This window comes from Pseudonocardia yunnanensis (assembly GCF_039534065.1).
GTDB lineage: Bacteria > Actinomycetota > Actinomycetes > Mycobacteriales > Pseudonocardiaceae > Pseudonocardia > Pseudonocardia yunnanensis.
Genome location: NZ_BAAAUS010000024.1, coordinates 281,346 through 337,730, shown reverse-complemented (window position 1 = coordinate 337,730; position 56,385 = coordinate 281,346). Strand labels below are relative to the sequence as shown.

Below are 56,385 nucleotides of genomic sequence, written 5' to 3'. Positions count from 1 at the left end.
GGCCGGCACCGCGACGTCGACCTCGCCGGTGCCGGTGTCCACGGTCAGCGTGCGAGGGGGCTCGAGCAGCCCGAGCTGGATGTCGCCGGAGCGCGTCTCGGCCCGCACCACGTCGCTCCGCAGGCCGTTTCCGCTGATCACCCCCGTGCGGGTGGTGACGTCGAGCGGGCCTGCCAGGTCGAAGAGGGCGATGTCACCGGTGCTCCGGTCCACCGTGACCGGACCGGTGAGGCCGCTGATCGTGACGTCGCCGGACGTGCCCTCGAGGAACACCGCGAACGACGGTGGCACCTCCACGACGTAGTCGACCTCGCAGTGCGTGGCGAGCACCCCGCTGCACGTGGCGTCGAGCCGCACGCCCGCGGGGGTGGCCTCCTCGATCAGCTCGGGCTCACCGAGCCCGTAGCTGACGGTGGTGCGTACGTGCACGTTGCCGTCGGCGCTGGGGGAGAGGCGGACGCTTCCGGAGTCGCCGGCGACGGTGAACCGCTCGGAGTTCGGGACGAGTGTGCTCGTCCGCTCGTACCGCCCGTTCGCTGCCTGGGAGAGCAGCTGGAGGGCGCCGCTGCCGATCACGACGACGACGAACAGCACGGCCGCGACGACGACGCCGGGGTGGGGCCGGCGGGCGGGCTCGGTGGGGCGCTCCCTCGTGGGCTCCGGGGCGGGTTCCGTGGTGGTCACCGTCAGTCCTCCAGATACTTGAGCACGGCGAGGACCCGCCGGTGGTCGGTCGGTGCCGCGGGGAGCTCGAACTTTCCGAAGATCCCGCTGATGTGCTTCTCCACGGCTCCCTCGCTGACGACGAGGGCTTCCGCGATCCCGTTGTTCGAGCGCCCCTCTGCCATCAACGTCAGCACCTGGCGTTCCCTCGGGGTCAGGCCGGCGAGCGGCTGGGCCCGGCGGGATCGCGCGAAGATCTGCGAGACGACCTCGGGGTCGAGGGCGGTGCCACCCGCGCGCACCCGGTGCAGCGCCTCGACGAAGCTCTCGACGTCGGCGACGCGGTCCTTGAGCAGGTAGCCGACGCCGCGTGTGTCACCGGCCAGCAGCTCGGTGGCGTAGCGCTCCTCCACGTACTGGGAGAGCACGAGCACCGCCACCGACGGCCAGCGCGCGCGGATCACCAGCGCCGCGCGCAGCCCCTCGTCGGAGTGGGTGGGGGGCATGCGCACGTCGGCCACGACCACGTCGGGCGGGTCGGCGGCCACCGCGCGCAGCAGCTCCTCGCCGTCGCCGACCGCGCCGACAACGGTGAACCCGGCCTCGGCCAGCAGCCGGCAGAGCCCTTCCCGCAGGAGAACCGAGTCCTCGGCGACGGTGACGCGCGGGCCGGGCAGTGCTGCCGTCATCGGGGTCCCCGTCATCGGGCGAGCCCGGCGCACGGAAGCTCGACGGTGAGGACGGTCGGACCGCCGACGGGGGAGTCGACGCGCAGCCGGCCGTCCACGCCGGACACGCGGTCGGCGAGACCGCGAAGTCCGGTGCCCCGGTCCGGGTCGGCGCCACCGACCCCGTCGTCGCTGATCGTGATCCACACCGAACCCGAGCCCTCGCGGCGCACCGACACCGACGCGTGGGCCGCCCGGGAGTGGCGCGCGATGTTGGTGAGCCCTTCGGCCACCACGAAGTAGCCGATCGCCTCCACGGTGGCGTTCGGGCGCTCGTCGAGCGCGACGGTGAGCTCGACCGGGACGGGGCAGCGCGCCGCCACGGCGGACAGCGCAGCGTCGAGCCCGCGATCGGTGAGCACCGGTGGGTGCAGTCCGCGGATGAGCCCGCGCAGATCGGTGACCGCGTCCTTGGCCTGTTGGTGGGCGTCGTCGAGCAGTTCGCCGATGCTCCCGGGGTCCTGCTTGTACCGCGCCTTGGCCCGGCCCAGCGTCATTCCGAGCGCGACGAGCTGCTGCTGCGTGCCGTCGTGCAGGTCGCGTTCGAGGCGTCTGCGCTCAGCCTCCCCGGCGTCGACGACCCGGGCGCGGCTGCGCTCCAGCTCGTCCACACGGCGGGCGAGCGCGCCGGGCACGGGGCCGAGCAGGGCGCGTGCGACCGAGACGTCGAGTGCGGTGAGCCCGCGCACCACGGCGGGGGCGAAGAGCAGGAGCACGAGCCCCAGGCCTGCGAGCATCGCGCGTCCGCTCCCGGTGCCGGTGAACGGGACGCCGAACAGGACGGTGCCTTCCGACGGCATCACGAGGGGGAGCAGCGGCATCATGAGCAGGGCCACGGCCCCGGAGAGCAGGACGTACACGATTCCGGACGTCAGGAGGCCGAGCGGCAGCGCCACCAGCTGGTACACGCCCCGGCGTCGCACGCCGGGGTCGCGCCACAGGGTGCCGCCGTAGCGCAGCGGGTTGCGGTCGCCTGGTGGCATCGGCTGCGGGTGGATCCGCACGCCGAGCAGCAGGCGCAGCCGCGCGCGCTCGATCCGCGCCAGCCCGACGCTGACCCATGCCGTCACGATCCACACCGGCAGCCCGAGCAGCGCGAACGGGAGCAGCAGGACGGTGAAGAAGAGACCGGTGAGCAGCACGAACGCGTAGGCCATGCCGGCCACGCCGTCGAGGAGCAGGTGCGCGGCACCGAGCCAGGTGGACGGCGCCATCAGTGCGCGCAGCGGATCGGGCCGTGCCGCGCTCACCGTGGACGAGATCGTGACCATGGAGGCAGGTTAGGGATTTGCCTGGTACGGACGCCATCCAGCTTGTGCCCGTACGGGGGTGGGGAAATCCCCCGTTCGATGTCCCGCCGAATCCTGCCCACGTGAGCCCATAACCTGCGTCGATACCGTGTGCGGGCGGAGGTGGGGATGGCGAGCCTTGAGGTGGTGCTCGGCGTCGTGGCCGCCGTGGTGCTGCTCGGCGTGCTGGCCGTCCGTGCTTCCGTGCGGCTGGGGCTGCCCTCGTTGCTCATCTATCTCGCCATCGGCATCCTGCTCGGCGAGTCCGTGCTCGGTATCCAGTTCTCCAACGCCCCGCTCACCGAGTCGCTCGGGCTCGGGGCGCTCGTGTTCATCCTCACCGAGGGCGGGCTGACCACCCGCTGGGAGACGGTGCGGCCCGCCCTCGGCGTGGGGATCGTGCTGTCCACGGTGGCGGTGGTGGTCAGCATCGGCGTGGTCGGGGTGGCGCTGCACCTGCTGCTCGATCTCGGCTGGCGAGAGGCGTTCCTGTGGGGTGCGGTGCTGTCCTCCACCGATGCCGCGGCCGTCTTCAGCGTTCTCCGTGGCGTCAGGGTGAGACCACATCTCGCCGGAGCGCTGGAGCTGGAGTCCGGCATGAACGACGCGCCGGTCGTGATCGCGGTCATCCTGCTGGCCTCGGGTGAGTCGTTCACCTGGGTGACGCCGCTGCTCGTCGTCTACGAGCTCATCGCGGGGGCGGTGATCGGCGCGCTACTGGGCTTCGGTGGCGCGTGGGCGCTGCGGCGGGCCGCACTGCCGGCCACCGGCCTCTACCCGTTGGCCGCGATCGCCGTGTGCGTACTCGCCTACTCCGCAGGCCAGCTCGCGCACGCCTCGGGTCTCCTGGCCACCTACGTCGCCGCACTCGTGCTGGGCAACGCCGACCTGCCGCACCGCGGCGGCGTGCGGTCCTTCGCCGAAGGGCTCGGCTCGCTCGCGCAGATCGGGCTGTTCGTACTGCTCGGGCTCTACGCCTCACCGCCCCGGCTGCTCCACGCGGTGGTGCCGGCCCTCATCGTGGGCCTCGTGCTGCTCCTCGCGGCGCGCCCGCTCTCGGTGGTGGCGTCGGCCTTGCCGTTCCGTGTGCCGTGGCGGGAGCAGGCGTTCCTGTCGTGGGCGGGCCTGCGCGGGGCCGTGCCGATCGTGCTCGCACTGATCGCGCTGGTCGAGGGCGCACCGAGCGCGCCGGCGTTGGTCGACGTCGTGTTCATGCTCGTCGTCGTGCTCACGTTGGTGCAGGGCCCGACTCTGCCGTGGGTGGCCCGGTTCCTCGGTGTGGCACGCCCCGCGGAACCGCATGAGCTCTCCGTCGACGCCGCTCCGCTCGACGAGCTGAGCGCCGACCTGCTGCAGGTGCGCGTGCCGGTCGGCTCCCAGCTGCGTGGGGTGTACGTCGGCGAGCTGCGGCTGCCACGCGGCGCCACCGTCAGCCTGGTGGTGCGCGACGAGGAGGCCTTCACCCCCACCGCCGAGACGCGCCTGCGCGAGCGGGACCAGCTGCTCGTCGTGACCACGGCGCAGGCCCGGCGGGCAGCGGAGGAGCGCATCCGGGCAGTCGACCAGCGGGGCAGGCTCGCACGCTGGCACAGCGGGAGGGAGCGCGAGCGCCGTAGGGGATGATGGGACGTGTGAGCGAGCGTGCGAGCGAACCGTCGACCCCGAGTACGACCGTCACGGCTGCCGGCCCGAAGGTCGTGTTGCTCGCCGTGATCGCGGTGCTTGTGCTCGCCGCCGACATCATCACGAAGACGGTGGCTGTCGCACAGCTCGAGAACCGTGACCCGCTCGAGCTGTTGGGCGGTCTCGTCTACCTGCAGCTCGTGCGCAACCCGGGCGCAGCGTTCTCCCTGGCCACCGGCTACACGTGGGTGCTGACGATCGTGGCCATCGCCGTGGTCGTCGTGATCATCCGGGTGGCCCGTCGGCTGCGCTCCGTCGGCTGGGCGATTGCGTTGGGTCTCGTGCTCGGCGGTGCGCTGGGCAACCTGACCGACCGCATCTTCCGCGCTCCCGGCCCGCTGCAGGGCCACGTCGTGGACATCGTGTCGCTCTTCGCCCCGGACGGCCGGGTGTGGCCGGTGTTCAACATGGCCGACTCCTCGATCGTCACGGGCGGCGTGTTGCTCGTGCTGCTGGCCCTGCTCGGCCGGGAGCTCGACGGCAGGCGCACCTCCGCACGCGGCGGCGCCGAGGAAGGGGCCGACAGTGCCTGACACCCGCCAGCTCCCCGTTCCCGACGGTCTCGACGGCATGCGCGTCGACGCCGGGCTCTCGCGGCTCCTCGGCCTGTCCCGCACCGTGGCGGCCACTCTCGCGGAGGGCGGTCGCGTGGCCGTGGACGGCCGTGCCGCCGGCAAGTCCGACCGCCTGATCGCAGGGTCGTGGCTCGAGGTGGAGCTGCCCGAGCCCGAGGCGCCCGCCACGATCGCCGGGCCGCAAGAGGTGGTCGCCGGGCTCACCGTGCTACATGCCGACGACGACATCATCGTCGTCGACAAGCCGGTCGGCGTGGCCGCCCACCCGAGCCCTGGCTGGACCGGGCCCACCGTCATCGGCGGCCTGGCCGCGCTCGGATACCGCGTGTCCACCTCCGGTGCGGCCGAGCGGCAGGGCATCGTCCACCGGCTCGACGTCGGCACCACCGGTGTGATGGTGGTGGCCACGTCGGAGCACGCCTACACGGTGCTGAAGCGGGCGTTCAAGGAGCGCACGGTCGACAAGCGCTACCACGCCGTCGTCCAGGGCCATCCCGACCCGTCCAGCGGCACGATCGACGCCCCCATCGACCGGCACCCGAAGCACGACTACCGCTTCGCGGTGGTGGCGGGCGGCAAGCCCAGCGTCACCCACTACGACACGATCGAGGCGTTCCGCGCCGCATCGCTGCTGGACATCCGGCTCGAGACGGGGCGCACCCACCAGATCCGGGTGCACCTGTCGGCACTGCGCCACCCGTGCGTCGGCGACCTCGCCTACGGCGCCGATCCCACACTGGCCAGGCGCCTCGGCCTGGAACGGCAGTGGCTCCACGCCCGCTCGCTCGGCTTCGAGCACCCAGCAGACGGACGGTGGGTGGAGTTCACGAGCCCCTACCCGGCGGACCTGGCCAGAGCGCTGGACCTGCTCGCCGACTGATGCCGGTGATGACGGCGCGCCGTCGCCTCGCCGTGCTCGCGGCCTGCGTCGTCGTGGCCGCGCTGCTCGCCTGGTACGGCGCCACGCGGTTCACACCGTCCGACGCGCCGCCCCCGGACGTCGGCTCGGTCCGGCTGGGCCCGGATCCGGGCGACGACGTCAGCGCCTACCTCGCCAAGCTCCCCGCGCAGCTGCCGCCGCCGGGGGTCCAGACGCTCGCGCTGGTGCAGTTCGGCGACGAGCTCACGGCGCCCGAGGCGCTCGCGGCCGTCGGTGGTTCCGAGATCGCCGAGGCCGTCCTGCGAGTGCCGTTGACCAGGGTGCAGACCGCGCTGCGCTTCGAACCGCTCGAGCCGGGGGTGGCGCAGGCGACCGCACTGGACACCGCGCGACAACGGGCGCAGATGCAGGCCACCGCGGACGCCGGCCGGCTCGCAGGCCGCCCGCGCGACGTGGCCGCGGCCGAGGCGGCGGCCCTCGCCGACCCGGGGTGCCGCTGCGTGCTCGCGCTGGTGGTCCGGTCCGATCGTGCCGGGCTGCAAGCGGTGGCCGCGCGGTCCGGCGTGCGCGCCGTCGAGGCGGCCCCTCCCGACGCCACGATCCGCGAGCTTGCGCTCGCACCGTTGCTGCCCGAGCAGACGGAGCGCGTGGACCCGCCCCCCGACGACGGGCCCGTCCCGCCGGCCTGAACGGATTCCCCCGAACCGGCGAATGGGGGAATACCCCAGGGCGAACTCGGTGGACATCCTGATGTTCGTCTCAGCGTAGGGCTGGCACGGTGAGCGCGTGACCAGGATCGGGGGGGCCGGGCGGGAACCCCGCAAGAGCATGTGGGCGGGTGAGACGGTTGTTGCGGGGGGCGTAGCGGTCGCGCTCCTGTCGCTCGCACTTCTGCACGTCATGGGGAGTGGGACGCTCGACCCGCTCACCCGCCTCATCAGCGACTACGTCTTCCTCCCGGGCGGTTACACACTGCTCGGGCTGGCCGGGATCGCCCTGGCCACGGCGAGTTTCGTTCTCTCGCGCGGCCTGCGCCGGGGCGCCCTGCCCGATGCCGGACCACCTGCCGGGCTGCTGGTGAGCGTGGCCGTGGCGCTGGTGCTCGTCGGGGTCTTCCCCACCCACGATCCCCGTACCACCGCGGGGCTGGTCTCCACCGTGCACCGCGCGGCAGGCGGCTGGGTGCTCGTGATGGTGCCGGTGGCCGGCTGGATGGTGGCCCGCCGGGCGCGTTCGGCGCCGGCATGGAAGGCCGCCGCGCCCGCCGTGGCCTGGTGCGCAGGCGTGGCCGCGGTACTCTGCGCCCTCTTCCTGCTCAGCCTGCTACCGATCGTTATCGGCACTTCACCCGGATTTCCCCTGCTCGGAGGGGTACAACGTGTTCTCTACGCGGTAGTGATGCTGGTACTTGTGGTTACCGCCCGGGCGACCCGGCTGGCGGTCGAGCATGCTCCGGGCCCGGCGGCCCTTCCATCCGGCGTCGAGCTCAGGGGTGCGGCGTGATCGACATCCTCACCGGCATCGCGATCGCGCTTGCCGTGCTCGGTGCCGTCTGCTTCGCGTGTGCTGCCGTCCTGCAGCACCACGCGGTCTCCCGGGAGTCCGGTCCGCCCGGTGACAGCGATGCGGGCAGCGGGGCGCTGTCGTTGCGCGGACTGCTCGCGGTGACCAGGCGGCCGGGCTGGCTGCTGGGCCTGGGCGTTGCCGCGGCCGGGTCCGCGCTACATGCCGGAGCGCTGGTGCTGGCTCCGCTGTCGGTCGTCCAGCCGATCGGCGTCCTGGCCGTCCCGATCGCCGTGCTCCTCACCGCCGTGCAGCGGGGCCGCGTGCCGGCCGGCGGAGTGTTCGTCGGAGTGCTGCTCAGCATCGGCGGCGTGGGCGTGTTCGTCGCCACGGCCGCGAGCACCGCGGTCAGCTCACCCCCGCCCGACCAGTCCACCCTCATCGCGAGCCTCGTCGTCGCCCTGATCGTCCTGGTGCTGGCCGGGGTCGGCCTGGCCCGCTCCGGCTGGGTGCGGTGCGTGGCCTGCGCGATGGCGGGGGCCGTGGCGTTCGGCCTGGTCTCGGCGCTGGTACGGGCCGTGTCCCAGTCGGTCGCGTCCGGCCACGTCGGGGTGCTGGATCCGCCCGTCGTCGCCGCCGTCGCCGGAGTCGGGGCGTCCGTGCTGGTGGGCGGCTGGCTCGTACAGCAGGCCTTCGCCTCAGGGCCGCCCGAAGTGGTCATCGCGTGCCTCACGGTGGTCGACCCGATCGTGGCCGTGCTCCTCGGAGCGGTCCTGCTCGGTGAGGGTTCCGCAACGCCCGCCGAGACCTGGCTGCTGCTCGTCACCGCCGCCGTCATCGCCACCGCCGGTGTCGTCGCACTTGCCCGCCACCACCCCGACGCCGTGGCGGCCCGCGCCGCCCGCGCCGGCTCCGTCCCACCCTCGCCCGAGCGCTCCCAGACTCCGGCCGCCTACGCGCGGTCGGCGCAGTCCCCCCACGACCGGTGATCCCCAGCACCGGCTTCACCCGCACAGCTGTACACACCCGAGAGGACGACCCGTGATGCCTCCGCCCGAGAAACCGATGCGGATCCTGATCGGCGCCGAGACCTATCCGCCCGACGTGAACGGCGCGGCGCGCTTCGCCGAGCGGCTCGCCACCGGCCTGGCCGGGCGTGGCCACGACGTTCACGTGGTCGCCCCGTCACCCACGGGCTCCCGCACGCGCGACACGCGCGATGGTGTGACCGTCCACGGGGTCCGCTCCCACCGGTACTTCATGCACGCCGGGTTCCAGGTCTGCATGCCCTGGGAAGCCGGACCGGACACCGCGGAACTCATGGACGAGATCAACCCGGACGTCGTCCACACCCAGGCACACATGGTGGTCGGCCGCGGCGTCGTGAAGGCGGCACACCGCAGCGGACGCCCGCTGGTGGCGACCAACCACCTCATGCCCGAGAACCTCGTCGCCTACTCGCCGATCCCGCGAGGTCTGCGTCGGGCGTTCACCACGATGGCGTGGAAGGACCTCGGCAACGTCTTCGGCCGGGCCCACGTGGTCACGGCGCCCACGCCGCGTGCGGTGGAGCTGCTCGTGCGCCACGCCGGCCTCGTCGACGCGATCCCGGTGTCCTGCGGGATCGACGCCGAGCGCTACCGCTCCGTCGAGCGCATCCCCGGCGCCGTGCCCACCGTGCTGTTCGTCGGCCGGCTGGACCAGGAGAAGCGGGTCGACGAGCTGATCAAGGCGTTCGCCGCCCTGCCCGTGGAACTGCCGGCGCAGCTCGAGATCGTCGGCGACGGTGCGCGTCGCGAGGAGTGGACGGCGCTGGTCCAGGGTCTCGGCATCGCCGGGCGGGTGCGGTTCCGCGGCTTCGTCTCCGAGGAGGACCTGCTCGACGCCTACGCCCGCGCCGCAGTGTTCTGCATGCCGGGAGTGGCCGAGCTGCAGAGCCTCGTCACTCTGGAGTCGATGGCGGCAGGCCTTCCGGTGATCGCGGCCGACGCGATGGCACTGCCGCACCTGGTCCGCCCGGGCCGCAACGGCTGGCTCTACACGCCCGGCGACGTCCCGGAGCTCACCACGCGCCTCGCAGCGCTGCTCGCCGACCCCGCACAGCGGCGCCGGATGGGGGCGGCCAGCCGGGAGATCGTGGCCGAGCACGCCATCGCCGCCACGCTGAACCGATTCGAGGGGATCTACGAGCACCTGCTGGAGCGCGACGGGCTGCGGGTCGGGCAGGCGGCCTGAGCCGCGGGTTCAGCGGGCGCGGGCGGCCGCGACGCGTTCCAGCAGGGCGAGCAGCACCCGTGCCGAGTTCTCCCAGCTGAAGCGGCGGCCCTGCGCCCGCGCGGCCACGGAGCGTTCCTCCCAGACCCCGGGCTCGTCGAGCTCGCGGACGGCACGGACGAAGCCGGCCACATCGCCAGGGGCGACGTAGGCCGCGGCGTGCCCGCCCACCTCCCGGAACACCGGGATGTCGGTGACCACGAGGGGCGTGCCCAGCGCCATCGCCTCGACCAGCGGGATGCCGAATCCCTCGTCCCGCGACGCCGAGACCAGCGCCGTGGCCCCGCGCAGCACGTCGCGATAGGTCTCGTCGCTTGCGCCGTCGTGGAACACCAGTCGGCCGCCCGGCGCCAGCGCGGTGAGCCGGGCCCGCTCGTCGGGGGAGATCCGGCTCATGAGGTGCAGCTCGTGGCCGGGGAGTGCCGGCATCGCGCTCGCGAGCGTGCCGACGTCCTTGTAGGGCATGAACGAGCCCATGTAGACGAGCGCGCCGGTGCGTGGTGTCCGGGGGAGCTCGGGGCCGGGGTCGGGCGCGTTCGAGACGACGGTCACCGGGCGTCGGGTGAGACGGTGCGCGGCGACCTGTGAGGCGGTGGCCGCGGAGACCGTGACCACCGCGTCGGCCCGGTTGAGCAGCACCCGCTGCGGCCACCATGCGAGGTGGTACAGCCGCCACAGCAGCCGGATCGGGGCAGGGAACTGCGGGGGCGGTGCCGGGTGGCGGTAGTAGATGAGGTCGTGCACGGTGAGGACGAGGCCGTAGTCGCGGCCCCAGCTCCCCATCGTCTGCATCGGGGAGAACACGACGTCCGGCTGCAGGCGCCGGACCTGCCGGGCCACCAACGGCTCGCCGATCGCGGTGGGGCTGCCGATCAGGTGCCAGGGCAGGTCGGGGGGCAGATGCGTGAGCTGGCGCCGATCGCTCACCAGCAGCTCGATGGTGTCGCCCCTGCCCTCGGTGCCGACGCGAGCTGCGCCGTGCCCGGCGCCGCTGGGCGCTCCGCCCGCACTCCGCTCGATGCTGGTGCGAGCTGCGCCTGCGCTCCGCTCGGCATGCAGCCGCGCCAGCGCACCCACCAGTCCCGCGGTGTACCGGCTGATGCCGTCGTGGCGGTCGATGCGGACGTAGCGGCAGTCGACGAGGATCCTCATGGCACCGGCAGGGCGGTCAGGAACGCCGACATCGCCGCGGCGACCGCGTCCGGAGTCTCGTAGTGCGCGAGATGGCCGGTGCCGGGCACCATCACCAGCCGCGCGTCCGGGAACCGCCCCACCAGCGCCCGCTGTGCCGTCGGGGGCGCGATGTCGTCACGCTCGGCGGCGACCAGCAAAGTCGGGGCGGTGACGGCGCCGGCGAACTCGCCGACGTCGTGGCCGACCGATGCATGGAATGCCTCGAGCAACGTGCGGCGGTCGGCGAACGTGCTGAAGTACCGGTCGTGCTCGGCGTGGATCCAGCGCCGCAGGTCGCGATCGCCCGTGGTGGCCATGGCGACGCTCGCCACCCTCGTCATCACGGGGTGACGCAGCAGCGCGGTGCCCGCGCGCTCGGGCAGCGCTGCGGCGAGGTGGTGGTAGAGCACCGTCAGCCGCGTGACCACCACCCGCGGGCCCGCCAGCGCGGACGCCGCGATCGGGTTCACGAGGACCAGGCCACGCACCGGCGGTGGCCCCGCCTCGCCCGATGCCGGCGGCTCCGGGCGGGCGAGAGCCGCGGTGGCCACGATCGAGCCGAAGGAGTGGCCCGCGAGCACGGCGTCGCCTGCCGGTGCGACGGCGGCGAGGAGGTCACGCGCCCATGCGGCGTAGCCCGTCACGTCGTGGGCGTCGCCCGGCAGCGGAGGCGACTGGCCGAACCCCGGCAGGTCCGGCACCACGACGCGAGCGTCCGGAAGGTGCGCGACGATCGGCTCCAGCCCGTGGTGGTCGCCGCGCAGGCCGTGCAGGAACACGATCCGGTGCGCCGCGTCCTCGGCCCCGTAGATCCACAACCGGGTGCGCCCGCCGCGCAGCGCCACCTCGTCCTCTCGAACGGGTACGCGCGCGATCACCGGTGCATACGGGGAGGTCTCGCTCATCGCGGAAAGTCTATGAGGTCGTTTCCGAATGATGTTCCGAGCTACCGGTTCCAGATCACACATGTCTGTGCGTCGCTCGTGACGGTGCGCAGCGTCCCGGGCATCCGCGCTCAACCGGGGCGGATGTTCTTGTTGTGGTGGAAGGCGTTGTCGGGGTCGTACTTGGCCTTGACGTCGGCGAGCCGCCGGTAGATGTGATCACCGTATGCCTCTCGAATACGGCTGCTGTCGTCGTCGGAATCGAGGAAGTTCACGTAGACGCTGCCGGCGCGGTGCGGTTGGAGGGCCTGGAGGAACCGCCGCGCCCACATGGTCTCGGCGGCGGCATGCTCGCCGGACTCGGCAGGGAGCCACACGGCGTCGATGATGATGTTGTGGGCCACGTCGCGGCCGGCGTAGGCGGTGGCGTCGAGGGGGACTCGGGCGACGGCGCCACCCATGTGGAACATCGCCGAGTACGACCGCGGCGAGCCGGCGGCGTAGGCATGATCGGCGATGACGGCGACGGTGTCGTCGGAGAGGCCGGCGAGGTCCGTGGCTTTCCAGTAGTAGTGCCACCCGTGCAGGACGGTGTCGTCCACGCCGCCCTGGAAGGCGGCGTACGGCGTGGGTGCGAGCAGGTCCACGAGCGGCGTCCCGAACTGTCGAAGAGCCCGCACCGCGCGGTCGCCGTCCTCGACGGCGCCGGCGTAGCAGCAGGCGACGGCGATGGCCGGCCGCCAGTGCAGGTTCTCGGGGATGACCGGCAGTGGGGGCACGGTGCCCAGCCTGACCACGCTGCCGAGCTCGTCGGGCGCCGCGGCGACGAAGTCCCGGTAGAAGCGCAGCACGTCGACGGTGTCGTCGGCCGCCCAGAAGACGGGTCCGGCCATCACGGTCGGGCCGACGGGATGCAGGGCGAACCGGAACGAGCTGACGACGCCGAAGTTGCCGCCGCCGCCTCGCAGCGCCCAGAACAGATCGGGGTGCTCGTCGGCGGACGCCTGCACGATGCTGCCCTCGGCGGTGACCACCTCGGCGGCCAGCAGGTTGTCGACGGTGAGCCCGTGTGCACGCATGAGGAAGCCGATACCGCCGCCGAGGGTGAGCCCGGCGACGCCGGTGTGGCCCACGATGCCGCCGGTGGTGGCCAGACCGTGGGCCTGGGTCTCGTGGTCGACGTCGCCCCACAGTGCACCGCCCTTCACCCGGGCCGTTCGGCCGGCGGGGTCGACCCACACGGCCCGCATCGCCGAGAGGTCGACGACGATCCCGTCGTCGCACACCGCGGTGCCGGCCACGTTGTGGCCCCCGCCCCGTACGGCGATCTCCAGGTCGTGGTTGCGGGCGAAGCGCACGGCCGCGGCCACGTCAGCGGTCCCGGTGCAGCGGGCGATCAGCCGGGGGCGCCGGTCGACAGCGCCGTTCCACACGGCTCGGGCGGAGTGGTAGTCGGGGTGGTCAGCGGTGATCAGCCGGCCCCGGAACCCGTCGATCTCCATGGCGGACCTCCTCGCTCAGGTCGCCGACGTGCTCGGTGGTCGATGTCGCCATCGGCCCTTCCGCTGTCGAACGGCTTCATCGCATCACCGTGGAACACTGCCGTGAAGTCAGGAATCTGGACTTCACGCCCGAAGGCAGGGGCGCGACACTGGCCTCGTGCGGACGTACGGCCAGTACTGCCCGATCGCCCGTGGCGCCGAGATATTCGCCGAGCGTTGGACGCCACTGATCATCCGCAACCTGTACGTGGGCTGCGGAAGCTTCGGTGAGATCCTGGAGGGCGCCCCCGGGCTCTCCCGCACGCTGCTCTCGCAGCGGCTCAAGCATCTCGAACGGCTCGGCATCGTCGAGTCGGCAGGCAAGCCCGACGGGCGCGGACGCCACTACGAGCTCACCCCCGCGGGTCACGACCTCTTCACGGTCTGCAGGTCGCTCGGCGAGTGGGGCGCCCACTGGCTCGAGATCGCCCCCGAGCACCTCGATCCGTTCGTGGCCCTGTGGTCGATGTGCAACATGCTCCGCCGAGACCGCCTCCCGGCGCGACGCGTCGTCGTCCGGTTCGACTTCACGGGCCGCCGGCGCCCCGAGCGGTACTGGCTGCTGATCGAGCACGGCGACACGGAGATCTGCAAGACCTACCCCGGCCTCGACGAGGACCTCTACGTCACGTCGGAAGCCGAGGCCTTCGTCAAATGGCACGCCGGCCGGCTCAGCTGGGCCGAAGCCACCCGCGACCGCCGCATCCGACTCCACGGCCCCTCGTGGCTCGTACGAGCCTTCCCCACTTGGAACGCCCGCAGCGCCTTCGCCCACATCAAGCCGGCTACGGCGAACCTGGCGGGCTGACATCTTCGACGGGGTAGGGCCGCTCGGGGGTCCAGGGCGGACCCCTTCGGCCGGTCGCGGCCGCTGCCAGGCAGGGGCTGCGGGAGGACCAGGGCGGCCCGATACTCAGTGCCCCGGGGCCTATGGAGGTATCCATGTCCCGTCCGCTGGTCTCCCACCTGGCCCGATTCTCACTGGCCACTGCTGCCGCCCTGCTCCTCACAGCATCCCTGCCCGCTCCGGCCCGGTCGGCCAGCGGCGACGTACCGGTGACACTCGGTGCGCCGGGGATGGGCGGCCCCATCGTGACCGCTCCGAGGACCGTGGTGAAGGACCCCCGGGACGGTCACTGCTACACAGTCCGTGAGGTCTTCCCCGACGCTCCTGAGGGCGCCTATTTCCGGTCGGTGGGCAACTACAGCGTCGCGCCGGTGTCCATCTACAGGGCCGACGCGTGCGCCGGTCCGCCGTATGGCCCGACCCCCCTGTCGTACGGCCAGGTCGTCACCGACGCCGAGTTGCGGTCCTTCAAGGCCCGTTGAGATCCGGCGCCGGCCCGTCCCCCTCCCTCGTGTCGTGCGGTGTCGCAAGCTACGGCGGGATGTCGGGCACATCGGCCGCGCGGCGCTCGACGGGCCCTTCGACACGCCGATCGGTGAGGTGAGCAGCACGTTCGGCAGAAGGTCGCCCGCGTGCGGAGGACTGTCGGGCCCCAGGGTTAGCCTTGGGGATCCCCACGGTTCGTGGCCGGTACGTCCGAGAGGACGGCCCGGCGAATCGGCCGCACCGAGCGAGCGCTGCCCCCCGCGGGCCGCGCCGGAAGGGAGCTCTTCACCCCGATGGCCAGCGCGAGCAGCGGCGACAGCTTCGTCCACCTCCACACGCACACCGAGTTCTCCATGCTCGACGGTGCGGCAAGACTGGACGACCTGTTCACGGAAGCCGCGCGCATGGGTATGCCCGCGATCGCCATGACCGACCACGGCAACGTCTACGGTGCCTACGAGTTCTGGCGCAAGGCCAAGGCCCACGGGGTCAAGCCGATCATCGGCATGGAGGGCTACCTGTCGCCCGGCAGCCGCCACGAGCGCAAGCGCGCCACGCTGGGTGGGCAGACGGTCAGCGACGACAACCCGGGTGAGATGTACACCCACATGACGCTGCTGGCGGAGAACACGGAGGGGATGCACAACCTCTTCCGGCTCTCCAGCCTCGCGTCGCTCGAGGGCTACTACTACAAGCCCCGCATGGACCGCGAGCTGCTCGAGACGTACGGCAAGGGGATCATCGCCACCACGGGCTGCCCCTCCGGTGAGGTCCAGCGGCTGCTGCAGCAGGACCGCTTCGACGACGCCTGCCAGGCGGCGAGCGACTACCGCGACATCTTCGGCAAGGACAACTTCTTCTGCGAGCTGCTCGACCACGGCATCGCGATCGAGCGTCAGGTCCGTGACGCGCTCTACGACCTCAAGAAGAAGCTCGACCTCCCGGGTCTCGCCACCAACGACCTGCACTACACCTACGCCGAGGACGCCAAGCCGCACGAGGTGCTCCTCTGCGTGCAGACCGGCAAGACGCTCGCCGATCCCGGCCGTTTCAAGTTCGACGCGTCCGACTTCTACCTCAAGTCGCCTGCCGAGATGCGCGCCCAGTGGGATCCGGTGTTCCCCGAGGCCTGCGACAACACGCTGTTCGTCGCCGAGCGGGTCGACGTCGGCTTCACCGAGGGCCAGGACCTCATGCCGCGCGCGCCCGTCCCCGACGGGGAGACGGAGGAGAGCTGGCTGATCAAGGAGGTCGAGCGCGGCCTGCACATGCGGTTCCCGGGCGGCATCACCGAGCGCTACCGCAAGCAGGCCGACTACGAGGTCGGGATCATCATCCAGATGGGGTTCCCCGGCTACTTCCTCGTGGTCGCCGACCTCATCCAGCACGCCAAGTCCGTCGGCATCCGATGCGGTCCCGGCCGTGGCTCCGCGGCGGGGTCGCTGGTGGCCTACGTGCTGGGCATCACCGACCTCGACCCGATCCAGCACAAGCTGATCTTCGAGCGCTTCCTCAACCCCGAGCGCATCTCGATGCCCGACATCGACATGGACTTCGACGAGCGCAGGCGCGGCGAGATGATCCGCTACACCACCGAGAAGTACGGTGAGGACCGCATCGCGCAGATCATCACCTACTCCACGATCAAGGCCAAGGCCGCGATCAAGGACTCGGCGCGGGTGCTCTTCGGCCAGCCCGGCTACGCGGTGGCCGATCGGATCTCCAAGGCGATGCCTCCGGCGATCATGGGTAAGGACATCCCGCTCTCGGGCGTGTTCGACCCCGCGCACAAGCGCTACTCCGAGGCCACCGAGGTGCGTGCGCTCTACGAGAGCGACCCACAGGTCAAGGAGATCATCGACACAGCCCGCGGGCTCGAGGGCCTCAAGCGGCAGTGGGGCGTCCACGCCGCCGGCGTGATCATGTCGAGCAAGCCGCTGATCGACGTCATCCCGATCCAGCGCCGCGACTCCGACGGCGCCATCATCACGCAGTTCGACATGGGCGCCTGCGAGACGCTCGGGCTGCTCAAGATGGACTTCCTCGGGCTGCGCAACCTCACGATCATCGACGACGCGCTGGAGAACATCGAGCTCAACGGCAAGCCGAAGCTCGAGATCGAGGGCGTCCCGCTCGACGACCCCACGACGTACGACCTGCTGGCCCGCGGCGACACGCTCGGCGTCTTCCAGCTCGACGGCGGCCCGATGCGCGACCTGCTGCGCCGCATGGCCCCCACGGAGTTCGACGACATCTCGGCCGTCGGCGCGCTGTACCGGCCCGGCCCGATGGGCGCCAACGCGCACAACGACTACGCCGACCGCAAGAACAAGCGTCAAGAGGTCACGCCGATCCACCCGGAGCTGGCGGAGCCCCTCAAGGACATCCTCGGCGAGACCTACGGCCTGATCGTGTATCAGGAGCAGGTCATGGCCATCGCGCAGAAGCTCGCCGGCTACACGCTCGGCAAGGCCGACCTGCTGCGCCGCGCGATGGGCAAGAAGAAGAAGGAGATCCTCGACAAGGAGTACGCCGGCTTCGCCCAGGGCATGAAGGACCACGGCTACTCCGAGGCCGCGGTCAAGACGCTCTGGGACATCCTGCTCCCGTTCTCCGACTACGCCTTCAACCGCGCCCACTCCGCGGCGTACGGCGTGGTCTCGTACTGGACCGCCTACCTCAAGGCCAACTACCCGGCCGAGTACATGGCCGGTGTGCTCACCTCGGTCCGCGACGACAAGGACAAGGCCGCCGTCTACCTGGCCGAATGCCGTCGCATGGGCATCACGGTGCTGGCGCCCGACGTCAACGAGTCGGTGCGCAACTTCGCGCCGGTCGGCGACGACATCAGGTTCGGCCTCGGCGGCATCCGCAACGTGGGTGTCAACGTCGTCGACGCGATCGTCGCGGCACGCAAGGAGAAGGGCGCGTTCACCGACTTCTCCGACTTCCTGCGCAAGGTCGACGCGGTGGTCTGCAACAAGAAGGTCATCGAGTCGCTGATCAAGGCGGGTGCATTCGACTCGCTCGGCCATCCGCGCAAGGGCCTGCTGCTCGTGCACGCGGATGCGATCGACGCGGTCATGAGCACCAAGAAGGCCGCGTCCATGGGGCAGTTCGACCTGTTCGGTTCCATGGACGGGTCGGGCCCGTCGGAGCTCGACGCCGTGTTCGACGTCAAGGTGCCCACCGACGAGTGGGACCCCAAGCACAAGCTGGCCGTCGAGCGGGAGATGCTCGGGCTCTACGTGTCGGGCCACCCGCTCCACGGGGTCGAGCAGGTGCTCACCGCCAAGTCCGACATGGCGATCTCCACCATTCTCGAGGGCACCGTCCCCGACGGCCATCAGGTGACCATCGGCGGCATCCTCGCCAACGTGAACCGCCGGGTGAACAAGAACGGCGAGCCGTGGGCGTCGGCGCAGCTGGAGGACCTCGCCGGTGGCATCGAGGTGCTGTTCTTCCCGCGCTGCTACCAGGTCGTCGGCGTCGACGTGGCCGAGGACGCCATCGTGCTGGTCAAGGCGAGGGTCAACCGGCGCGACGACCGCGTCTCACTGATCGTCAACGATCTCGCGGTGCCCGACCTCACCCAGGCGGGCGGCGGCGCGGGCGCTCCGGTGAAGGTCAGCATGCGCACCGAGCTGGTCACGCCGCAGCGGGTGTCGCGGCTCAAGGACGTGCTGAGCAACCACCCGGGCACCTCCGAGGTGCACCTGTCGCTGGTCAACGGCACCCGCACCACCGTGCTCCGCCTCGACGACGCACTGAAGGTCACTCACTCGCCGTCGCTGATGGGCGATCTGAAGGCGCTGCTCGGCCCCGGCTGCCTGGGCTGACGGGGCGGGGCGGCGCGGCGTCCGGTTAGCGGCTGACACCACCGGACGGCGGTGGTGCACTGGGCTGACCCATCTCTTCCGGAAGGGTCGTCATGGCCGCCTACGCGCTGTTCTTCAGCTACACCCCGCAGGCCTGGGAGCGCATGATCATCAAGCCCGGCGACCGGGCCGCGGCGGCACGGACGATGATCGAGAGCGCGGGCGGCACGCTGGAGTCCCTCTACTTCATGCTCGGTGACCGCGACGGGTTCGCCGTGGTCCACGTACCGGGCAACGAGGACATCGCGGCCCTGTCCATCGCCATCTGCAGCAGCGGCGCCTTCTCATACGTCGAGACCCGCGCACTGGTGGCGCCCCAGGATCTCGCCGGAGTGCTGGAGAAGGCGGCTGCGGCCCGCGGGGCCTACGCGCCCCCAGGGGAGTAGATCGGTCAGCCTGCCGTGGTGACCAGATCGAGCCAGTGATCCTGGGCCTGCCGGTCCCACCGCGCGTGCAGCGTGTCGAACAGCTCGGCCGCGCGCGACCCGGCCCAGCCGGCGGGCAGCAGCTCGCCGGGGAGCTGGGGATCCAGGAACGGAAAGCGCCGCCAGGCGTGCACGAGGTGGATCTGGTGGGCCAGCACGTCGGCCGGGTCGATCGGCGTCGCGTCGGCGAACGTGTCGAGGAACTCCTCGTACGCGGCCTCCACCGCCGCGAGGTTCCAGGCCTGCTCGACGACCTGACGCTCGGCGCCGATCGCCCCGAACGGGCCGACGAACGAGCTGCTGACCCCGGTCAGCTCGAGGTCGGCGATCACGTCGGCCACCTCGTTCTGCTTCGAGGGATCGGGGGTGAGCCACACGCCAGGCGCGGGAGACCCCAGGCCGGCCCAGGCCAGGCGAGTGCGCAGCCGGTGCCGGAGCTGGCGGCGGGCCTCGGGCACGCTGACGAGCAGCACCATCCACCGCCCGTCCCAGGAGTGCGCTGCGGACCCGAACCCGTAGATGCGGGCTGCGCCGTCGGAGAGAAGCCGGCGGCCCTGCTCGCTGAGGCCCCACCGCACGCGGCGCCCGGCGCGGTCGGACACGAGCAGCCCTTCCGCCGCGGTGCGGGCCAGCGCCTGCCGGGCCGACTTCGACTCGACCCCCAGACCGCCGAGCACGTCGATGAGCACCTGGGTCCACACCGTCTCGTCGCGCGGGAGCACGAATTCACCGAGCACAGTGAGCAGGAGAGAACGTGCGCTCGTGGCGCCGAGCTCGCGGCGGCGCGACAGCGCCGGATGTGCGCTCACGGTCTCGGCGGCGGTGGACATGACCAGCCACCTTAGCCCGAACCACCCACGGACCTCGGCATAGGCTGCCTCGTCGTGACGACGACCGACGAGCTCATCGCTGCAGACCGAGCGCACGTGTGGCACCCCTACGCGCCGATGCCGGCGACCGTGGCACCGTTCGTGGTCCAGTCGGCCTCCGGGGTCCACTTGAGACTCGCCGACGGCCGGGAGCTCGTCGACGGCATGTCGTCATGGTGGGCGGCGATCCACGGCTACGCCCACCCGGTGCTCGACGCCGCGGTGCGCGACCAGCTCGGCACGATGAGCCACGTGATGTTCGGGGGCCTCACGCACGGGCCCGCCGTCGACCTCGCACAGCTCCTCGTCGACAACACCCCCGCCGGTCTGGAGCACGTCTTCCTCACCGACTCCGGCTCGGTGTCGGTGGAGGTCGCGATCAAGATGTGCCTGCAGTACTGGCGGTCGCGCGGCCGCCCGGAGAAGCACCGGCTGATGACGTGGCGTGGCGGCTACCACGGCGACACGTTCGGCGCGATGAGCGTCTGCGATCCCGACGGCGGCATGCACACGCTGTGGCGCGACGTCCTGCCGCAGCAGGTGTTCGCCGGGGTGCCGCCCACCGCGTTCGAACCGGACTACGTCGCCGAGCTCGCCGGCCTCGTCGAGCGTCATGCCCACGAGCTGGCCGCCGTGATCGTGGAACCGGTGGTGCAGGGAGCGGGGGGCATGCGCTTCCACGACCCCCGCTACCTGCGCGTGCTTCGCGAGCTGTGCCTCACTCACGACGTGCTGCTGGTGTTCGACGAGATCGCCACCGGGTTCGGCCGCACCGGCGAGCTCTTCGCCGCCGACCATGCCGGCGTCGCGCCCGATCTGATGTGCGTGGGCAAGGCCCTGACCGGCGGCTACCTGTCGATGGCGGCCGCGCTGTGCACCGGCGAGGTCGCCCGCGGGATCTCCGAGGGCGAGGCCGGGGTGCTCATGCACGGCCCGACGTTCATGGGCAACCCGCTCGCCGCGGCGGTGGCGGCGGCCTCGACGCGGCTGCTGCTGGACAGCGACTGGCGTGCCCGGGTTCGCGGGATCGAGACGGAGCTGCGCACCGCCCTCGCCCCGGCGCGGGGTATGCCCGGTGTCGTGGACGTGCGGGTGCTCGGCGCGATCGGAGTGGTGCAGATCGACCGCCCGGTGGACATGGTTGCGGCGACGGCGGCAGCCGTGGAGGCGGGGGTGTGGCTACGCCCCTTCCGGGACCTCATCTACACGATGCCGCCGTACATCTGCGAGCCCGGGGACCTGGCGGCGATCGGAGCCGCGGTGCTCGCCGCAGCCGCCGCGACCCCCCACCAGGCCTGACCCACCCCGCGAGTCCCCCGCTCCCGCGGGAGTCGCCGGCATGTCGGAAATAGGGAGCAATGGGCGGTTCTGGTCGTCTACGGTCGCGGCGTGACCGTGGCAGTCCTCCCGCCGGAGCTCAGGTCGGAACTGCACTTGCGTCCGATGCGTCGTGACGATGCCGCGCGCTGGGCGGTGCTGCTGGCCGCGGTCGAGGAGGTCGACCGCCGCGACGAGCACTACGACGCCGACGACTGCGCCGAGGAGCTTGCCGACCCCGATCTCGACCTCGGGCGCGACACGCTCGTCGTGCTCGACGGGGCAGGTGACAAGAGTGTGGCGGTCGCCTACCAGGTGCTGCGGCTGCGCGGCAGAGACGCCGAGGGTGCTCGCATGTTCACGGACGCCGCCGTGCACCCCGCGTACCGGCGCCGCGGCATCGGCGCCGCGCTCCTGGCCGTGGCGCTCGACCGGGCCCGTGAGCTCGGCGCCACGCTGCTCATGCGGGTGCCCGAGACCAACGCGGGCGCTGTCGGCCTGGCCGAGCGAACCGGGATGGGTCCGGTCCGGTGGTGGTCGCGGCTCGACCGCGATCTGGCCGAACCGATCACGCCCGCTCTCGTGCCGACCGGCCTGATGGTCGCATCGCTCGGACCTCCCTACGACGCGGCGCGTTGGGACGAGCCGCTGCGTGCAGCGCACAACAACGCCTTCGCCGACCACTGGGGCTCCGCGCCGGTGAGCCGGCAGGCCTGGGCGCACTGGCGCACCGGGAGCAGGTCCTTCCGGCCGGGCTGCTCGGCGGTGGCCACCACAGCTGACGGTGAGATCGCCGGGTACGTGCTCGGCTACGAGTACGGCGCCGACACCGAGCGCACCGGGCGGCGCGACCTGTACGTCGACACCGTCGGCACCGTCGCCGCCCATCGCGGACGAGGGGTGGCGGCCGCCGTGCTCGCGCACGTGCTGCACGCGGCCCGTGGCCTCGGTTACGACACCTCGTCGCTCACCGTCGACGCCCAGAACCCGACCGGCGCCCTGGGCGTCTACGAGAGGGCGGGCTACCGCCTGCACCGCCGCGAGATCACCTTCGCCACCCCCTCCTCACACCCCTGATCCAGCCCCATCCGCGCGCCGGACTTGCCGTTTGAGCCTCGCTCGGTCCGAGTCGTTACGGTGGGTGCTCGTGGCCCCCTTCCCGCCCTCACACCCGTTGGCCTGGCTCGACTCGCATGCCGCGCGGAGACGGGAAGTCGGGCTCCGGCGCGAACTGCGCCCGCGCAGCGCCGCGGACCCCATGCTCGATCTGGCGGGCAACGACTATCTGGGCCTCACCGGCGACCCACGCGTGATCGCGGGAGGGGTCGATGCCCTGCAGACGTGGGGCGCGGGTTCGACGGGTTCCCGTCTGGTCACCGGCACCACCGCGCTCCACGACGAGCTGGAGCGCGAGCTCGCCGACTTCTGCGGCGCCGAGTCCGGGCTGGTGTTCGCCTCCGGGTACGCGGCCAACCTCGGCGTGCTGACCGCGCTGTCGGGTCCGGGCACCTTGATCGTCTCCGACGCCGCGAACCACGCCTCGCTCGTGGACGCGTGCCGCCTCTCGCGAGCGCGGGTCGAGGTCGTGCCGCACGACGATCCGGCCGTCGTCGACGCCGTGCTCGCCGCTCGCCAGGAGCCGCGCGCGATCGTGGTCACCGAGAGCGTCAACAGCGTCGACGGCGGGCTCGCCCCGCTTCGCGAGCTGCACGCGGTGTGCCGCGAGCGGGGCGCACTGCTCGTCGTCGACGAGGCGCACGGGCTGGGCGTGGTCGGCCCGGGTGGCCGCGGCCTGCTCGCACAGGTCGGACTGGCGGGATCGGACGACGTGGTCGTCACGGTCACCCTTTCCAAGGCGCTCGGCAGCCAAGGCGGAGCAGTGCTCGGGCCCGCAGCCGTCGCGGCGCATCTCGTGGACACGGCTCGGACGTTCATCTTCGACACGGGATTGGCCCCGGCGTCGGTCGGCACGGCGCTCGCGGCTCTGCGGGTACTGCAGGCCGAACCCGACCGTCCGTCGGCCGTGCTGCGTGCCGCCGCGGAGCTGGCCGACGCGGCCGGAGTGCCCGCACCCGCTTCTGCCGTGGTGTCGGTCGTGCTGGGCGACCCGGCCCGGGCGGTCGACGCCGCCAGGGCGTGCGCCGAGCGCGGAATCCGGGTCGGTTGCTTCCGGCCCCCGTCGGTCCCGGAGGGCACGAGCCGGCTGCGCCTGACGGCCAGGGCGACGCTGACGGACGCCGACACCGCCCTCGTCCGCAGGGTCCTGGCGGAGGTTCTCGTTCCGGTGGCCGCCCGATGAGCGTCGCAACGGCGGAGATCCTGGTCGTCACCGGCACCGGAACCGGGGTCGGGAAGACGATCGTCACCGCGGCGATCGCGGCGCTCGCGCGTGAGCGGGGGCAACGCGTGGCCGTACTGAAGCCTGCGCAGACCGGGGTCCGGGCGGGCGAACCCGGAGATCTCGCCGACGTGGCCCGGCTCGTCCCCGGCATCACCACCCGCGAGCTGGCCCGTTACCCCGAGCCGCTCGCGCCTGCCACGGCGGCCCGCCGCGCCGGACAGCCGCCCGTCACGCCCGCGGAGGCTGCCGACGCAGCACGCAAGCTCGCCGCCGACCACGACCTCGTGCTCGTCGAGGGCGCGGGCGGGTTGCTGGTGAGGTTCACCGACGACGGCGGCACCCTCGCCGACGCAGCAGCGGCTCTCGGTGCTCCGGTGCTGGTCGTGGCCGCCGCGGGCCTCGGCACGCTCAACCACACCGAGCTCACCGTCGAGGCGCTCCGTGCGCGGGGCCTGGCCTGCGCAGGCGTCGTGATCGGCGCCTGGCCCGCTGTCGCCGACCTCGCGGCTATGTGCAACCTCACCGACCTGCCCGCCGTCACCGGTGTGCCGCTGGTCGGGGCACTCCCCGACGGGGCAGGCGCGTGGCCGCCCGGCGAGTTCGTGACGGCCGCACGCCACGGCCTGGGCAGCGCCCTCGGAGGCGAATGGCAGACTCCAGGACCGTGACGACGATCGAGACCGACATCCTGGCCACGGCGCGCAGGCAGGTGCTCGAAGAGGGCACGGGCCTCACCGAGGCGCAGGTCCTCGAGGTGCTGCGGCTGCCCGACGATGCGCTCGACGAGCTCCTCGAGCTGGCGCACCAGGTGCGGATGCGGTGGTGCGGCCCCGAGGTCGAGGTCGAGGGCATCATCTCGCTGAAGACCGGCGGATGCCCCGAGGACTGCCACTTCTGCTCCCAGTCCGGCTTGTTCGACTCCCCGGTCCGCTCGGCCTGGCTGGACGTCCCGTCCCTGGTCGAGGCGGCCAAGCAGACGGCGAAGACGGGTGCCACCGAGTTCTGCATCGTCGCCGCGGTCCGCGGTCCGGACGCGCGGCTGATGGCGCAGGTGGCCGCGGGCATCGCGGCGATCAAGGACGCGATCGACATCAACATCGCCTGCTCGCTGGGCATGCTCACCCCCGAGCAGGTCGACGAGCTCGCCGCGATGGGCGTCCACCGCTACAACCACAACCTCGAGACGGCACGCTCGCACTTCCCGAACGTCGTCACCACGCACACGTGGGAAGAGCGCTGGGAGACGCTGCGGCTCGTGCGGGACGCCGGCATGGAGGTGTGCTGCGGCGGGATCCTCGGGATGGGGGAGACCCTCGAGCAGCGGGCCGAGTTCGCCGCGCAGCTCGCGTCGCTCACCCCTGACGAGGTGCCGCTCAACTTCTTGAACCCGCGCCCCGGCACGCCGTTCGGCGACCTCGAGCCGATGGCCGGACCGGATGCGCTGCGCACCGTGGCTGCGTTCCGGCTGGCGCTGCCGCGCACGGTGCTGCGCTTCGCCGGCGGGCGTGAGATCACCCTCGGCGACCTGGGCGCGCGCAAGGGCCTGCTCGGCGGGATCAACGCCGTGATCGTCGGCAACTACCTCACCACGCTCGGCCGCCCGGCGGAGTCCGACATCGACCTGCTCGGCGAGCTGCAGATGCCGATCAAGGCCCTGAACGAGACGCTGTGAGCGCGCCGGGGTTCTGCGACCAGTGCGGTGTGCCGGCCGACGAGGGCGAGCACCCGCGCTGCGCCGCCCGTCGGGAGCTCGAACCGCCGCGGTTCTGCCCCGACTGCGCCCGGCGCATGGTGGTGCAGGTGACGCCCACGAGCTGGACGGCGCGGTGCAGCCGCCACGGCGAACGGCGGAGCGCCGATCAGCGCCGCGACGCTGATCCTCTGCACGCCTGAGGCCGAGTCGCAAGACACCAGCAACCGGTTCGTGATCATGACGAATGGTGGGTCACAGGCGCGTCCATCATGCTGTGGCCATGTCGAACTGGAGCGGAGTCCTGCGGCAGGCCACGAAAATCGGTCTGGACCTGCTGTCATCGCGCAAGCCGGAGCCGGCTGCTCCTCGGAGAGTGCCGGCCCGCAGCGCGTCGTCCTTGGACCGGGCGCGCACGATCATCTATTCGCCCGACCCCGACGGCACCGCGGATCCCGGCGAGATCGTCTGGGCGTGGGTTCCGTTCGAGGAGAACGACGGGCGGGGTAAGGACCGGCCGATCCTGGTCGTCGGGCGGCAGGGCGGGGAGCTCGTCGGGCTGATGTTGTCGAGCCAGCTGGACCACGCGGGCGAGTGGGACTGGATCTCCATCGGGTCGGGACCGTGGGATCGCCAGGGCCGGGAGTCGTTCGTCCGGCTCGACCGTGTGCTCGAGGTCGGGGAGCACGACATCCGGCGTGAGGGCGCCGTCCTGGATCGGCACCGCTTCGAACGGGTCGCCGGGGAACTACGCACGCGCTTCGGTTGGCGTTGACCGTGTGACTCGCGGGCCGGGGCGAGCGGCTCGCGGGGTCAGTTGATGCTGGTCTCCACCGCATAGGTGGTGATCGGGGCGGGGACGGCGCGCAGCTGGCTCAGCAGGCCGGTCTCGCGGGCCAGGAGTGCGCGCACCATGCGTAGCCGCTCGATGGGGGAGGTCTGCTCGAGCAGGCGCTGGCGGTCGCCGATCGGGAGCAGGCAGTCGGCCGCGAGGAGGTGCGGCAGGGTCTGTGGCTCCTGGTCGTCGGCGGGTTCGGACCAGTCGCCCGCCTTCCATGCGGTGGCGCAGTAGCGGCGGTGGGCCGCGCGGGCCGCGGCGGTGAGCATCTGCGTCATCCCGTCGGCGGAGGGCGCCTCCGTGTCGGGCAGGAACTCGACCGACCCCATCAGGTAGGGCTTCGACTCGTCGTCGAGATCGAGCAGGCGGAACCGCCGCGCCCCGCGGGTGACGATGTCGAAGCGGCCGTCGGGCAGCCTGCGGACGTCACGCAACTCCGCCGTGCAGCCGACGGTGTGCAGTCCGGCGATGCCGTCGTCGTCGGGTGCCCACCCCTCACGGACGGCGACGACCCCGAACTCCTTGTCCGGCACCGCGCCGGTGACGAGATCGACGGTGAGCTGCCGGTAGCGCGGTTCGAAGATGTGCAGCGGCAGGGAGGCTCCGGGCATCAGCACCGTGCCCAGCGGGAACAGCGGGAGCGTCTCAGCCACCCAACTACGGTACGGCGCCGCGCAGTTGCTCGCTCGGCGGCCGCAGCACCGCGAATGCATCGGTCACGTGAAGCACTCGATCGGTGAAGCGGAAGAGCGCCGCGGGCCGTCCGCCGGCCGGTCCGGGGGGTGCGACCTCGCCTGTCGGCTCCAGCAGCCGGCGCCGGGTGAGCACCCGTTGCAGGTTGGTCGCGGACACCGGATGCCCGAGCGCGGCCACGTAGAGCCCGCGCAGCGCGGAGATCGTGAACTCCCGCGGGGCGAGCGCGAACCCGAGGTTCGTGTAGGACAGCTTGGCCCGTAGCCGGTCGTGGGCGGCCTCGACGATGGCGGCGTGGTCGAACGCCGTGGGGGGTAGGGCGCTGAGGGGGTGCCATGCGGTGTCAGCGGGGACCTCGGGGTCGGAGTCGGACGGGACGAGCCCGAGGAATGCGGTGGCGATCAGCCGCGAGCCTGGTACGCGGTCGGGGTTGCTGAACACCGAGATCTGTTCGACGTGGGTCACCTCACGGACGTCGACCTTCTCCGCGAGCTGGCGGCGTACCGATCGCTCGACGTCCTCGTCGTCCCCGAGCCGCCCGCCGGGGAGTGCCCATCGGCCCTCATCCGGCGGGCGTGCCCGCTGCCAGGCGAGCACCTGCAGCGAGCCGTCGCGGATCTGCAGCACCGCCGCCAGCACCTCGTGCTCAGTCGGGCGGGCCATGCGCGGATGGTAGGCGCGGCAGGGGTGGTTACCGAGCGGGACACGTGAACTACGGGTTGCGTCGTGGTGAGTTCCCGGTCACGAGAGCGGTGTGGCGGGCTGAACGCGCTGCTACGATCGCACCTGTTTACGACTCATAGTCGAAAACGGGAGAAGGAGGACATCGTGACCGTCACCGAGGTCGCCACCACCTCGACCGGGGCGCCGCCGGTCGACTCGGACTGGGCGGACGAGGTCCGTGAGCTCGCCCGCCGCCGCGATGCCGTGCTGCTGGCGCACAACTATCAGCTACCGGCCATCCAGGACATCGCCGACCACACGGGCGACTCGCTGGCCCTCTCGCGCATCGCGGCGGAGTCCGACGCGTCGACGATCGTCTTCTGCGGCGTCCACTTCATGGCCGAGACCGCGAAGATCCTTGCTCCCGACAAGACCGTCCTGATTCCCGACGCCGCCGCCGGGTGCTCCCTCGCCGACTCGATCTCGGCGGACGAGCTGCGCGCCTGGAAGGCCGAGCATCCGGGCGCGGTGGTCGTCTCCTACGTCAACACCACCGCGGCGGTGAAGGCCGAGACCGACGTGTGCTGCACGTCGTCGAACGCCGTCGAGGTCGTGGAGTCGATCCCGTCCGACCGTGAGGTGCTGTTCCTGCCCGACCAGTTCCTCGGCGCCCATGTCCGGCGCGTCACGGGGCGGGAGAACATGCACGTGTGGGCCGGGGAGTGCCACGTGCACGCCGGGATCAACGGCTCCGTGCTCACCGCCCAGGTCGAGGCGAACCCCGGCGCCGAGCTGTTCGTCCATCCCGAGTGCGGCTGCGCCACGTCGGCGCTCTACCTCGCCGGCACGGGCGCGGTGCCCGAGGAGCGGGTGAAGATCCTCTCCACCGGCGGCATGCTCGACGCCGCCCGCACCAGCTCGGCGAAGAGCGTGCTGGTGGCCACCGAGGTCGGCATGCTCCACCAGCTGCGCCGCGCTGCCCCGGAGATCGACTTCCGCGCCGTCAACGACCGCGCCTCCTGCCGGTTCATGAAGATGATCACCCCCGAGAAACTGCTCCGATCGTTGCGCGACGGCACCGACGAGGTGCACGTCGACCCCGAGCTCGCCGCCCGCGGGCGCGCGGCCGTCCAGCGCATGATCGAGATCGGACAGCCCGGGGGTGCGGAATGAGTGAGGCCTGGGAAGCCGCGGCCGACCTCGTCGTCGTCGGGTCCGGTGTCGCCGGGCTCACCGCCGCGCTGGATGCCGCCGAGCTCGGGCTCCGCGTCGTCGTCGTCACGAAGGACGCGCCCGACGCCGGGTCGACGCGCTGGGCGCAGGGCGGGATCGCCGTCGTGCTCGGTGACGTGTCCGGAGACAGCGTCGATGCGCACATCGTCGACACGCTCACTGCCGGCGGCGGGCTCTCCGAGGCCGTCGCCGTGCGGGAGATCATCAGCGCGGGACCGGCGGCGGTCGCGCGGCTGCGTGCCCGGGGCGCGGTCTTCGACGCCGGTGGCGACGGCAGGCTCGCCCGCGGCAGAGAGGGCGGCCACTCCGCGTTCCGGGTGATCCACGCCGGCGGCGACGCCACCGGTGCGGAGATCGAGCGGGCCCTGGTGGCCACGGTCCACGACCGGCAGTTGCCGTTGCTCGCCGGACACGTCGCCACGGACGTCCTGCGGGACGAGTGCGGCGCGGTCGCGGGCCTCGCCGTGCTGGACGACGCCGGGCGTCCCGGCGTGCTCCATGCGCCCGCGGTGCTGCTGGCCACCGGCGGGTACGGGCAGCTGTACGCGAGCAGCACCAATCCGGCCACGGCCACGGGCGACGGTGTCGCGCTGGCTCTGCGGGCCGGCGCCACCGTGGCGGACCTGGAGTTCGTGCAGTTCCATCCCACCGCCCTCCATCCGGTCGCCGCGCCCGGCGCCGGGCGGAGGACGCGGGCGGTCGGCCGTCTTCCGCTGGTGACCGAGGCCGTGCGCGGGGAGGGCGCCGTGCTGCTCGACCGTGCCGGGCGGCGGTTCATGACGGGCGTGCACCCGCTCGCCGACCTCGCCCCGCGCGACGTCGTGGCCGCGGCGATCACCCGCACACTCACCGACACCGGCGCCGAGTACGTCCATCTCGACGCCACGGCCATCCCGCAGTTCGCCGTGCGCTTCCCGACGGTCTACGCGGCCTGTCGGGCAGTGGGCATCGACCCCGTCCGGGAGTCGATCCCGGTCACGCCCGCAGCGCACTACGCGTGTGGTGGAGTGGTCACCGACCTGCACGGGCGCACCGCCGTGCCCGGGTTGTACGCCGCGGGCGAGGTGGCTCGCACCGGCCTGCACGGCGCCAACCGGCTGGCGTCCAACAGCCTGCTGGAGGGACTCGTGATCGGCGGGCGTGCCGCGCGCGCCGTGGCCGCCGACCGGCAGGTGCCGCGGGCCATGGGTGTCGTCCTCTCGGAGCCGGCTCCTGCTGTGGCGATCGCGCCGCGCTCGATCGTGCAGCACGCGATGACGGTGGCGGCCGGGATCGGACGTGACGCCGCCGGGCTCGCCTCGGCATCGGACGCCGTGGAGGCGGCCACCGCGCTGCGGGTGCCGACCGACCGGACGAGCGTGGAGGACGCCGCGCTGACCCTCCTGGCGCAGGCCGTGCTCGCCGCGGCCGGGCACCGCAGGGAGACCCGGGGATGTCACGTGCGCACCGACTTCCCGGAGCGGGACGACGTCTGGCAGCGGTCGAGCCTGGTGATCGGGCTCGACGGAGCGGGACGACCGACAGTGCAGGAGATGGCGGTGGCGGCATGACCTCGGTGACGATCGGACCTGATCTGGACGACCTGCAGCGCGTCGTCGAGACCGCGCTGGGGGAGGACCTGCGCTACGGCCCCGACGCGACCACGGCGGCCACCGTCCCGGCCGATGCCGTGGCTGTCGCAGCGTTCACCGCGCGGCAGCCGGGCGTGCTCGCCGGGGTTCCCGCCGTGCTGGCCGTCCTCGACGCCGTGCTGGGTGAGAACGGGCTGGGCAGAGACGGGTCAGCCGGTGGCTTCGAGGTGCTCGACGCGCGATCCGACGGCGACCGGCTCGCGGCGGGCGACGTCGCCCTCACGGTGCGGGCGCCGGTGCGCGGCCTGCTCACCGCGGAGCGCACGGCCCTGAACCTGCTGTGTCACCTCTCGGGCGTGGCGACGGCGACGGCGGCCTGGGTGGACGCCGTGGCCGGCACGGCTGCTCGCATCCGCGACACCCGCAAGACGATGCCCGGGCTGCGGCTGCTGGAGAAGTACGCCGTGCGCTGCGGGGGCGGGGTGAACCACCGCCTCGGCCTCGGTGACGCGGTGCTGATCAAGGACAACCACGTGGCCGCTGCCGGCTCGGTCGGCGCGGCGCTCGCCGCGGCCCGGTCCCGGGCACCCGGCCTGCCGTGCGAGGTGGAGGTCGACACGCTCGAACAGCTCGACGAGGTGCTCGCGCTCGATGCCGAGCTGGTGCTGCTGGACAACTTCTCCGTGGACCGGACGCGGGAGGCCGTGCGGAGGCGCGGCGACCGGCCGACGCAGCTCGAGTCGTCCGGCGGGCTGGTGCTCGCGAATGCCCGGGAGTACGCCGCTACCGGCGTCGACTATCTCTCGGTGGGGGCGCTGACGCATTCGGTCACCGCGCTCGACCTCGGGCTCGACCTGCGGTCCTGACCCGGGGGCCCACCGGTCCAGGGCACGTGGCCCGGCATCTGGAGCGCGGCGCCGACACCGCGACGGCCTGATCCGTGGCGCCCTTTCGACTGTCGTCCTCCTGCCCCGGCCCGGCCGTCGTGTGACGCAAGCGACTGCCGTCGCGGGCCGCGGGGGCGCGGCCCGCTGTCACAGACGAGGGGTGCAGCCCCGTCCTTAAGAGGGCCTCGGTGACTCCGGATCGCCGAAGCAACCGCGAGGACGTTTATCGCTGAGCCAATTTCCGGCCGGACAGGAGATTCGCACGATGGCCGCACGATCCACCCGCAGCACGAGCGGGTATGCCTCCCTGGTCCGATTACGGCGTTGCGCCCGTACCCTGGGACCCATGCTTCGCCGACTCGACCTGCGCGTCGCGCCCTTGCCCCGCACCGCCGATCTGCGTGGCCTGCTACCACGCGCCGAGGTGGACGTGGACACGGTGCTGCATCGAGTCCGCCCGATCGTCGACGCGGTGCGTGAGCGCGGGGCCGAGGCCGCTCTGGAGTTCGCCGAGCAGTTCGAGAAGGTGCGTCCCTCCGGGATCCGGGTGCCGCAGCAGACGCTCACGGGTGCTCTGGCCGCGCTCGACCCGTCGGTGCGCACCGCTCTGGAGACGTCGATCGAGCGGGCCCGTGCGGTCCACGCCGACCAGCGCCGCACGGACATCGTCACCGACGTGGTGCCGGGCGGCACCGTCACCGAGCGGTTCGTGCCCGTGCAGCGGGTGGGGCTCTACGCGCCGGGCGGTCTCGCGGTCTACCCGTCCAGCGTGATCATGAACGTGGTGCCGGCTCAGGCCGCGGGCGTCGAGTCGCTGGTGGTGGCCTCGCCGCCGCAGGCCGAGCACGGCGGGTTGCCGCACCCCACGATCCTCGCCGCAGCGGCCCTGCTCGGGGTCGACGAGGTGTGGGCGGTCGGCGGTGCGCAGGCCGTGGCGCTGCTGGCCTTCGGCGGCACCGACACCGACGGCGCGCCGCTGGAGCCCGTGGACATGGTCACCGGGCCGGGCAACATCTACGTCACCGCCGCCAAGCGGCTCCTGCGGGGTTTCATCGGGATCGACGCCGAGGCCGGCCCCACGGAGATCGCCGTGCTGGCCGACGGCACGGCCGACCCGGTGCACGTGGCCGCCGACCTGATCAGCCAGGCCGAGCACGACCCGAACGCGGCGTCGGTGCTGGTCACCACCTCGCCCGAGCTGGTCGACGCCGTCGACGCCGAGCTGGGGCGCCAGGTGCCGCAGACCAAGCACACCGAACGGATCCGCACGGCTCTCACCGGGCCGCAGTCCGCGGCGGTCCTGGTCTCCGATCTCGCCGACGGCGTCAGCGTCGTCGACGCCTACGCCGCCGAGCACCTGGAGATCCAGACCGAGGACGCGCGCGCCGTCGCGCTCCGGGTCCGCAACGCGGGCGCGATCTTCGTCGGCCCGTACGCGCCGGTCTCGTTGGGCGACTACTGCGCAGGCTCCAACCACGTGCTGCCCACCGGCGGGTGTGCGCGTCACTCCGCCGGCCTGTCGGTGCAGACGTTCCTGCGCGGCGTGCACATCGTGGAGTACAGCGAGGAGGCGCTGCGCGACGTGGCCGATCAGGTCGTCACGCTCGCCGCCGCCGAGGATCTGCCCGCGCACGGCCAGGCGGTCACAGCGAGGTTCGCCCAGTGACGTGCTTCGTTTCGGCGGTCGGCGATGAGGTCACCCTCGACGACCTTCCCCTCCGCGACGACCTGCGCGGCCGCAGCCCCTACGGTGCGCCGCAGCTCGACGTGGCGGTGCGGCTCAACACCAACGAGAACCCCTACCCGCCGCCGCCCGAGCTGGTCGCGGACGTCACCCAGGCCGTCCAGGCGGCCGCGGTCGATCTGCACCGCTACCCGGACCGCAACGCCGAGGCCCTGCGCACCGACCTCGCTGCCTACCTGACGGGCGCCAGTGGCGTCACGCTCGGCATGGCCAATGTCTGGGCCGCCAACGGCTCCAACGAGATCCTGCAACAGATCATGCAGACCTTCGGCGGGCCCGGCCGCACCGCGGTGGGGTTCGAGCCGTCGTACTCGATGCACCCGATCATCGCCGCGGGCACACGCACCGAGTGGCTCCCGGCACCGCGGCGCGCCGACTTCGCGATCGACGTCGACGCCGCCGTGGCCGTGCTGCGCGAGCGCGCACCCGACATCACGTTTCTGACCAGCCCGAACAACCCCACGGGCCAGTCATTGGAACCCGCCGAGCTGGCCGCGTTGATCGACGCGGCGCCCGGCGTGGTGGTGGTCGACGAGGCCTACGCCGAGTTCTCCGACCGCCCCACTGCGATCACGCTGCTGCCCACCCACGGGCGCAAGCTGATCGTCTCGCGCACGATGAGCAAGGCCTTCGCCTTCGCAGGCGGGCGGCTGGGCTACCTCGCCGCCGCACCCGCGGTGGTCGACGCGCTGCAGCTCGTCCGGCTGCCCTACCACCTCTCCTCGCTCACGCAGGCCGCCGCGCGCGCGGCGCTACGGCATGCCGACGCCACGCTCGGCTCGGTGGCGTTGCTGCGCGCCGAACGCGACCGCGTGGTGGCGGAGCTCGCCTCCATCGGCTACGACGTGGTGCCGAGCGATGCCAACTTCGTGCTCTTCGGTCGCTTTGCCGACGCCCCGCGAGCCTGGCGGGCCTTGCTCGACCGCGGGGTGCTGATCCGCGACGTCGGTATCCCGGAGCGGTTGCGCGTCACGATCGGTACGCCGGAGGAGAACGACACGTTCCTGCAGGTCGCAGCGGACGTGGTGGAGCGGGAGTTGCGCAGATGACGAGCAGGATCGGCCGCGTCGAGCGGGTCACCAAGGAATCCAAGGTCCTCGTGGAGATCGACCTGGACGGAAGCGGCACCACCGAGGTGTCCACCGGAGTCCCGTTCTTCGACCACATGCTCGACGCGCTGGGCAAGCACGGCGCGTTCGACCTCACGGTGCGAGCCGAGGGTGACGTCGAGCTGGATGCCCACCACACCGTCGAGGACGTCGCGATCGTGCTCGGCCAGGCGATCCGGCAGGCGCTGGGCGACAAGAAGGGCATCCGCCGCTTCGGCGACGCCTGGATCCCGATGGACGAGGCACTGGCGCAGGCCGTGGTCGACGTGTCGGGCCGCCCGTACACCGTGCACACGGGGGAGCCCGACGTCATGCAGGGCTTCGTCGTCGGGGGCCACTACCCCACGGTGCTCAACCGCCACGTCTTCGAGTCCCTCGCTTTCCACGGACACCTGGCCCTGCACGTCCGGGTGCTCGACGGACGCGACCCGCACCACATCACGGAGGCCGAGTTCAAGGCGGTGGCACGTGCGCTGCGCGCCGCCGTGGAGCGGGACGCCCGGATCACGGGGGTCGCGTCCACGAAGGGCACTCTCTGACGGTCAGTGAGGGCCAATCCGGCCAACACGACGGGTTCCCACGAACGCAGGGCCGTGCCGCAGCCACCGGCGCGGCCCTGTGCGTGAAGGATCACCCCGTTGCGGCGCCCGCCCGACCGGCGATGAGAACCGCCACCAGCAGCGAACAGAGCGTCGGCGATCTGCAGCGCGCGGCCGGCGGCGGTGGTTGTCGTCAGGGCGGGGAGCGTGCTTGTTGAACCCGGGTAGAGGTCAACGGAGTTGCGGCTATCCTTGCCCCGTGTCGCGGATCGTCGTGCTGGACTACGGGTCGGGCAACCTCCGCTCTGCCGAACGCGCGCTACAACGCGTCGGCGCCGATGTCACGGTCACGGCCGACGCCGACGCCGCCCTCGAGGCCGACGGTCTGGTCGTACCCGGGGTGGGTGCCTTCGCCGCCTGCATGCGCGGTCTGAGCGCCGTCAACGGGCCGCGGATCATCGAGCGCCGCCTCGCCGGCGGCCGGCCGGTGCTGGGCATCTGTGTGGGGATGCAGGTGCTGTTCGACCTCGGCGTGGAGTGGGGCGAGCGCACCGAGGGCTGCGGGCAGTGGCCGGGCACCGTCGAGCGGATCAAGGCCGACGTGCTGCCCCACATGGGCTGGAACACCTTGCGCGTCCCCACGGGCTCCACCCTGTTCGCGGGCCTCGACGCCGACACCCGCTTCTACTTCGTGCACTCCTTCGGGGTGCGGCGGTGGGAGATGGAGGCGTCGGACGTGCTGCGTCCGCCGCTGGTCACGTGGGCCCACCACGGCGAGGACTTCGTCGCCGCCGTGGAGAACGGTGCGCTCGCGGCCACCCAGTTCCACCCCGAGAAGTCCGGCGACGCCGGTGCCGTGGTGCTGCGCAACTGGTTGCGCGACATCGTCGGCTGACCATCCGCATCGTGGGGTACGTCGAGCCCCTTCTCGCGCCCTTCCGCCGGATGATCTCGAGTGATGATCGCCGGGCGGGTGGGCGATACGCCACCGCGTAGGCTTTCCCCGTGAGTTTCACGCTGCTTCCCGCCGTCGATGTCGCCGACGGCCAGGCCGTGCGCCTCGTACAGGGCGAAGCCGGTTCCGCCACCGCGTACGGCGAGCCGCGAGACGCCGCGCTGCAGTGGCAGAACGACGGCGCGGAGTGGATCCACCTCGTCGACCTGGACGCCGCGTTCGGCCGCGGATCGAACGCCGAACTGCTCGCCGGCGTCATCGGTGAGCTGGACGTCGCGGTGGAGCTCTCCGGCGGCATCCGCGACGACGAGTCCCTGGAACGCGCGCTGTCCACGGGCTGCGCCCGGGTGAACCTCGGCACCGCGGCGCTGGAGCACCCCGACTGGTGCGCACGAGCCATCGCCGCCCACGGCGAACGGATCGCGGTGGGCCTAGACGTGCGGATCACCGAGGCAGGCCACCGGCTCGCCGCGCGCGGGTGGACCACCGACGGCGGCGACCTGTGGGAAGTGCTGGAGCGGCTGGACCGCGACGGTTGCGCCCGCTACGTCGTCACCGACGTGGGCAAGGACGGCACGCTGCGCGGCCCCAACATCGACCTGCTGCGTGACGTCGCGGGCGCTACGAAGGCGCCGGTCATCGCGTCCGGGGGGATCGCCGAGGTCGCCGACCTGGTCGCGCTGGCAGAGGTGGCCGCCACCGGCGTCAACATCGAGGGCTCGATCGTCGGCAAGGCCCTCTACGCGGGCCGGTTCACCCTTCCCGAGGCGCTTGCTGCGGTGGGGGCCGTCGACGCCGCCGGACGGGCGGCCGGCTGATGGGCGTCGCCGTGCGCGTCATCCCCTGCCTGGACGTCGATGCGGGCCGGGTGGTGAAGGGCGTCAACTTCGCCGACCTGCGTGACGCAGGCGATCCGGTCGAGATGGCCCGCATCTACGACGCCGAGGGCGCCGACGAGCTCACGTTCCTCGACGTCACGGCGTCGTCGGGGGAGCGGGCCACGATGCTCGACGTCGTACGCCGCACCGCGGAGCAGGTGTTCATCCCCCTGACGGTCGGTGGTGGCATCCGCACCACGGACAACGTCGACACGCTCCTGCGAGCCGGTGCCGACAAGGTCAGCATCAACACCGCGGCGATCGCGCGCCCGGAGCTGTTGCGCGAGGCCAGCCGCCGGTTCGGCGCTCAGTGCATCGTGCTGTCCGTCGATGCCCGCACGGTGCCGGAGGGCAGCGAGCCCACCCCGTCGGGCTGGGAGGTCACCACCCACGGCGGACGCCGCGGCACCGGGATCGACGCCGTCGAGTGGGCCGCACGCGGCCAGGAGCTCGGCGTGGGGGAGATCCTGCTCAACTCGATGGACGCCGACGGCACCCGGGCCGGATTCGACCTCGGCATGATCGCCGCGGTCCGAGCCGTGGTGGACGTCCCGGTGATCGCGAGTGGTGGTGCCGGCGCCGTCGAGCATTTCTTGCCCGCGGTGCAGGCGGGAGCCGATGCCGTGCTCGCCGCCAGCGTCTTCCACTTCGGGCAGCTGCGGATCAAGGACGTCAAGGACGGCCTGCGCACCGGGCTCGTGGAGGTGAGATGACGAGGGTCGAGGTCTCCGCGCTCGATCCGGCCGTCGCGGCCCGGCTCAAGCGCAACGCCGACGGGCTGGTCTGCGCGATCGCCCAGCAGCGCGGCACCGGGGAGGTGCTGATGGTGGCCTGGATGGACGACGAGGCGCTGCACCGCACACTCACCACCGGCCGGGCCACCTACTGGTCGCGCTCGCGCGAGGAATACTGGGTGAAGGGCGACACGTCCGGCAACGTCCAGCACGTGCACGAGGTGCGGCTGGACTGCGACGGCGACGCCGTGCTCGTGATCGTCGACCAGACGGGCGCCGCGTGCCACACCGGCGAGCGGACCTGCTTCGACGCCGACGTCCTGCTCGACGCCCGCAACGGAGCCTGAGCGGGCGGTCCTAGTCTGCGGGCGTGACCGAGGAGCTGTTCGCCACCGACGCCTACCGCCGTTCCTTCGACGCCGCGATCACCGAGGTCGACCGGGGGGCCGGCCGGGTGGCGTTGGCGCGCACCGCGTTCTATCCCGGTGGTGGCGGGCAGCCGCACGATCTCGGCACGCTCGACTGGGGCGCCGGTCCAGCGGCCGTCACCCGCGTCAAACGGGAGGGCGGCCGGATCTGGCACTGGCTCGACGCGCCCGAGCTGCCCGCTGAGGGCGCCGAGGTGGCAGGCGAGCTCGACTGGAACCGCCGCCACCTCCTCATGCGCACCCACACCGCATTGCACGTGCTCTGCGGCGTGGTCTGGTCGGAGTTCGCGATCCCCGTCACCGGCGGCAACATGGAACCGGGCTCCGGCCGGCTGGACTTCCAGCTCGGCCGGCGTCTGGAGGGGCGGATCAACGAGGAGCTCGACGCCGCCCGTGCCGTGGTGGTCGAGTTCCTCGGCCGCGACGCCGCCGACGCCGACCCCGCCCTGATCCGCACGGCGGCGAACCTCATCCCACGCGAGATCGACCCGTTGCGCGTGATCGACATCGTGGGCCTCGACAAGCAGGCCGACGGTGGCACGCACGTCGCCAGCACCGCGGAGGTCGGCGCCGTCCGGGTGATCGGCACGGAGTCGAAGGGCAAGGGGAACAAGCGGGTGCGGATCGAGGTCGTGGAGGCACCGGCTCAGGCGTGAGCCTCCCGATGATCAACGGTTCGGGCCCGGCAGCCGCGTCATCCGCAGTCCCGCATCCCCAACCGATGATCATGGGGGCTGCCGGCGCCGGCCCGCCCGCTCGGCGGTTCAGGATCGACAGTTCGGGCCTCGTAACCGTCTCCTCGGCAGCTGCCGGGCCCTAACTGGTGATCATGGCGCGCGGCTGTCGGGGGTAGCGGCGGACCTGTCCCACAGATCGCCATGATCGGCGATTCGGGCCCGGCTGCCGCGCCGTAGACGGCTGCCCCTTCCCAACTAATGATCACCGGTTCCGTCCAGGGCGCCGGCATGTCCCGGGCAGCTCCGAGGCGGTTCATGATCGACGGTCGGGGCCCTGCAGGCGTGCCATCTGCGGCTGCCGGGCCCCAAGTGGTGATCATGGCCCCTGCCGCCGGGGTCGGGGGCAAGGCATGTCCAGTAGGCCCGCCGGTTGGCGGTGATCGGCGGTTCAGGCCTGGTAGCCGAGTTACTCACGGCCGTCGGGTCCCAATTGATGATCACGGCGTGCTACGGCCCAGGCCCGGTGCCGGGTTGCCATGATCGGCAGTTTGGTACCGGTGGCCGTGTCATTAGCGGATGTCCGTTCCCAAATGACGATCACCGCCGCCCGTTGTCCGGGTGTGGGCAAGATCTGCCACGACCGTCCGCCAGCCGTGATCGGCAGTTCGGGACTGACAGCCGCGTCATAGGCCGTTGCCGGGCCCCGAGTGGCGATCATGAGCGGGCGTGCCCCCTCGAAGGCCGGCATTCCCGGTACCGACTCGGAGGTGGCTGGTTGACCTCCCCGCGCGCCGGGGCAGGCCCGCCGCTGGTCAAGATCGGAAATTCGGTCCCTGCAGGCGCGTCATTCGCGGCTGATAGGTCCCAAGTGGCGATCATCGGGCGCTGCCCGGTCCGAGGCGGGCTCGCCGGCCGGTCGTGATCGGCAGTCCTGGCCCGTAGGCGTGCCATCTGCGGCTGCCGGGCCCAAGCGGTGATCATGGCGTGCTGTGGCCCAGGGCCGGGTGCGGGGCCTGTCGCGCAGGCTCGCCGGCTTGCCATGATCGGCAGTTCGGTACCGGAGGCCGTGTCATTCGCGGCTGTCCGTCCCTAAATAATGATCATTGCCCGCTGTCCCGGTGTTCGTGTTCTGCCACGGCCGTCAGCCGGCTGTGACCGGCAGATCGGACGCGGTAGCTGTGTAATTCGCGGCTGGCGGGTCCCGACTGGGAATCACGGGCGGCGGGCGGTCCCGCCGGCTGTTCAAGATCGGGAATTCGGTCCACGTAGGCGTGTCATTCGCGGCTGCAAGGCCTCAGCTGATGATCATGGTGCGCTCCCGCCGGGGTCTGGATGGGGCGCGCCCCCAGCTGGCCATGATCGGCAGTTCGGGCCCAGGAGTCGTGTCATCCGCAGCTGGCGGGCCCCAATTGATGATCACCGCGCCGCCCGCTTTCCGGGGTGGGCAGCCGGCTGTGATCGGCGGTTCGGACCGGTAGCCGGGTCATCCGCGCCTGCCCGTCCCCACCAGCGATCACCCAGTCGGCTGGCTCTCGCGACTTAGTGATCCGACTCCCTCCCGCGGGGGGGCTCTCGTTGTCCGGTTCTGCGACGATCGTGGGGTGTCCCGCACGCTGCGGCTGGTCCTGGGCCCCGTCACGTCGGGGCTGACCTACCGCCGTTTCGTGCATCTGTTGCTGGGTGCGGTGCTGTTGCTGCCGTATCTGGGGCTGGCGGCGCTGTTCGTCGCTGCGGTGAACGCCGGGGACCTGCGGCCGCTGGACCTCCTGCTGTTGCTCGTGCCCGCAACCGCCATGGCTGTGGGGGTGGCGCTGGTGCCGGGCGTACGTGCCCTGGAGATCACCGCGGCCCGTGCCCTGCTCGGCGCCGTCGTGCCCGATCCCGATCCCGGAACGCTCGACGCGTGGCCGGGTCGTCGGCGCGCTGCCGGCTGGTTGCTGGTCAATCTCGCGGCGGGCGGGCTCACTGCGCTCGTGACGCTCGCCGTCCTGCCGGCGAGCGTCGGCTTCCTCCTCGCGCCCTGGCGCGAGCTCGCCCCGTTTCCCACCGGGCTTGCCGCGGCCTGGTTCCCGGTCCTGGGACTGGCGCTCCCGATCGTTCTCCTTCACGCGGTGTCGGCCGGCGGCGCGGTGCTCGCGCGGCTCGCTCCGCGCGTTCTCGGGCCCTCGCCCGCCGAGCGGATGGCCGTCGAGCTGGCCCGGGTGCGGGAGGCGGAGCGGGCGCTGGCGGAGCGCAACCGGCTCGCCAGAGAGCTGCACGACTCGGTCGGCCACGCGCTGACGGTCACCACGCTGCAGGCGGGCGCGGCCGCCCGGGTGCTCGACAGCGATCCCGCGTTCGTCGCCCGCGCGCTCGACGCGATCGCCGAGGCGGGCCGGGGTGCTCTGGAGGACCTCGACCACGTCCTCGGGCTGCTGCGCGACGGCGCAACCGGGACGGACCGGGCGCCCCAACCCGACCTGGCCGATTTCGACACCCTCCTGGCCGGTGCCCGGTCGACGGGGGTGTCGGTGGACGTGGAGGTACGAGGATCGATGGACGCGGTGCCGCGTGCGGTCTCCCGTGAGGCGTACCGGATCGTCCAGGAGGGCCTCACGAACGCGTTGCGCCACGCCGGGCCGGTGCCGGTGACCGTCCGCGTCGCGGTCGGACCAGGCGTGCTCGAACTGGAGCTGACGAACCCCCTGGGCGCCGACACCCGCGCCCGGCCGGGGGGCGGCCGCGGGCTCGCCGGGATGCGCGAGCGCGTGCACGTCCTGCGCGGTGACCTGGTGGCGGGTGCGGGGGAGCGGGAATGGCGGGTGGCGGCACGGCTCCCGCTGCGGGGATCCGAGATGATGTCGCAATGATCAAGTTGCTCCTGGTGGACGACGAGGAGCTCGTGCGGACGGGTCTGCGCGCGATTCTCGACGCCGAACCGGACATCACCGTGGTGGGCGAGGCGCCCGACGGCGCCGAGGTGCCGGGCTTGGTGCGCAGGCTCGCGCCGGACGTGGTGCTGATGGACGTGCGGATGTCCGCGGTGGACGGGATCGCCGCCACCCGCCACCTGGTCACGAACCTCCCGAAGCCGCCGCGCGTGCTGGTGCTCACGACGTTCGGCAACGACGGGCACGTCTACGACGCTTTGCAGGCGGGCGCCACGGGCTTCCTGCTCAAGCGGGCGCGGCCCGCCGAGATCGTGCAGGCGGTACGCATCGTCGCGAGCGGTGAGTCACTGCTGTTCCCGGCGGCGGTGCGGGACCTGGTGGCCACCCGCGGGCGCAACGGCGGCGACGAGCTACGTGGCGCGGGCCTGACCGAACGGGAGGGCGAGGTGCTGCGGTGGATCGCGCGCGGGCTCTCGAACGCCGAGATCGCCCGGGAGCTGATGGTGGGAGTCGAGACGGTGAAGACCCACGTCGGCAACGTGCTCGCCAAGCTGGGCGCGCGCGACCGCACCCAGGCGGTGGTCGCGGCCTACGAGTCGGGATTCATCGACCCGCGCCGTCCCGTCGACGTCTGAACGTCAGGGCAGGGGCCCGGTGAGGTAGCGCTGCAGGTTGGGGGCCACCGCGGCGATCACGGTGGCATGGTCGGCCGAGGCGAGCGGCTCCACCTTCAGCACGTACCGGACGACCGCGAGGCCCAGGATCTGGGAGCCGCACAGGCCCGCGCGCAGTGCGGGCCGGTCCGGCGCCACCGTCGACACGACCCGTGCGACGAGCACGCGCTCCACGAACTCGCGCAGGAGCCGGGCCGCGGCGTCGTGCGTGGCCACGCTCTGCAGCAGAGCGGAGAGGGGAGCTCCGCCCGTGCCGTCCCACAGTTCCAGGAACCGCGCGATGATCCGCTCGGCGAGGTGTTCGGGGTCACCGGGCACCACCTCGGCAAGGATCGCGGTGGGGTCCATCGGCAGGTCCAGAGCCGAGATGAACAGCGAATCCTTTCCCCCGAACCAGTGGTTGACCATGGCGGCGTCCACGCCGGCGCGTTCGGCGATCATCCGGACCGTGGCTCCGTCGTAGCCGCGTTCGGCGAACTCGACCCGAGCGGCGGCGAGCAGCTCGGCACGGGTGTCTGCGCCGCCTGGTCTGCGCCCGCGTCGGCGTGGCGCAGCGTCCCCCTGGCCCTGTCGCTGACCTGCTCCCACGGCCTGCGGCGGGGACGGCTCGTCGTCGGGTGCGCCCACGCTCCCATCCTTCCCCGAAGGGCGGGATGGAGGTGACGCGGCTCTCGTGGTGCCCCGTCCGGGTGAGGTTGCCACAATGGGCTACATGACCGTCACCGCGCCTGCGCCCGCACTGGGTGCGGTCAGCCCCAGCCGAGAAGAGTTCCGCGAGCTGGCCGTCGGGCACCGGGTCATCCCGGTCACCAGGCGGCTGCTCGCCGACGACGAGACCCCCGTCGGGGTCTACCGCAAGCTGGCAGGCGACCGTCCCGGCACGTTCCTCTTCGAGTCCGCGGAGAACGGTCGCTCCTGGTCGCGATGGTCGTTCGTCGGAGCGCGGAGCGCAGCCGCGCTGACGGCCGTCGACGGCGAACTCGTCTGGACCGGTGAGGTCCCTGTCGGGCTCCCCACCTCGGGAGACCCTCTCGCCGCCCTGCGCACCGTGGTCGAGGAGCTGCGCAGCGAGCCGCTTCCCGGGCTGCCGCCCCTGACCGGCGGGATGGTCGGCTATCTCGGCTACGACGTCGTGCGGCGCCTCGAGCGGCTGCCCGACCTCACCACCGACGACCTGCAGATTCCCGAGCTGATGATGCTGCTGGCCACCGACCTGGCCGCGGTCGACCACCACGAGGGCACCATCACCCTGATCGCCAACGCGATCAACTGGGACGCGAGCGACGAGCGGGTCGACGAGGCCTACGACGACGCCGTGGCGCGGCTCGACCGCATGACCACCGAGCTCGCCGCGCCCGCCGCGTCCACGGTGGCCGTCTACCGGCCTGCTCAGCCCTCCTACATACGGCGCCGAACCCCGGAGCAGCACCACGCCGCCATCGAGACCGTGAAAGAGCAGATCCTCGACGGCGAGGCGTTCCAGGTGGTGATCTCGCAGCGCTTCGAGGCGGAGTGCCACGCCGACTCGCTCGACGTCTACCGCGTGCTGCGGGCCACCAACCCGAGCCCGTACATGTACCTGCTGCGCCTGGAGTCCGCGGCCACCCCCGACGAGCCTGCACGGCGCTTCGACATCGTCGGGTCCAGCCCGGAAGCCCTGGTCACGGTGCGCGACGGGAAGGCGACCACCCACCCCATCGCCGGCACCCGGTGGCGTGGCGACACCGAGGAGGAGGACCTGCTCCTGGAGAAGGAGCTGCGCAACGACGAGAAGGAGCGCGCCGAGCACGTGATGCTCGTCGACCTGGGCCGCAACGACCTCGGCAAGGTGTGCGCGCCGGGCACGGTCAAGGTGCACAGCTTCTTCTCGGTCGAGCGCTACAGCCACGTGATGCACCTGGTCTCGACGGTCACCGGCACGCTGCGCAGCGACTGCATCGCCTTCGACGCCGTGCTCGCGTGCTTCCCCGCCGGCACGCTGTCGGGCGCACCGAAGCCGCGGGCGTTGCAGATCATCGAGGAGCTGGAGCCCACCCGGCGCGGGCTCTACGGGGGCATCGTCGGCTACTTCGACTTCGCGGGCGACGCCGACACCGCCATCGCGATCCGCACCGCACTCGTGCGCGAGGGGATCGCCTACGTGCAGGCCGGGGGCGGGATCGTCGCCGACTCCGAGCCGGTGGCCGAAGACACCGAGAGCATCAACAAGGCGCGGGCCGTGCTGTCCGCGGTGGCGACCGCGGCGACGCTGGGCCAACCGCCCAGTCTCGCCGCCGGTCCGGACAGGACGCGGTGACCCAGATCCCCACCCGTAACCCGCGCACGCTGCTGGTGGCGTGCGCCGGCCTCGCGGGCTCGGCCGCCCTGCTGTGGGGTGCGTCGGCCACCGTCTGGTTCCGCGTCGCGGGCCCGCCCGGCCGGTCGGCCACGGAGTCCACCGGCGCACAGGTGGCTCCGTCGCTCACCGGGGTGGCGCTGCTGGCGCTTGCCGCGATCGCGGCCGTCGTGGCCACGGGCGGGCCGCTGCGCCGAGCCGTCGGCGCGCTGCTGGCTCTGGTCGGGATCGTGGTCGGCGTGGTCGTGGTGCAGGCGGTGGTCGTGCCGCCTACCGGCGACATCGCGCGCACGGCGGCGCCGCTTCTCGCCGTGGCAGGCGCTGTCGTTCTGCTGGTGGTCGGGGTGTTCGTTCTGCTCCGGGAGCCGAGCTTTCCGAGGTTCGGCGCGCGGTACGCCGCGCCCGGCGCCCGACGGGTCGAGACGGATCCGGACCGCGCGGCGTGGCAGGCGCTGGACGCCGGAGTGGACCCCACTGCCGACGTGCCCGGGAGCAGGGGGGACGATCCTGGCGACGGGGGTCGCACAAGGCCTGGCTAGCATGATTCGCGCCCGGCCTATCCGGAAAGGGGGACCAACGCCATGGAGCACGGCAGAGCGAGCGTCCTCGATTCCATCGTTGACGGCGTCAGGGCCGATCTTGCGGCACGGGAGGCGAAGGTCGACTTCGCCGAGATCAAGCGGCGTGCGGCCGCAGCTCCGCCGCCGCGTGATGTCATGGCGGCCTTTCGGGCGCCGGGCATCGGGGTGATCGCCGAGGTCAAGCGCCGCAGCCCGTCTCGAGGGGATCTGGCCGTGATCGCCGATCCGGCCGAGCTCGCCGCGTCCTACGCCGGGGGCGGGGCGCGCGTGATCAGCGTTCTCACCGAGCAGCGCCGGTTCGGCGGTTCGCTCGACGATCTGGCCGCCGTGCGTGCCGCGGTTGACGTCCCGGTGCTGCGCAAGGACTTCGTGGTGAGTCCGTACCAGGTGCACGAGGCGCGGGCCTACGGCGCCGACCTGGTGCTGCTGATCGTCGCGGCGCTGGAACAGAACGCGCTCGACTCGCTTCTGGACCGCGTCGAGTCGCTCGGCATGACGGCACTCGTCGAGGTGCACACCGAGGAGGAGGCCGACCGGGCTCTGGAGGCGGGCGCGAAGGTCATCGGGGTGAACGCGCGCAACCTCCACACGCTCGAGGTCGACCGATCGATCTTCGGGCAGATCGCACCCGGGCTACCCAGCGACGTGCTGCGGGTGGCCGAGTCGGGCGTCCGCGGCCCGGGCGACCTGCTCACCTACGCCGGGTGGGGCGCCGACGCCGTACTCGTCGGTGAGGGCCTCGTCACCAGCGGTGATCCCCGCGGGGCGGTGCGCAGCCTGGTGGCAGCGGGTTTCCACCCGTCCTGCTCCAGGATGGTCCGATAACAAGAATGACGCGCTAGCACGGATGCGGTAGCAAGGATGTCGTGTTGACGACCAGTGGTTCGGGCACTTCGAGCAAGGCCAGTGACGGTATCGCGACCCCGTCGGGTCACGAGCCGGATGAGCGCGGTCATTTCGGCCGTTATGGTGGCCGTTTCGTCCCGGAGGCGTTGATCGCGGCTCTTGACGAGCTGGCTGCCGCGTATGACAAGGCGCGGGGTGATCGGGACTTCCTCGATGAGTTGGATCGTCTGCATCGGGATTATTCGGGGCGCCCGTCCCCGCTGACGGATGTGCCGAAGCTGAGCGAGCATGCGGGTGGGGCGCGGATCCTGCTCAAGCGTGAGGATCTCAACCACACCGGCTCGCACAAGATCAACAATGTGTTGGGTCAGGCGCTGCTGACGAAGCGGATGGGTAAGTCGCGGGTGATCGCGGAGACCGGTGCGGGGCAGCATGGGGTGGCCACGGCCACGGCGTGTGCGTTGCTCGGTCTGGAGTGCGTGGTTTATATGGGTGAGGTCGACACCGAGCGGCAGGCGTTGAATGTTGCGCGGATGCGGCTGTTGGGGGCGCGGGTGGTGCCGGTCACGACCGGGTCCCGCACGTTGAAGGACGCGATCAACGAGGCCCTGCGTGACTGGGTCACCAACGTCGAGCGCACGCACTACCTGCTGGGCACGGTGGCGGGTCCGCATCCGTTCCCGACGATGGTGCGTGACTTCCACCGGATCATCGGGTTGGAGGCGCGTGAGCAGGTGCTGGCGCGCACCGGCCGTCTCCCCGATGCGGTCGCGGCGTGTGTGGGTGGCGGGTCCAACGCGATCGGCATCTTCCATGCTTTCCTGGATGACCCGTCGGTGCGGTTGGTCGGTTTCGAGCCTGGCGGTGATGGTGTGGAGACCGGACGTCACGGCGCCACCCTCACCGAGGGTTCCCCGGGGGCGCTGCACGGTGCGATGTCGTATCTGCTGCAGGACGAGGACGGCCAGACGAAGGAGTCGCACTCGATCTCCGCCGGGCTGGACTACCCGGGTGTCGGTCCGGAGCACGCGTTGCTGAAGGACCTCGGGCGGGCGGAGTATCGGCCGATCACCGACGCGGAGGCGATGGAGGCGTTCGCGTTGCTCTCGCGGACCGAGGGGATCATCCCGGCCATCGAGTCGGCCCACGCGGTTGCCGGTGCGCTGCGGTTGGGTCGCGAGCTGGGTCCGGACGCGGTCATCCTGGTCAACCTGTCCGGGCGTGGTGACAAGGACGTCGACACCGCCGCGAAGTGGTTCGGCATGATCTCGGCCGACGAGAGCGCCGAGGACGCGAGCGGCACGGCCATCGCGGAGGCCTCCCTCACCGGCCCGGGCGGCCAAGCACCGGCCGGGAAGACCCGGGTGGGCACCGAGGCGGAGGGTGTGCAGCGATGAGTGCCGTGGAGAAGATCTTCCGGGAGAGCCGGGAGCAGGGCCGCGGCACCCTGGTCGGCTACCTACCGGCCGGATACCCCACCGTCGATGGCTCCGTGGACCTGCTGGGTGCGCTGGTCGAGGGCGGTTGTGACCTGCTCGAGATCGGTATCCCGTACTCGGACCCGGTGATGGACGGACCCACGATCCAGGCGGCCGCGGAGACCGCGTTGCGGGCCGGGACGAAGCTGCGTGACGTGTTCTCGGTCGTGGAGCGGGTGACGGCCGCGGGTGGCCGCGCGGTGGTCATGACCTACTTCAACCCGGTGCTGCGCTACGGGGTGGAGGCGTTCGCTCGTGACCTGGCCTCGGCCGGCGGCCTGGGGATGATCACTCCTGACCTGATCCCGGAGGAAGCCGAGGACTGGCTGGCCGCCTCCGAGGCCCACGGCCTGGACCGGGTCTTCCTCGTGGCGCCCTCCTCCACCGAGGAGCGCATCGCCCTCACCGCCGCCGCGGGCAGTGGCTTTCTCTACGCCACCTCCACGATGGGCGTCACCGGGGCGCGGGACAGCGTCGCCAGTGTTGCTCCGGAGCTTGTTGCGCGGTGTCGTGCCCACACCGGCCTGCCGATCGGGGTTGGTCTGGGTGTCCGCTCGGGTGAGCAGGCCGCGCAGGTCGCCTCGTTCGCCGACGGGGTGATCGTCGGGTCGGCGTTCGTCACGGCCGCCGAGCGCGGGGGGGCCGAACAGGTCCGCGCGCTGGCGAAGGAGCTGGCCGACGGCGTCCGCCGCACCGTGCCCACCCCTGCCTGACCCCCGCGCCCCGCGAATCGCCCGTTTGCGCTGGTGAGTTGCAGAGTGCGGCGTCGCGAGACACCTGTCCCAGCCCGGCGAATCGCCCGATTCGGACCGGTGAGTTGCCGACCTGGGTCCCGCGAGTCGCCGGTTGCGGGCTGGTGAGTTCGCGGGTGCCGATCGCGCGAGTCGTCCGTTCCCAGCCGGGGTCGGACGCTCTCGGGGCGGGAGTCGCCCACTTGACGAGTGTCACTCGTGCGGGGCCCGTACGGCCCGCGCCGACCAGCCCCCCGCACCTGGCGATACCGTGGCGGAGTGAGCTCTGCCGTGGCGACCGCCCTGCTGGCCTACATCCCGAGTCCGGACCGCGGGGTGTGGATGCTCGGACCGATCCCGATTCGCGCCTACGCGCTCTGCATCATCGCCGGAATCATCGTCGCGGTGATGTGGGGCGAGCGTCGCTTCGTCGCCCGCGGGGGCCAGCCAGGCACGGTCACGGACGTGGCGGTGTTCGCCGTTCCGTTCGGACTGGTGGGCGGCCGGCTCTACCACGTGGCCACCGACTGGGAGACCTACTTCGGTCCCGGCGGCGACCCGGTCGGCGCCCTGAAGATCTGGCAGGGCGGGCTCGGGATCTGGGGTGCCGTCGCGCTCGGAGCGGTGGGCGCATGGATCGGCTGCCGACGGCGCGGGGTACCGCTGCCGTTCTTCGCCGACGCGGTGGCGCCCGGGATCGTCGTCGCACAGGCGATCGGCCGGCTGGGCAACTACTTCAACCAGGAGCTCTACGGCGGGCCGACCACCCTGCCCTGGGGCCTGGAGATCTACAACCGGGTCGACCCCGCCACCGGTGCTCCCGACAGCCTCGGCGGCGTGGCCCTCGACCACACGCCGATCGAGATCGTGCACCCCACGTTCCTCTACGAGCTCTTGTGGAACCTGCTCGTCGCCGCCTTCGTGGTCTGGGCCGACCGCCGCTTCCGGCTCGGACACGGCCGCGCGTTCGCAACGTACGTCGCCGGCTACACGCTGGGCCGGTTCTTCATCGAGATGGCGCGCACCGACCCGGCCACCCGCGTGTTCGGCGACATCCGCATCAACGTCGTCGTCGCCGGTGTGGTCTTCATCGGGGCGCTGCTCTACATCGTGCTCGTCCGCAAGCCGCGTGAGGTGCTTCCCGCGCTCGCCGGCGACACGCCGGACGGGCCGAACGGCGAGGACGAGCCCAAGGACACCGCTCCCGCCCCCTCAGACGCCGACGAGGACGGGCCCGGCGACCGCGACAGGGTGGTGGCTGAACCCGGCGATCGCTCGACATGACGGCGTTCACCGGGTTCGGGGAGGGTGCCGTCGAGTTCTACGACGGGCTCGTCGTCGACAACAGTAAGGCCTACTGGAGCGACCATCGCGAGCTCTACGAGGCCGACATCCGGGCGCCCATGCTGGCACTGCTCGCCGACCTGGAACCCGAGTTCGGTACGGGCAAGATCTTCCGGCCGTATCGTGACGTCCGGTTCTCGAACGACAAGACCCCGTACAAGACGCATTGCGGTGCCACCGTGGGGCCGTTCTATCTGCAGATCGGTGCCGACGGGCTGATGGTCGCTGGTGGGCAGTACCAGATGGCGTCGGACCAGGTGGCGCGCTTGCGCACCGCAATCGACGACGAGCGGCGCGGTACGGACCTGGAGAAGCGACTTGCGGCGCTGCGCGCCGACGGGATCACGATCGCGGGGCAGACGCTCAAGACCAGGCCGCGGGGCTTCGACCTGGATCACCCGAGGATCGAGCTGCTGCGCCACAAGTCCCTCTACGGCTGGCGCAGCTGGCCCCCGGACGACGTGCTGCACGAGGCCGGCACCTTGGAACGGGTGACCTCCGCATGGCGGGCGCTCCGGCCGCTCAGCGAGTGGCTGGCCGATCACGTCGGACCCAGCGACCAACCCCGGCGCTGACACACCCTCTTGTTCGTCCCCGCGCTTCCTGATCGTTCCAGAACGCGCGCTAGACTCCCGACGTGAGCCGTCGCACCAAGATCGTCTGCACCATCGGGCCCGCGACCGCGACCCCCGATCGGATACGGGAGCTCGTGCAGGCCGGTATGGACGTCGCCCGGTTGAACTTCAGTCACGGCAACCGGGATGACCACAAGCGGGTCTACGAGATGGTGCGGGAGGCCGCTGACGCCGAGGGCCATGCCGTCGGCATCATGGGCGACCTACAGGGCCCCAAGATCCGCCTCGGTCGCTTCGCCACCGGTCCGGTCGAGTGGCGCACCGGCGAGGAGGTGCGGATCACGGTCGACGAGGTCGCCGGCACGCATGACCGCGTCTCCACCACCTACAAGGGCCTCGCCAACGACGCGCGCCCGGACGACCGCCTGCTCGTCGACGACGGCAAGGTCGGTCTGCGGGTCGTGGGCGTGGACGGCCTCGACGTCGTCTGCCGCGTCACCGAGGGCGGTCCCGTCAGCGACAACAAGGGCATCTCGCTGCCCGGCATGAACGTCTCGGTGCCGGCGCTCACCGACAAGGACTGCTCCGATCTGGAGTTCGCGCTCGACCTGCGCGTCGACTCGATCGCGCTGTCCTTCGTGCGGAGCCCGGCCGATATCGACCTCGCGCACAAGATCATGGACAGCCGCGGGGCACGCCTCCCGGTGATCGCCAAGCTCGAGAAGCCGGAGGCCGTCGACAACCTCGAGGCCATCGTGCTCGCCTTCGACGCCGTGATGGTCGCCCGCGGCGACCTCGGTGTCGAGCTGCCCCTGGAGCACGTTCCGCTCGTCCAGAAGCGCGCCATCCAGATCGCGCGCGAGAACGCCAAGCCGGTCATCGTCGCCACGCAGATGCTCGAGTCGATGATCACCAACTCGCGCCCCACCCGCGCGGAGGCGTCCGACGTCGCCAACGCCGTGCTCGACGGCGCCGACTGCGTGATGCTCTCCGGCGAGACGAGCGTCGGGCGCTACCCGATCAAGTCGGTGCGCACGATGGCCCAGATCGTCGAGGCGGTGGAGGACGGGCCGGTCAACGTCCCGCCGCTCAACCACGTGCCGCGCACCAAGCGGGGCGTGCTCTCCTACGCCGCCCGCGACATCGGGGAGCGGCTGTCGGCGCGGGCGCTGGTGGCTTTCACACAGTCCGGCGACACCGTGCGGCGGCTGGCCCGCCTGCACACGCGGCTGCCGCTGCTCGCGTTCACCCCCGCCCCGGAGGTGCGCAGCCAGCTGGCGATGAGCTGGGGCGTCGAGACCTTCCTCGTCGACTACGTCGAGTCCACCGACGCGATGGTCCGCCAGGTCGACCAGGCCATGCTGTCGATCGAGCGCTTCCAGCCCGGCGACCTCGTCGTCATCGTCGCCGGTTCGCCGCCCGGCACCGTCGGCTCCACCAACCTCATCCGGGTCCACCGCCTGGGCGAGGAGGACCACGCCTGATCACCGTCCACCGTCTCGCCCCCGACCAGTGGGAGTGCTTGCGCAACCTGCGGTTGGCGGCACTGGGCGAGGCTCCCTACGCGTTCGCATCCACCGTCGAGCGGGAGCGCGACAACTCACCGGAGCAGTGGCGCGAGCGACTTGGCTGGGGCACATGGTTCGTCGCTTACGTGGACGACCAGCCGGCCGGTCTCGTGGCCGGCACCAGCTGGCCCGATGAGGATCCGGACCGGCGACACCTGATCTCGATGTGGGTGCGGCCGTCCCACCGGGGCCTCGGTATCGCGGCGCAGCTGATCGCAGCCGTCCGTGACTGGGCAGCCGACGCCGGGGCCCACGAGCTGGAGCTGTGGGTCGCCGACGGCAACGAGGCAGCGGTCAGGACGTACGCGAGCGCGGGCTTCGTCCCCACCGGCAGACGCCAGCCGCTGCCGAGCAACCCCGCCGTCGGCGAGGAGTTGTGGGTTCTGGCCATCACCACGGCCCACCGTGCGCAACCACACGAAGCGGCTGAGAATCCCGGCTGAGAGGATGCCGGGATGACCAGATCCTCCACGACTCCCGCGCCCGAGACGGCCGACGACAGCGCTATGCGCGGCCAGGTCGTGTTGGACGAGCTGGTGAAGCTGCTCGACCTCGAACAGCTCGAGGTCAACCTCTTCCGAGGGGTGAGCCCGCCGCAGAGCCCCACACGCGTCTTCGGCGGCCAGGTGGCCGGGCAGGCCCTGGTCGCGGCGGGGCGCACGGTGCCCCCGGACCGCCACGTCCACTCGTTGCAGGCCTACTTCATCCGGCCGGGCGACCCCCGCGTCCCGATCATCTACGAGGCCGAACGCGTCCGCGACGGCCGTTCGTTCACCACCCGCCGGGTGCTCGCGATCCAGCACGGCGAAGCGATCTTCTCGCTGTCGGCGTCGTTCCAGCTGCCGCAGGAGGGCCTGGAGCACAGCGACCCGGCTCCGTCCGGCGTCCCCGACCCGGAGTCCCTGCCGGACATCGCGGACCGCACCGCCGCCGGCGAGAACGCGGGCTGGGTGGGCCGCGTCCCCCGCCCGATCGACATGCGGTTCGTCGACGAGCCGGTCTGGTCGTCCCGCCGCCGTCCGTCGGACGAACCGGTGCGGGTGTGGATGCGGGCCGACGGCGAACTCCCCGACGACCCCCTGCTGCACGTCTGCCTGCTGACCTACGCCAGCGACATGACCCTCCTCGGCTCGGTGGTCGCCCGCCACGACCTCGCCTCGGTCAGGGTGCAGATGGCGAGCCTGGACCACGCCATGTGGTTCCACCGCCCGTTCCGCGCCGACGAATGGCTGCTCTACACCTGCTACTCACCCACGGCGTCAGGCTCCCGCGGCCTCGCCACCGGCCGCTTCACGAGCCGGGACGGCCGGCTGGTAGCCACCACGGTGCAGGAGGGCCTGCTGCGGCTGCCGCGGAAGTAGGCGGGGCGCGCGGCCGGGCCGCGACATGGACACATATCGCTGATCTTCAGCCGATGCATTCCGCGTCATGTGTCCATGTCGGGTCGGGATGAGTGCAATGTGACCTCTCGTGACGATCAAGCCGCTACGGTCCTCCCGTGCGACGGGTGTGGGGGGCGCTGCTGGTTGCCGCGGCAGTGCTTGTCGGGGGTTGTTCGGACGGGGGCGCGGCAGTCGCGCCGGCGGAGCCGAGCGCGATAGATCTCCCGCCGCGTCCGCGCGATGTGCGGATCGACGGGGTGGACCCGTGCTCCCTGCTGATCCCGGAGGACCGGGCGAAGCTAGGGCTGGACGCACGTCCGGTGTCCGACTCGGCGCCCTCGCTCCTGTACAACGGAGGCGAGGTGCCACTGTGCACGGTCGGCGGTTCCCAGCCTCGGGCGATCGTCGTGGGCCTGGGCGTAGTCACTACAGCAGGAATTGAGTTGTTCGTATCGGGCAAGTTGGCGGCCGAGGTGCGACCGATCCAGGTGCAGGGCTTTCCGGCTGCGGTGGCGAAGCCGACTCGGTTCACGGAGTACTGCACCGTGATCGTGGACGTGGCTCCTGGTCAACTGCTCGACGTGCAGTTCCGCGATGGAGGTCGACAGCCACCGATCCCACAGGAACGGCTCTGCCGCGACGCCGAGCAGGTAGCAGGCGTCGCTATGGGTACGTTGCTGTCCGCCCGCTGATGCTGACTCGCTTATTTGCGATTGCACATGATTTTTCCTGATTGCTCTACCGGCACTCGAAATGGGCTTAGCATGCGGGCCTCCGTACGCGCAGCGAGGGAGCGTTCGATGCCTGGCAGCTACCCTTCCCTGACACTCCGGCTTGAGCCGCACATGCTCCCCGCGGTACGTGCGGCGTTCGACGACGCGCTCGCCGACCTGCGACCACAGCTGGTGCGTTTGGGCAACGACGGCTTCATCCCCGAGCCGTGGCTCGGGGACCCGGTGAGTGCGAACGTCGTGACCTACTACCAGGCGAATGTGATGGAGGCTTCGGAAGGACCGTATGCCGCGCTGCGGGCCTACGAGGTGGAGTTGACAAAGGTGCGCGACAACCTCCGGGTTCTCGAGGACCACTACCGCCGCACGGAGGGCGAGAACGCAGCCCTGTGGGGTCGAGTGTGAAGTGAGGCCCTGAAGGTCATCAAAGCCGCTACGGTCCTCGCGTGCGACAGGTATGGGGGGCTCTGCTGGTGGCTGCGACGGTGCTTGTCGGGGGTTGTTCGGATGGGGGCGCTGCGGTCGCGCCGGCGGAGTCGAGTGGGATAGAGCTCCCGCCGCGTCCGCGGGAGGTGCGGGTCGACGGGGTGGATCCCTGCTCGCTACTCACGGAAGAACAGCGGACCGGGTTGGGTTTGGACAGGCCGCCTGTCTTCGACCTTGGGCCATCGCTTCTGTACCCCGGCGCCGATATCCCGGCGTGCCTTTTTCAGGGTTATGAGCCCCGCGCAGTTTCGGTTGGCCTGAGCATCGTCACGATCGCAGGCATCGAGTTGTTCACATCGGGCGAGTTGGCAGCGACGGTTCGGCCGGCTCCGACGCACGGCTTCCCGGCCGTCGTTGCGGTACCAACCCGGTTCACCAGTTATTGCACGGTGATCGTCGACGTGGCGCCGGGTCAGTTGCTCGATGTGCAGTTCGCTGATGGGGGTCGGGAGCCGCCGATTCCGCAGCCTCAACTTTGCCAGGGTGCGGAGCGGACGGCAGATGCGGTGATGGCGACGCTGCTGGCCTCACGCTGATCGACTTCAGTCGGCCGGACAGGCTGGGGTCGTTTGCAATCGCACATGATCGTCCGGCTTTGCTCCCATATGGGCAGGCTGGGTGCCTACCGTGAGCAATGATCCTTCCGTGAGTCGAGGAGCGTTTCGATGCCTGGTACGACGCCCGTCACGCTCCGGCTGGAGCCGCACATGATCCCAGCCATGAGGGCCTCCTTCGAGGAGGCGCTGAGCGAGCTTGGTCAGAAGCTGCTGCGATTGCAGAGGGACGGGTTCATCCCCGAACCGTGGCTCGGCGATCCGGTGAGTGCCCAGGTCGTCAGCTACTACAACACGCAGGTTATGGAGGCTGCCGAGGGACCGTACGCGGCGTTGCGCGCCTACCAGGCAGAGATGGTCAAGGTGCGCGACAACCTCCAGATCCTGGAGGAGCACTACCGACGCACCGAGGGTGACAACGCAGCCCTGTGGGGGCGTGTGTGAGCGAGATCCGGTGGGAGGGGTACAGCCACGAGGAAATCTACGCCGCAGTGCACCAGGGGCCCGGTCGGTCGATCTCTACGGGCGTCGAAGAGCTTTGGGTCTCGACTAGTGAAGCCATTCTGCGAATTGACGAGCGCATCGCCACCGCGATGGCCCAGTCCGCCGGGGGTTGGGAGGGGAGTGCTGCCGACGCCAGCCGCGCGGCCATGACGCCGCTCGGGCAGTGGGCCCTCGATGCCGCCAACGACGCGAAGATCACGGCGCAGGCGGTGACCTCGCAGGGGGAGCAGGCGCGCGAGCTACGCAACGCCATGCCGGAGCCGAACGCCGCGCAGCTCGATGCCGAGTACGAGCGCGCCTTGACCGACCCCACCTACATCTTTCATGGGCTCGACGATCTGCAGGCTGCCGAGCAGGAGAGCGCCAACCGCGCGGCTCGGGCCGTCGACCTGATGAACGGCTACACCAACAACTCCTACGAGAACCGCCGTCACATGGACTACTGGACCCTCCCGCCGCAGGTCACGGTGGAGGCGTCCGGATCTGCTCCGGCTCCGGTCGGCGGGGTGGCTGGTCCCGGAGGCGGCGGGTTCGCTGGGGGAGGCGGGGCTCTGGCGGGGGCAGAGATCGCGCCGGCCAGTGCGTCGGCTGTGGCGGCGGGGACGACAGCGATGCCTACGGTCGGTGCCGCCGCGCCGGGCGGCATCGGGCCCGGAGGTCCGCTGCCCGGGGCCGCTTCCGGGGCCGTGGGAAGTAGCGGAGGGGTGGGATCGGGAGTGGTGCCACCGCCGATCGTGCCGTCGGCGGGCGGCATCCCAGTGCGGTCTCCCGGTCAGGAAGGGGCAGGGCGCCTCGGCGCAGGCCCGCCCGGAGATCGCTCAACCGGCGCTGGAAGCAGTGTTCCGGTCACCCCAGGCGCGCGACCTGGCGTCCGGCAGGTCCTTCCCAGCCCGTCTCCACGCGCCGGGACGCAGCCGAGCTGGCGAGATCTGGTGTCGGCGCGGCCGGGGTCCGAACCAGGCGCGGCGAGGCCGTGGCCCCGCGGTGACGAGGAACGCCGGGTGCCCCCACCGGCGGGGAGCAGGACGGTGGGTGAGATCACGGGGCGCGGGCCCGGAGCCGAACGCGCCGCGGCGGCTGCCGAACCAGGAGCGCGCACCGGCGGGGCCGGCCGCGCCACCACCACCGGGCATCCCGGCCTCTATCCGCCGATGACGGCGGGGCCTGTCGCGGGAAACGGTCAGGAACGTCGCAGGCCCGACTACCTCGTCGACGACACCGACGCGTTCGCCGACGATCGGTGGTTCACGTCGGCCGTGATCGGCGCCGATGATCCCCTTCCTCCCTGTTGACCGTTACCGTCACCGGGATGCAGACCGAGGTCACGTTCACCGCGAGCGACGGGACGACCCTTCCCGGCGTGCTCACGGCGCCTACTGGCGTCACGGGTCCCGGGCCCGCGCTCGTGATGATCTACGAAGCGTTCGGCATGACCGACGAGATGCGCCGGGTTGCCCATGACCTCGCCGCCGACGGCTACACGGTGCTCATCCCTGATCTGTTCGCCCGCGGCCCGATCAAGCCGATCTGCGTGGCCCGCGCCATGCGCACCGCGCAGCGGGGCGAAGGCCGGGAGCTCGACGACCTGGAGGCCGCACGTCGTTGGCTCGCGGAGCTTCCCGACGTCGACGGCGACCGGATCGGCACCATCGGGTTCTGCCTCGGCGGCAGCTTCGCGCTGCTGCTCGCCCGCACCGGCCGGTACAAGGTGAGCGCCCCGTTCTACAGCGG

General features: G+C 71.7%; 57 protein-coding genes (2 of these 57 running past the window's edge). 47 read left to right on the top strand and 10 right to left on the bottom strand.

Translation table 11 applies throughout. From position 1 onward, the window contains the following. The 3 genes in view from ABD743_RS23230 to ABD743_RS23220 are tightly spaced (at most 11 nt apart) and all read right to left on the bottom strand, a layout consistent with a single transcriptional unit that may run on beyond the window. Positions 1-684 carry the 5' portion of a DUF4097 family beta strand repeat-containing protein gene (locus ABD743_RS23230; RefSeq protein ID WP_344724260.1) on the bottom strand. The gene continues 132 nt to the left of window position 1, outside the view, so only the first 684 of its 816 coding nucleotides appear in the window; it begins with the start codon at positions 682-684; its stop codon lies off the left edge, out of view. A gap of 2 nt (positions 685-686) precedes the next feature. Next, entirely contained in the window at positions 687-1,352 is a 666-nt protein-coding gene (locus ABD743_RS23225; protein WP_344724259.1) for a response regulator, read from the bottom strand. A gap of 11 nt (positions 1,353-1,363) precedes the next feature. Next, on the bottom strand, positions 1,364-2,662 hold the full coding sequence (locus tag ABD743_RS23220) for a sensor histidine kinase (RefSeq protein ID WP_344724258.1): 1,299 nt from the start codon (positions 2,660-2,662) through the stop codon (positions 1,364-1,366). A 147-nt stretch (positions 2,663-2,809) separates the two neighbouring features. Here ABD743_RS23220 and ABD743_RS23215 point away from each other — a divergent pair, with 147 nt between their 5' ends. The 7 genes from ABD743_RS23215 to ABD743_RS23185 all read left to right on the top strand — a co-directional run bounded on the left by ABD743_RS23215 (position 2,810) and on the right by ABD743_RS23185 (position 9,556). Further along, positions 2,810-4,303 (top strand): potassium/proton antiporter, encoded by a 1,494-nt coding sequence (locus ABD743_RS23215; protein ID WP_344724257.1) that lies wholly within the window; start codon positions 2,810-2,812, stop codon positions 4,301-4,303. 8 nt (positions 4,304-4,311) lie between these two features. Beyond that, positions 4,312-4,896, top strand: coding sequence for a signal peptidase II (gene lspA, locus ABD743_RS23210; protein ID WP_344724256.1), 585 nt, complete (start codon positions 4,312-4,314; stop codon positions 4,894-4,896). A gap of 37 nt (positions 4,897-4,933) precedes the next feature. Next, complete coding sequence (locus ABD743_RS23205) at positions 4,934-5,818, top strand: RluA family pseudouridine synthase (protein WP_344724466.1); 885 nt, start codon at positions 4,934-4,936, stop codon at positions 5,816-5,818. Between the two features lie 8 nt (positions 5,819-5,826). After that, positions 5,827-6,507: a hypothetical protein gene (locus ABD743_RS23200; RefSeq protein WP_344724255.1), complete on the top strand. Its 681-nt coding sequence runs from the start codon at positions 5,827-5,829 to the stop codon at positions 6,505-6,507. 97 nt (positions 6,508-6,604) lie between these two features. After that, entirely contained in the window at positions 6,605-7,321 is a 717-nt protein-coding gene (locus ABD743_RS23195) for a DUF998 domain-containing protein (RefSeq protein ID WP_344724254.1), read from the top strand. Continuing rightward, complete coding sequence (locus ABD743_RS23190) at positions 7,318-8,310, top strand: DMT family protein (protein WP_344724253.1); 993 nt, start codon at positions 7,318-7,320, stop codon at positions 8,308-8,310. The genes ABD743_RS23195 and ABD743_RS23190 overlap by 4 nt, the downstream gene beginning before the upstream one ends. 55 nt (positions 8,311-8,365) lie before the next feature. Then, a complete protein-coding gene (locus ABD743_RS23185; protein ID WP_344724252.1) occupies positions 8,366-9,556 on the top strand; it encodes a glycosyltransferase in 1,191 nt (396 codons plus the stop codon). A 9-nt stretch (positions 9,557-9,565) separates the two neighbouring features. Here ABD743_RS23185 and ABD743_RS23180 read toward each other — a convergent pair whose 3' ends face one another. The 3 genes from ABD743_RS23180 to ABD743_RS23170 form a co-directional block, all read right to left on the bottom strand. After that, positions 9,566-10,747, bottom strand: a complete 1,182-nt coding sequence (locus tag ABD743_RS23180) for a glycosyltransferase family 4 protein (RefSeq protein ID WP_344724251.1) — start codon at positions 10,745-10,747, stop codon at positions 9,566-9,568. After that, a complete protein-coding gene (locus tag ABD743_RS23175; protein WP_344724250.1) occupies positions 10,744-11,673 on the bottom strand; it encodes an alpha/beta fold hydrolase in 930 nt (309 codons plus the stop codon). The genes ABD743_RS23180 and ABD743_RS23175 overlap by 4 nt, the downstream gene beginning before the upstream one ends. Positions 11,674-11,783: 110 nt before the next feature. Continuing rightward, entirely contained in the window at positions 11,784-13,154 is a 1,371-nt protein-coding gene (locus tag ABD743_RS23170; RefSeq protein WP_344724248.1) for an FAD-binding oxidoreductase, read from the bottom strand. A 157-nt stretch (positions 13,155-13,311) separates the two neighbouring features. Between ABD743_RS23170 and ABD743_RS23165 the strand changes: the two genes are divergently transcribed. From ABD743_RS23165 to ABD743_RS23150, 4 genes are all read left to right on the top strand, one after another. Then, the gene (locus tag ABD743_RS23165) at positions 13,312-14,001 is read left to right on the top strand and encodes a winged helix-turn-helix transcriptional regulator (RefSeq protein ID WP_344724247.1); all 690 of its coding nucleotides are present in this window, start codon (positions 13,312-13,314) and stop codon (positions 13,999-14,001) included. 134 nt (positions 14,002-14,135) lie between these two features. After that, positions 14,136-14,522 carry a hypothetical protein gene (locus tag ABD743_RS23160; RefSeq protein WP_344724246.1) on the top strand — a complete coding sequence of 129 codons (387 nt, stop codon included), beginning with the start codon at positions 14,136-14,138 and terminating at the stop codon, positions 14,520-14,522. A 297-nt stretch (positions 14,523-14,819) separates the two neighbouring features. Next, the gene (dnaE, locus tag ABD743_RS23155) at positions 14,820-18,365 is read left to right on the top strand and encodes a DNA polymerase III subunit alpha (protein WP_344724245.1); all 3,546 of its coding nucleotides are present in this window, start codon (positions 14,820-14,822) and stop codon (positions 18,363-18,365) included. A 92-nt stretch (positions 18,366-18,457) separates the two neighbouring features. Then, on the top strand, positions 18,458-18,790 hold the full coding sequence (locus ABD743_RS23150) for a GYD domain-containing protein (protein ID WP_344724244.1): 333 nt from the start codon (positions 18,458-18,460) through the stop codon (positions 18,788-18,790). Between the two features lie 5 nt (positions 18,791-18,795). On the opposite strand, the gene ABD743_RS23145 is transcribed toward ABD743_RS23150, so the two are convergent. Then, positions 18,796-19,659, bottom strand: coding sequence for a PaaX family transcriptional regulator (locus ABD743_RS23145; protein WP_344724243.1), 864 nt, complete (start codon positions 19,657-19,659; stop codon positions 18,796-18,798). 54 nt (positions 19,660-19,713) lie between these two features. Here ABD743_RS23145 and ABD743_RS23140 point away from each other — a divergent pair, with 54 nt between their 5' ends. From ABD743_RS23140 to ABD743_RS23110, 7 genes are all read left to right on the top strand, one after another. Further along, positions 19,714-20,997: an adenosylmethionine--8-amino-7-oxononanoate transaminase gene (locus tag ABD743_RS23140; RefSeq protein WP_344724242.1), complete on the top strand. Its 1,284-nt coding sequence runs from the start codon at positions 19,714-19,716 to the stop codon at positions 20,995-20,997. A gap of 90 nt (positions 20,998-21,087) precedes the next feature. Further along, on the top strand, positions 21,088-22,092 hold the full coding sequence (locus ABD743_RS23135; protein WP_344724241.1) for a GNAT family N-acetyltransferase: 1,005 nt from the start codon (positions 21,088-21,090) through the stop codon (positions 22,090-22,092). Between the two features lie 70 nt (positions 22,093-22,162). Next, positions 22,163-23,314 carry an 8-amino-7-oxononanoate synthase gene (locus ABD743_RS23130; protein ID WP_344724240.1) on the top strand — a complete coding sequence of 384 codons (1,152 nt, stop codon included), beginning with the start codon at positions 22,163-22,165 and terminating at the stop codon, positions 23,312-23,314. Beyond that, a complete protein-coding gene (gene bioD / locus ABD743_RS23125; RefSeq protein ID WP_344724239.1) occupies positions 23,311-24,024 on the top strand; it encodes a dethiobiotin synthase in 714 nt (237 codons plus the stop codon). Before ABD743_RS23130 ends, bioD begins: the two co-directional genes overlap by 4 nt. Further along, complete coding sequence (bioB, locus tag ABD743_RS23120) at positions 24,003-25,028, top strand: biotin synthase BioB (protein ID WP_344724238.1); 1,026 nt, start codon at positions 24,003-24,005, stop codon at positions 25,026-25,028. The genes bioD and bioB overlap by 22 nt, the downstream gene beginning before the upstream one ends. Continuing rightward, a complete protein-coding gene (gene bsaP, locus ABD743_RS23115; protein ID WP_379659214.1) occupies positions 25,025-25,249 on the top strand; it encodes a biotin synthase auxiliary protein BsaP in 225 nt (74 codons plus the stop codon). The genes bioB and bsaP overlap by 4 nt, the downstream gene beginning before the upstream one ends. A gap of 80 nt (positions 25,250-25,329) precedes the next feature. After that, the gene (locus ABD743_RS23110; protein WP_344724237.1) at positions 25,330-25,821 is read left to right on the top strand and encodes a type II toxin-antitoxin system PemK/MazF family toxin; all 492 of its coding nucleotides are present in this window, start codon (positions 25,330-25,332) and stop codon (positions 25,819-25,821) included. Positions 25,822-25,859: 38 nt separating this feature from the next. Here the strand turns inward: ABD743_RS23110 and ABD743_RS23105 are convergent, their stop codons facing one another. Beyond that, complete coding sequence (locus tag ABD743_RS23105; protein WP_241039389.1) at positions 25,860-26,537, bottom strand: LON peptidase substrate-binding domain-containing protein; 678 nt, start codon at positions 26,535-26,537, stop codon at positions 25,860-25,862. Between the two features lie 4 nt (positions 26,538-26,541). Beyond that, a complete protein-coding gene (locus ABD743_RS23100) occupies positions 26,542-27,240 on the bottom strand; it encodes an NUDIX hydrolase (RefSeq protein ID WP_344724236.1) in 699 nt (232 codons plus the stop codon). A 165-nt stretch (positions 27,241-27,405) separates the two neighbouring features. On the opposite strand from ABD743_RS23100, the gene nadA reads away from it, so the two are divergent. The 13 genes from nadA (at position 27,406) to ABD743_RS23035 (ending at position 41,500) form a co-directional block, all read left to right on the top strand. After that, positions 27,406-28,413 (top strand): quinolinate synthase NadA, encoded by a 1,008-nt coding sequence (nadA, locus tag ABD743_RS23095; protein WP_344724235.1) that lies wholly within the window; start codon positions 27,406-27,408, stop codon positions 28,411-28,413. Beyond that, positions 28,410-30,023, top strand: a complete 1,614-nt coding sequence (locus tag ABD743_RS23090; RefSeq protein WP_344724234.1) for an L-aspartate oxidase — start codon at positions 28,410-28,412, stop codon at positions 30,021-30,023. The genes nadA and ABD743_RS23090 overlap by 4 nt, the downstream gene beginning before the upstream one ends. Further along, entirely contained in the window at positions 30,020-30,910 is an 891-nt protein-coding gene (gene nadC / locus ABD743_RS23085) for a carboxylating nicotinate-nucleotide diphosphorylase (RefSeq protein WP_344724233.1), read from the top strand. Before ABD743_RS23090 ends, nadC begins: the two co-directional genes overlap by 4 nt. Positions 30,911-31,277: 367 nt before the next feature. Beyond that, entirely contained in the window at positions 31,278-32,597 is a 1,320-nt protein-coding gene (gene hisD / locus ABD743_RS23080) for a histidinol dehydrogenase (RefSeq protein WP_344724231.1), read from the top strand. Then, positions 32,594-33,724 carry a histidinol-phosphate transaminase gene (locus ABD743_RS23075; RefSeq protein WP_344724230.1) on the top strand — a complete coding sequence of 377 codons (1,131 nt, stop codon included), beginning with the start codon at positions 32,594-32,596 and terminating at the stop codon, positions 33,722-33,724. The genes hisD and ABD743_RS23075 overlap by 4 nt, the downstream gene beginning before the upstream one ends. After that, on the top strand, positions 33,721-34,323 hold the full coding sequence (hisB, locus tag ABD743_RS23070; protein WP_344724229.1) for an imidazoleglycerol-phosphate dehydratase HisB: 603 nt from the start codon (positions 33,721-33,723) through the stop codon (positions 34,321-34,323). Before ABD743_RS23075 ends, hisB begins: the two co-directional genes overlap by 4 nt. Before the next feature lie 259 nt (positions 34,324-34,582). Continuing rightward, on the top strand, positions 34,583-35,218 hold the full coding sequence (hisH, locus tag ABD743_RS23065; RefSeq protein ID WP_344724228.1) for an imidazole glycerol phosphate synthase subunit HisH: 636 nt from the start codon (positions 34,583-34,585) through the stop codon (positions 35,216-35,218). Positions 35,219-35,328: 110 nt separating this feature from the next. Further along, complete coding sequence (gene priA / locus ABD743_RS23060; protein WP_344724227.1) at positions 35,329-36,096, top strand: bifunctional 1-(5-phosphoribosyl)-5-((5-phosphoribosylamino)methylideneamino)imidazole-4-carboxamide isomerase/phosphoribosylanthranilate isomerase PriA; 768 nt, start codon at positions 35,329-35,331, stop codon at positions 36,094-36,096. Next, the gene (gene hisF / locus ABD743_RS23055; protein WP_344724226.1) at positions 36,096-36,869 is read left to right on the top strand and encodes an imidazole glycerol phosphate synthase subunit HisF; all 774 of its coding nucleotides are present in this window, start codon (positions 36,096-36,098) and stop codon (positions 36,867-36,869) included. The genes priA and hisF overlap by 1 nt, the downstream gene beginning before the upstream one ends. Continuing rightward, entirely contained in the window at positions 36,866-37,237 is a 372-nt protein-coding gene (gene hisI / locus ABD743_RS23050; RefSeq protein WP_241043218.1) for a phosphoribosyl-AMP cyclohydrolase, read from the top strand. The genes hisF and hisI overlap by 4 nt, the downstream gene beginning before the upstream one ends. Positions 37,238-37,260: 23 nt before the next feature. Continuing rightward, positions 37,261-37,974: an alanyl-tRNA editing protein gene (locus tag ABD743_RS23045; RefSeq protein ID WP_344724225.1), complete on the top strand. Its 714-nt coding sequence runs from the start codon at positions 37,261-37,263 to the stop codon at positions 37,972-37,974. Positions 37,975-39,596: 1,622 nt separating this feature from the next. Next, positions 39,597-40,844 (top strand): sensor histidine kinase, encoded by a 1,248-nt coding sequence (locus ABD743_RS23040; protein WP_344724224.1) that lies wholly within the window; start codon positions 39,597-39,599, stop codon positions 40,842-40,844. After that, positions 40,841-41,500: a response regulator gene (locus tag ABD743_RS23035; protein ID WP_344724223.1), complete on the top strand. Its 660-nt coding sequence runs from the start codon at positions 40,841-40,843 to the stop codon at positions 41,498-41,500. The genes ABD743_RS23040 and ABD743_RS23035 overlap by 4 nt, the downstream gene beginning before the upstream one ends. 3 nt (positions 41,501-41,503) lie before the next feature. Here ABD743_RS23035 and ABD743_RS23030 read toward each other — a convergent pair whose 3' ends face one another. Further along, positions 41,504-42,166, bottom strand: a complete 663-nt coding sequence (locus tag ABD743_RS23030; protein WP_379659215.1) for a TetR/AcrR family transcriptional regulator — start codon at positions 42,164-42,166, stop codon at positions 41,504-41,506. 76 nt (positions 42,167-42,242) lie between these two features. Between ABD743_RS23030 and ABD743_RS23025 the strand changes: the two genes are divergently transcribed. The 16 genes from ABD743_RS23025 to ABD743_RS22950 form a co-directional block, all read left to right on the top strand. Then, positions 42,243-43,835 (top strand): anthranilate synthase component I, encoded by a 1,593-nt coding sequence (locus tag ABD743_RS23025; RefSeq protein WP_344724222.1) that lies wholly within the window; start codon positions 42,243-42,245, stop codon positions 43,833-43,835. Then, positions 43,832-44,413, top strand: a complete 582-nt coding sequence (locus ABD743_RS23020; protein WP_344724221.1) for a Trp biosynthesis-associated membrane protein — start codon at positions 43,832-43,834, stop codon at positions 44,411-44,413. The genes ABD743_RS23025 and ABD743_RS23020 overlap by 4 nt, the downstream gene beginning before the upstream one ends. Before the next feature lie 42 nt (positions 44,414-44,455). Beyond that, positions 44,456-45,280, top strand: a complete 825-nt coding sequence (gene trpC, locus ABD743_RS23015; protein ID WP_344724220.1) for an indole-3-glycerol phosphate synthase TrpC — start codon at positions 44,456-44,458, stop codon at positions 45,278-45,280. Between the two features lie 89 nt (positions 45,281-45,369). After that, a complete protein-coding gene (gene trpB / locus ABD743_RS23010; protein ID WP_344724463.1) occupies positions 45,370-46,698 on the top strand; it encodes a tryptophan synthase subunit beta in 1,329 nt (442 codons plus the stop codon). After that, entirely contained in the window at positions 46,695-47,492 is a 798-nt protein-coding gene (gene trpA / locus ABD743_RS23005) for a tryptophan synthase subunit alpha (protein ID WP_344724219.1), read from the top strand. Before trpB ends, trpA begins: the two co-directional genes overlap by 4 nt. Positions 47,493-47,852: 360 nt before the next feature. Then, positions 47,853-48,794, top strand: a complete 942-nt coding sequence (lgt, locus tag ABD743_RS23000; protein WP_379659455.1) for a prolipoprotein diacylglyceryl transferase — start codon at positions 47,853-47,855, stop codon at positions 48,792-48,794. Continuing rightward, positions 48,791-49,429 (top strand): DUF2461 domain-containing protein, encoded by a 639-nt coding sequence (locus tag ABD743_RS22995; RefSeq protein ID WP_344724217.1) that lies wholly within the window; start codon positions 48,791-48,793, stop codon positions 49,427-49,429. The genes lgt and ABD743_RS22995 overlap by 4 nt, the downstream gene beginning before the upstream one ends. A 62-nt stretch (positions 49,430-49,491) precedes the next feature. After that, complete coding sequence (gene pyk, locus ABD743_RS22990) at positions 49,492-50,913, top strand: pyruvate kinase (RefSeq protein ID WP_241039153.1); 1,422 nt, start codon at positions 49,492-49,494, stop codon at positions 50,911-50,913. Positions 50,914-50,951: 38 nt separating this feature from the next. After that, complete coding sequence (locus tag ABD743_RS22985; RefSeq protein WP_344724216.1) at positions 50,952-51,440, top strand: GNAT family N-acetyltransferase; 489 nt, start codon at positions 50,952-50,954, stop codon at positions 51,438-51,440. Between the two features lie 12 nt (positions 51,441-51,452). Beyond that, positions 51,453-52,358 carry an acyl-CoA thioesterase gene (locus ABD743_RS22980; RefSeq protein WP_344724215.1) on the top strand — a complete coding sequence of 302 codons (906 nt, stop codon included), beginning with the start codon at positions 51,453-51,455 and terminating at the stop codon, positions 52,356-52,358. A 137-nt stretch (positions 52,359-52,495) separates the two neighbouring features. Then, the gene (locus ABD743_RS22975; RefSeq protein WP_344724214.1) at positions 52,496-53,071 is read left to right on the top strand and encodes a DUF3558 domain-containing protein; all 576 of its coding nucleotides are present in this window, start codon (positions 52,496-52,498) and stop codon (positions 53,069-53,071) included. 108 nt (positions 53,072-53,179) lie between these two features. Beyond that, positions 53,180-53,515, top strand: a complete 336-nt coding sequence (locus tag ABD743_RS22970) for a hypothetical protein (protein ID WP_344724213.1) — start codon at positions 53,180-53,182, stop codon at positions 53,513-53,515. Between the two features lie 41 nt (positions 53,516-53,556). Continuing rightward, the gene (locus tag ABD743_RS22965) at positions 53,557-54,132 is read left to right on the top strand and encodes a DUF3558 domain-containing protein (RefSeq protein WP_344724211.1); all 576 of its coding nucleotides are present in this window, start codon (positions 53,557-53,559) and stop codon (positions 54,130-54,132) included. A 129-nt stretch (positions 54,133-54,261) separates the two neighbouring features. Next, positions 54,262-54,594: a hypothetical protein gene (locus ABD743_RS22960; protein ID WP_344724210.1), complete on the top strand. Its 333-nt coding sequence runs from the start codon at positions 54,262-54,264 to the stop codon at positions 54,592-54,594. Positions 54,595-54,743: 149 nt separating this feature from the next. Further along, positions 54,744-55,946, top strand: a complete 1,203-nt coding sequence (locus tag ABD743_RS22955; RefSeq protein ID WP_344724209.1) for a hypothetical protein — start codon at positions 54,744-54,746, stop codon at positions 55,944-55,946. Positions 55,947-55,963: 17 nt separating this feature from the next. Then, positions 55,964-56,385, top strand: partial view of a dienelactone hydrolase family protein gene (locus ABD743_RS22950; protein ID WP_344724208.1) — the 5' portion only. The gene runs 283 nt beyond the window's last position; the window shows 422 of its 705 coding nt (coding positions 1-422); its start codon is at positions 55,964-55,966; its stop codon lies beyond the right edge, outside the window.

What these genes read in the sequence shown, in the direction of transcription:
- ABD743_RS23225 (WP_344724259.1), bottom strand. Translation starts at nt 1,352, where the DNA reads ATGACGGCAGCACTGCCCGGCCCGCGCGTCACCGTCGCCGAGGACTCG.
- ABD743_RS23220 (WP_344724258.1), bottom strand. Translation starts at nt 2,662, where the DNA reads ATGGTCACGATCTCGTCCACGGTGAGCGCGGCACGGCCCGATCCGCTG.
- ABD743_RS23215 (WP_344724257.1), top strand. Translation starts at nt 2,810, where the DNA reads ATGGCGAGCCTTGAGGTGGTGCTCGGCGTCGTGGCCGCCGTGGTGCTG.
- ABD743_RS23205 (WP_344724466.1), top strand. Translation starts at nt 4,934, where the DNA reads ATGCGCGTCGACGCCGGGCTCTCGCGGCTCCTCGGCCTGTCCCGCACC.
- ABD743_RS23200 (WP_344724255.1), top strand. Translation starts at nt 5,827, where the DNA reads ATGACGGCGCGCCGTCGCCTCGCCGTGCTCGCGGCCTGCGTCGTCGTG.
- ABD743_RS23185 (WP_344724252.1), top strand. Translation starts at nt 8,366, where the DNA reads ATGCCTCCGCCCGAGAAACCGATGCGGATCCTGATCGGCGCCGAGACC.
- ABD743_RS23180 (WP_344724251.1), bottom strand. Translation starts at nt 10,747, where the DNA reads ATGAGGATCCTCGTCGACTGCCGCTACGTCCGCATCGACCGCCACGAC.
- ABD743_RS23175 (WP_344724250.1), bottom strand. Translation starts at nt 11,673, where the DNA reads ATGAGCGAGACCTCCCCGTATGCACCGGTGATCGCGCGCGTACCCGTT.
- ABD743_RS23170 (WP_344724248.1), bottom strand. Translation starts at nt 13,154, where the DNA reads ATGGAGATCGACGGGTTCCGGGGCCGGCTGATCACCGCTGACCACCCC.
- ABD743_RS23160 (WP_344724246.1), top strand. Translation starts at nt 14,136, where the DNA reads ATGTCCCGTCCGCTGGTCTCCCACCTGGCCCGATTCTCACTGGCCACT.
- dnaE (WP_344724245.1), top strand. Translation starts at nt 14,820, where the DNA reads ATGGCCAGCGCGAGCAGCGGCGACAGCTTCGTCCACCTCCACACGCAC.
- ABD743_RS23150 (WP_344724244.1), top strand. Translation starts at nt 18,458, where the DNA reads ATGGCCGCCTACGCGCTGTTCTTCAGCTACACCCCGCAGGCCTGGGAG.
- ABD743_RS23145 (WP_344724243.1), bottom strand. Translation starts at nt 19,659, where the DNA reads ATGTCCACCGCCGCCGAGACCGTGAGCGCACATCCGGCGCTGTCGCGC.
- bioD (WP_344724239.1), top strand. Translation starts at nt 23,311, where the DNA reads ATGAGCGTCGCAACGGCGGAGATCCTGGTCGTCACCGGCACCGGAACC.
- bioB (WP_344724238.1), top strand. Translation starts at nt 24,003, where the DNA reads ATGGCAGACTCCAGGACCGTGACGACGATCGAGACCGACATCCTGGCC.
- ABD743_RS23110 (WP_344724237.1), top strand. Translation starts at nt 25,330, where the DNA reads ATGTCGAACTGGAGCGGAGTCCTGCGGCAGGCCACGAAAATCGGTCTG.
- ABD743_RS23100 (WP_344724236.1), bottom strand. Translation starts at nt 27,240, where the DNA reads ATGGCCCGCCCGACTGAGCACGAGGTGCTGGCGGCGGTGCTGCAGATC.
- ABD743_RS23090 (WP_344724234.1), top strand. Translation starts at nt 28,410, where the DNA reads ATGAGTGAGGCCTGGGAAGCCGCGGCCGACCTCGTCGTCGTCGGGTCC.
- nadC (WP_344724233.1), top strand. Translation starts at nt 30,020, where the DNA reads ATGACCTCGGTGACGATCGGACCTGATCTGGACGACCTGCAGCGCGTC.
- hisD (WP_344724231.1), top strand. Translation starts at nt 31,278, where the DNA reads ATGCTTCGCCGACTCGACCTGCGCGTCGCGCCCTTGCCCCGCACCGCC.
- hisB (WP_344724229.1), top strand. Translation starts at nt 33,721, where the DNA reads ATGACGAGCAGGATCGGCCGCGTCGAGCGGGTCACCAAGGAATCCAAG.
- hisF (WP_344724226.1), top strand. Translation starts at nt 36,096, where the DNA reads ATGGGCGTCGCCGTGCGCGTCATCCCCTGCCTGGACGTCGATGCGGGC.
- hisI (WP_241043218.1), top strand. Translation starts at nt 36,866, where the DNA reads ATGACGAGGGTCGAGGTCTCCGCGCTCGATCCGGCCGTCGCGGCCCGG.
- ABD743_RS23035 (WP_344724223.1), top strand. Translation starts at nt 40,841, where the DNA reads ATGATCAAGTTGCTCCTGGTGGACGACGAGGAGCTCGTGCGGACGGGT.
- ABD743_RS23025 (WP_344724222.1), top strand. Translation starts at nt 42,243, where the DNA reads ATGGGCTACATGACCGTCACCGCGCCTGCGCCCGCACTGGGTGCGGTC.
- trpC (WP_344724220.1), top strand. Translation starts at nt 44,456, where the DNA reads ATGGAGCACGGCAGAGCGAGCGTCCTCGATTCCATCGTTGACGGCGTC.
- trpA (WP_344724219.1), top strand. Translation starts at nt 46,695, where the DNA reads ATGAGTGCCGTGGAGAAGATCTTCCGGGAGAGCCGGGAGCAGGGCCGC.
- lgt (WP_379659455.1), top strand. Translation starts at nt 47,853, where the DNA reads ATGCTCGGACCGATCCCGATTCGCGCCTACGCGCTCTGCATCATCGCC.
- ABD743_RS22995 (WP_344724217.1), top strand. Translation starts at nt 48,791, where the DNA reads ATGACGGCGTTCACCGGGTTCGGGGAGGGTGCCGTCGAGTTCTACGAC.
- ABD743_RS22980 (WP_344724215.1), top strand. Translation starts at nt 51,453, where the DNA reads ATGACCAGATCCTCCACGACTCCCGCGCCCGAGACGGCCGACGACAGC.
- ABD743_RS22970 (WP_344724213.1), top strand. Translation starts at nt 53,180, where the DNA reads ATGCCTGGCAGCTACCCTTCCCTGACACTCCGGCTTGAGCCGCACATG.
- ABD743_RS22960 (WP_344724210.1), top strand. Translation starts at nt 54,262, where the DNA reads ATGCCTGGTACGACGCCCGTCACGCTCCGGCTGGAGCCGCACATGATC.
- ABD743_RS22955 (WP_344724209.1), top strand. Translation starts at nt 54,744, where the DNA reads ATGGCCCAGTCCGCCGGGGGTTGGGAGGGGAGTGCTGCCGACGCCAGC.